The 43,407-nt window shown below is 51.8% G+C and carries 41 protein-coding genes, 17 tRNA genes and 4 pseudogenes; 47 read left to right on the top strand and 15 right to left on the bottom strand.

The features are described from left to right. Positions 1-145: 145 nt before the first annotated feature. The 17 genes from JMF85_RS08575 to JMF85_RS08655 all read left to right on the top strand — a co-directional run bounded on the left by JMF85_RS08575 (position 146) and on the right by JMF85_RS08655 (position 1,709). Positions 146-221: transfer RNA gene (locus JMF85_RS08575), tRNA-Asn, on the top strand. A 3-nt stretch (positions 222-224) separates the two neighbouring features. Then, positions 225-313 (top strand) — tRNA-Ser (locus JMF85_RS08580). A gap of 26 nt (positions 314-339) precedes the next feature. Further along, positions 340-414: transfer RNA gene (locus JMF85_RS08585), tRNA-Glu, on the top strand. Positions 415-418: 4 nt separating this feature from the next. Then, positions 419-494, top strand: a tRNA-Val gene (locus tag JMF85_RS08590). A 21-nt stretch (positions 495-515) separates the two neighbouring features. Beyond that, positions 516-592: transfer RNA gene (locus tag JMF85_RS08595), tRNA-Met, on the top strand. 44 nt (positions 593-636) lie between these two features. Then, positions 637-713, top strand: a tRNA-Asp gene (locus JMF85_RS08600). Positions 714-745: 32 nt separating this feature from the next. Next, positions 746-821, top strand: a tRNA-Phe gene (locus JMF85_RS08605). A gap of 4 nt (positions 822-825) precedes the next feature. Then, positions 826-901: transfer RNA gene (locus JMF85_RS08610), tRNA-Thr, on the top strand. A gap of 11 nt (positions 902-912) precedes the next feature. Further along, positions 913-998, top strand: a tRNA-Tyr gene (locus tag JMF85_RS08615). A 7-nt stretch (positions 999-1,005) separates the two neighbouring features. After that, a tRNA-Trp gene (locus JMF85_RS08620) sits at positions 1,006-1,079 on the top strand. 15 nt (positions 1,080-1,094) lie between these two features. Then, positions 1,095-1,170, top strand: a tRNA-His gene (locus JMF85_RS08625). Between the two features lie 17 nt (positions 1,171-1,187). Next, positions 1,188-1,259 (top strand) — tRNA-Gln (locus tag JMF85_RS08630). A gap of 10 nt (positions 1,260-1,269) precedes the next feature. After that, positions 1,270-1,344: transfer RNA gene (locus JMF85_RS08635), tRNA-Gly, on the top strand. Positions 1,345-1,359: 15 nt separating this feature from the next. Beyond that, positions 1,360-1,433, top strand: a tRNA-Cys gene (locus JMF85_RS08640). Between the two features lie 7 nt (positions 1,434-1,440). After that, positions 1,441-1,529: transfer RNA gene (locus tag JMF85_RS08645), tRNA-Leu, on the top strand. A gap of 20 nt (positions 1,530-1,549) precedes the next feature. Next, a tRNA-Arg gene (locus tag JMF85_RS08650) sits at positions 1,550-1,626 on the top strand. Between the two features lie 3 nt (positions 1,627-1,629). After that, a tRNA-Leu gene (locus tag JMF85_RS08655) sits at positions 1,630-1,709 on the top strand. Positions 1,710-1,767: 58 nt separating this feature from the next. Here JMF85_RS08655 and JMF85_RS08660 read toward each other — a convergent pair. The 3 genes from JMF85_RS08660 to glpX all read right to left on the bottom strand — a co-directional run bounded on the left by JMF85_RS08660 (position 1,768) and on the right by glpX (position 4,774). Next, a complete protein-coding gene (locus JMF85_RS08660; protein ID WP_236595787.1) occupies positions 1,768-2,841 on the bottom strand; it encodes a polysaccharide deacetylase family protein in 1,074 nt (357 codons plus the stop codon). A gap of 67 nt (positions 2,842-2,908) precedes the next feature. Continuing rightward, a complete protein-coding gene (locus tag JMF85_RS08665; RefSeq protein ID WP_127608202.1) occupies positions 2,909-3,727 on the bottom strand; it encodes a sulfite exporter TauE/SafE family protein in 819 nt (272 codons plus the stop codon). Between the two features lie 63 nt (positions 3,728-3,790). Beyond that, entirely contained in the window at positions 3,791-4,774 is a 984-nt protein-coding gene (gene glpX, locus JMF85_RS08670) for a class II fructose-bisphosphatase (protein ID WP_141335775.1), read from the bottom strand. A gap of 212 nt (positions 4,775-4,986) precedes the next feature. Here glpX and JMF85_RS08675 point away from each other — a divergent pair, with 212 nt between their 5' ends. The 10 genes from JMF85_RS08675 to JMF85_RS08720 all read left to right on the top strand — a co-directional run bounded on the left by JMF85_RS08675 (position 4,987) and on the right by JMF85_RS08720 (position 13,346). Further along, complete coding sequence (locus JMF85_RS08675) at positions 4,987-5,634, top strand: helix-turn-helix transcriptional regulator (protein ID WP_127608213.1); 648 nt, start codon at positions 4,987-4,989, stop codon at positions 5,632-5,634. A 32-nt stretch (positions 5,635-5,666) separates the two neighbouring features. Next, positions 5,667-6,473 (top strand): pyruvate, water dikinase regulatory protein, encoded by an 807-nt coding sequence (locus JMF85_RS08680; RefSeq protein WP_127608200.1) that lies wholly within the window; start codon positions 5,667-5,669, stop codon positions 6,471-6,473. Between the two features lie 722 nt (positions 6,474-7,195). Next, positions 7,196-8,383 (top strand): GNAT family N-acetyltransferase, encoded by a 1,188-nt coding sequence (locus JMF85_RS08685; RefSeq protein ID WP_127608212.1) that lies wholly within the window; start codon positions 7,196-7,198, stop codon positions 8,381-8,383. Between the two features lie 193 nt (positions 8,384-8,576). Continuing rightward, positions 8,577-8,879 (top strand): LiaF transmembrane domain-containing protein, encoded by a 303-nt coding sequence (locus tag JMF85_RS08690; protein WP_127608198.1) that lies wholly within the window; start codon positions 8,577-8,579, stop codon positions 8,877-8,879. 42 nt (positions 8,880-8,921) lie between these two features. Continuing rightward, positions 8,922-9,602, top strand: coding sequence for a PspA/IM30 family protein (locus tag JMF85_RS08695; protein WP_054796150.1), 681 nt, complete (start codon positions 8,922-8,924; stop codon positions 9,600-9,602). Then, on the top strand, positions 9,599-10,126 hold the full coding sequence (locus JMF85_RS08700) for a PspC domain-containing protein (RefSeq protein ID WP_201318065.1): 528 nt from the start codon (positions 9,599-9,601) through the stop codon (positions 10,124-10,126). Before JMF85_RS08695 ends, JMF85_RS08700 begins: the two co-directional genes overlap by 4 nt. A 2-nt stretch (positions 10,127-10,128) precedes the next feature. After that, a complete protein-coding gene (locus JMF85_RS08705; RefSeq protein WP_127608196.1) occupies positions 10,129-10,827 on the top strand; it encodes a PspA/IM30 family protein in 699 nt (232 codons plus the stop codon). A 148-nt stretch (positions 10,828-10,975) separates the two neighbouring features. Beyond that, entirely contained in the window at positions 10,976-11,626 is a 651-nt protein-coding gene (liaF, locus tag JMF85_RS08710; RefSeq protein WP_201318066.1) for a cell wall-active antibiotics response protein LiaF, read from the top strand. A gap of 15 nt (positions 11,627-11,641) precedes the next feature. Next, the gene (locus JMF85_RS08715; RefSeq protein ID WP_127608194.1) at positions 11,642-12,718 is read left to right on the top strand and encodes a HAMP domain-containing sensor histidine kinase; all 1,077 of its coding nucleotides are present in this window, start codon (positions 11,642-11,644) and stop codon (positions 12,716-12,718) included. Next, positions 12,699-13,346 carry a response regulator gene (locus JMF85_RS08720; RefSeq protein ID WP_127608193.1) on the top strand — a complete coding sequence of 216 codons (648 nt, stop codon included), beginning with the start codon at positions 12,699-12,701 and terminating at the stop codon, positions 13,344-13,346. The genes JMF85_RS08715 and JMF85_RS08720 overlap by 20 nt, the downstream gene beginning before the upstream one ends. Positions 13,347-13,411: 65 nt before the next feature. Here the strand turns inward: JMF85_RS08720 and JMF85_RS08725 are convergent, their stop codons facing one another. Both JMF85_RS08725 and JMF85_RS08730 read right to left on the bottom strand, forming a co-directional pair. Beyond that, a complete protein-coding gene (locus tag JMF85_RS08725) occupies positions 13,412-13,846 on the bottom strand; it encodes a DoxX family protein (RefSeq protein ID WP_054796153.1) in 435 nt (144 codons plus the stop codon). A 21-nt stretch (positions 13,847-13,867) separates the two neighbouring features. After that, the gene (locus JMF85_RS08730; RefSeq protein WP_054796154.1) at positions 13,868-14,635 is read right to left on the bottom strand and encodes a DODA-type extradiol aromatic ring-opening family dioxygenase; all 768 of its coding nucleotides are present in this window, start codon (positions 14,633-14,635) and stop codon (positions 13,868-13,870) included. 158 nt (positions 14,636-14,793) lie between these two features. Between JMF85_RS08730 and JMF85_RS08735 the strand changes: the two genes are divergently transcribed. Beyond that, the gene (locus tag JMF85_RS08735; RefSeq protein WP_054796155.1) at positions 14,794-15,102 is read left to right on the top strand and encodes a winged helix-turn-helix transcriptional regulator; all 309 of its coding nucleotides are present in this window, start codon (positions 14,794-14,796) and stop codon (positions 15,100-15,102) included. A 184-nt stretch (positions 15,103-15,286) separates the two neighbouring features. Beyond that, entirely contained in the window at positions 15,287-15,577 is a 291-nt protein-coding gene (locus JMF85_RS08740; protein WP_127608211.1) for a hypothetical protein, read from the top strand. 45 nt (positions 15,578-15,622) lie between these two features. Here the strand turns inward: JMF85_RS08740 and JMF85_RS08745 are convergent, their stop codons facing one another. Beyond that, positions 15,623-16,315 carry a hypothetical protein gene (locus JMF85_RS08745; protein ID WP_201318067.1) on the bottom strand — a complete coding sequence of 231 codons (693 nt, stop codon included), beginning with the start codon at positions 16,313-16,315 and terminating at the stop codon, positions 15,623-15,625. Between the two features lie 312 nt (positions 16,316-16,627). Between JMF85_RS08745 and JMF85_RS08750 the strand changes: the two genes are divergently transcribed. Continuing rightward, positions 16,628-17,068, top strand: a complete 441-nt coding sequence (locus JMF85_RS08750; RefSeq protein WP_201318068.1) for a GNAT family N-acetyltransferase — start codon at positions 16,628-16,630, stop codon at positions 17,066-17,068. A gap of 60 nt (positions 17,069-17,128) precedes the next feature. Here JMF85_RS08750 and JMF85_RS08755 read toward each other — a convergent pair whose 3' ends face one another. Next, a complete protein-coding gene (locus JMF85_RS08755) occupies positions 17,129-17,512 on the bottom strand; it encodes an LSm family protein (protein ID WP_054796158.1) in 384 nt (127 codons plus the stop codon). Between the two features lie 189 nt (positions 17,513-17,701). On the opposite strand from JMF85_RS08755, the gene JMF85_RS08760 reads away from it, so the two are divergent. The 5 genes from JMF85_RS08760 to JMF85_RS08780 all read left to right on the top strand — a co-directional run bounded on the left by JMF85_RS08760 (position 17,702) and on the right by JMF85_RS08780 (position 24,338). Then, on the top strand, positions 17,702-18,475 hold the full coding sequence (locus JMF85_RS08760) for a YwmB family TATA-box binding protein (protein ID WP_155615402.1): 774 nt from the start codon (positions 17,702-17,704) through the stop codon (positions 18,473-18,475). A gap of 89 nt (positions 18,476-18,564) precedes the next feature. After that, positions 18,565-20,085: a glucose-6-phosphate dehydrogenase gene (gene zwf / locus JMF85_RS08765; protein WP_127608191.1), complete on the top strand. Its 1,521-nt coding sequence runs from the start codon at positions 18,565-18,567 to the stop codon at positions 20,083-20,085. Between the two features lie 229 nt (positions 20,086-20,314). Next, positions 20,315-21,388: a metallophosphoesterase family protein gene (locus tag JMF85_RS08770; protein WP_236595788.1), complete on the top strand. Its 1,074-nt coding sequence runs from the start codon at positions 20,315-20,317 to the stop codon at positions 21,386-21,388. 45 nt (positions 21,389-21,433) lie between these two features. Continuing rightward, complete coding sequence (locus tag JMF85_RS08775; RefSeq protein WP_127608190.1) at positions 21,434-23,017, top strand: peptide chain release factor 3; 1,584 nt, start codon at positions 21,434-21,436, stop codon at positions 23,015-23,017. Positions 23,018-23,270: 253 nt separating this feature from the next. Further along, positions 23,271-24,338 (top strand): LacI family DNA-binding transcriptional regulator, encoded by a 1,068-nt coding sequence (locus tag JMF85_RS08780; protein ID WP_141335812.1) that lies wholly within the window; start codon positions 23,271-23,273, stop codon positions 24,336-24,338. Between the two features lie 72 nt (positions 24,339-24,410). Here JMF85_RS08780 and sspI read toward each other — a convergent pair whose 3' ends face one another. Continuing rightward, the gene (sspI, locus tag JMF85_RS08785) at positions 24,411-24,614 is read right to left on the bottom strand and encodes a small acid-soluble spore protein SspI (protein WP_054796194.1); all 204 of its coding nucleotides are present in this window, start codon (positions 24,612-24,614) and stop codon (positions 24,411-24,413) included. Positions 24,615-24,787: 173 nt separating this feature from the next. Here sspI and JMF85_RS08790 point away from each other — a divergent pair, with 173 nt between their 5' ends. The 8 genes and pseudogenes from JMF85_RS08790 (at position 24,788) to JMF85_RS08825 (ending at position 31,933) form a co-directional block, all read left to right on the top strand. After that, the gene (locus JMF85_RS08790) at positions 24,788-25,447 is read left to right on the top strand and encodes a potassium channel family protein (RefSeq protein ID WP_127608189.1); all 660 of its coding nucleotides are present in this window, start codon (positions 24,788-24,790) and stop codon (positions 25,445-25,447) included. A 12-nt stretch (positions 25,448-25,459) separates the two neighbouring features. Beyond that, positions 25,460-26,290: a TrmH family RNA methyltransferase gene (locus tag JMF85_RS08795; RefSeq protein WP_201318069.1), complete on the top strand. Its 831-nt coding sequence runs from the start codon at positions 25,460-25,462 to the stop codon at positions 26,288-26,290. Between the two features lie 237 nt (positions 26,291-26,527). Continuing rightward, positions 26,528-26,635, top strand: a pseudogene (locus tag JMF85_RS08800) (helix-turn-helix domain-containing protein); the annotation flags it as partial. A gap of 68 nt (positions 26,636-26,703) precedes the next feature. Further along, a complete protein-coding gene (locus JMF85_RS08805; RefSeq protein ID WP_236595790.1) occupies positions 26,704-27,447 on the top strand; it encodes a FadR/GntR family transcriptional regulator in 744 nt (247 codons plus the stop codon). Between the two features lie 138 nt (positions 27,448-27,585). Further along, on the top strand, positions 27,586-28,911 hold the full coding sequence (locus JMF85_RS08810; protein ID WP_127608187.1) for an ABC transporter substrate-binding protein: 1,326 nt from the start codon (positions 27,586-27,588) through the stop codon (positions 28,909-28,911). An 88-nt stretch (positions 28,912-28,999) separates the two neighbouring features. After that, complete coding sequence (locus tag JMF85_RS08815; RefSeq protein ID WP_127608186.1) at positions 29,000-29,881, top strand: carbohydrate ABC transporter permease; 882 nt, start codon at positions 29,000-29,002, stop codon at positions 29,879-29,881. Next, entirely contained in the window at positions 29,868-30,710 is an 843-nt protein-coding gene (locus JMF85_RS08820) for a carbohydrate ABC transporter permease (protein WP_127608185.1), read from the top strand. The genes JMF85_RS08815 and JMF85_RS08820 overlap by 14 nt, the downstream gene beginning before the upstream one ends. Positions 30,711-30,736: 26 nt before the next feature. Further along, positions 30,737-31,933, top strand: coding sequence for an enolase C-terminal domain-like protein (locus tag JMF85_RS08825; protein WP_127608184.1), 1,197 nt, complete (start codon positions 30,737-30,739; stop codon positions 31,931-31,933). 498 nt (positions 31,934-32,431) lie between these two features. Here JMF85_RS08825 and JMF85_RS08830 read toward each other — a convergent pair. Further along, positions 32,432-32,641: pseudogene (locus JMF85_RS08830) on the bottom strand (IS110 family RNA-guided transposase); the annotation flags it as partial. Between the two features lie 134 nt (positions 32,642-32,775). On the opposite strand from JMF85_RS08830, the gene JMF85_RS08835 reads away from it, so the two are divergent. Beyond that, the gene (locus JMF85_RS08835) at positions 32,776-33,261 is read left to right on the top strand and encodes a YiaA/YiaB family inner membrane protein (protein ID WP_201318070.1); all 486 of its coding nucleotides are present in this window, start codon (positions 32,776-32,778) and stop codon (positions 33,259-33,261) included. Here JMF85_RS08835 and JMF85_RS08840 read toward each other — a convergent pair. Further along, positions 33,262-33,444, bottom strand: a pseudogene (locus JMF85_RS08840) (IS3 family transposase); the annotation flags it as partial. A gap of 33 nt (positions 33,445-33,477) precedes the next feature. Further along, positions 33,478-35,148 carry a PucR family transcriptional regulator gene (locus JMF85_RS08845; RefSeq protein WP_308645020.1) on the bottom strand — a complete coding sequence of 557 codons (1,671 nt, stop codon included), beginning with the start codon at positions 35,146-35,148 and terminating at the stop codon, positions 33,478-33,480. A 195-nt stretch (positions 35,149-35,343) separates the two neighbouring features. Between JMF85_RS08845 and dctA the strand changes: the two genes are divergently transcribed. Together dctA and JMF85_RS28005 are read left to right on the top strand one after the other, a co-directional pair. Continuing rightward, positions 35,344-36,684 (top strand): C4-dicarboxylate transporter DctA, encoded by a 1,341-nt coding sequence (gene dctA / locus JMF85_RS08850; protein WP_127608181.1) that lies wholly within the window; start codon positions 35,344-35,346, stop codon positions 36,682-36,684. Positions 36,685-36,742: 58 nt separating this feature from the next. Beyond that, positions 36,743-37,095: pseudogene (locus JMF85_RS28005) on the top strand (hypothetical protein); the annotation flags it as partial. A gap of 305 nt (positions 37,096-37,400) precedes the next feature. Here the strand turns inward: JMF85_RS28005 and JMF85_RS08860 are convergent. From JMF85_RS08860 to allC, 4 genes are read right to left on the bottom strand one after another with little or no spacing between them, the layout of a single operon-like run. Beyond that, complete coding sequence (locus JMF85_RS08860; RefSeq protein ID WP_127608180.1) at positions 37,401-37,949, bottom strand: chromate transporter; 549 nt, start codon at positions 37,947-37,949, stop codon at positions 37,401-37,403. A 31-nt stretch (positions 37,950-37,980) separates the two neighbouring features. Next, a complete protein-coding gene (gene ggt, locus JMF85_RS08865; protein ID WP_397375970.1) occupies positions 37,981-39,564 on the bottom strand; it encodes a gamma-glutamyltransferase in 1,584 nt (527 codons plus the stop codon). Between the two features lie 4 nt (positions 39,565-39,568). Beyond that, positions 39,569-40,813, bottom strand: a complete 1,245-nt coding sequence (locus tag JMF85_RS08870; RefSeq protein WP_127608178.1) for a pyridoxal-phosphate-dependent aminotransferase family protein — start codon at positions 40,811-40,813, stop codon at positions 39,569-39,571. Further along, positions 40,810-42,096: an allantoate deiminase gene (allC, locus tag JMF85_RS08875; RefSeq protein ID WP_127608177.1), complete on the bottom strand. Its 1,287-nt coding sequence runs from the start codon at positions 42,094-42,096 to the stop codon at positions 40,810-40,812. The genes JMF85_RS08870 and allC overlap by 4 nt, the downstream gene beginning before the upstream one ends. Before the next feature lie 527 nt (positions 42,097-42,623). Here allC and JMF85_RS08880 point away from each other — a divergent pair. Beyond that, the coding region (locus tag JMF85_RS08880) for an HlyD family secretion protein (RefSeq protein ID WP_236595792.1) at positions 42,624-43,407 on the top strand (784 nt) is incomplete at its 3' end.

The raw sequence follows: 43,407 nt of genomic DNA on the forward strand, positions 1-43,407 counted from the left end.
GGGGTGGAAGCACGGCAACGTGTGGAGCTGACGAATACTAATCGGTCGAGGGCTTATCCAAAAGACTTTCACTTTAGTGAAGTCAAAGCATTCAGCATGCTGAGTTTCGTATCCAGTTTTCAGGGCGTGAGCTCTGAAGGAATATTCCCCGATAGCTCAGTTGGTAGAGCACTCGACTGTTAATCGAGTTGTCACAGGTTCGAGTCCTGTTCGGGGAGCCATATGGAGAGGTGTCCGAGTTGGCCGAAGGAGCACGATTGGAAATCGTGTAGGCGTCACAAGCGTCTCGAGGGTTCGAATCCCTCTCTCTCCGTAGAACTGCAGAATAAGTATTCGCAAGGCCCGTTGGTCAAGGGGTTAAGACACCTCCCTTTCACGGAGGTAACAGGGGTTCGAATCCCCTACGGGTCACCATTATGGAGGCTTAGCTCAGCTGGGAGAGCATCTGCCTTACAAGCAGAGGGTCGGCGGTTCGATCCCGTCAGCCTCCACCATAATTACTTTTTGTTTAACGACGCGGGGTGGAGCAGCCCGGTAGCTCGTCGGGCTCATAACCCGAAGGCCGCAGGTTCAAATCCTGCCCCCGCAACCAAATTCATCTCGGAGATCATAGCTTCGATATTGAATACATAGTGTGGAGCCGTGGTGTAGAGGCCTAACATGCCTGCCTGTCACGCAGGAGACCGCGGGTTCGAATCCCGTCGGCTCCGCCATTATTTAAACTATGAATGGATTTGTAAGGTTAGGCTCGGTAGCTCAGTCGGTAGAGCAGAGGACTGAAAATCCTCGTGTCGGCGGTTCGATTCCGTCCCGAGCCACCATTATGCCGCTGTAGCTCAATTGGTAGAGCAACTGACTTGTAATCAGTAGGTTGGGGGTTCAAGTCCTCTCGGCGGCACCACAGTTTCATATGGAGGCTTAGCGAAGTGGCCAAACGCAGCAGACTGTAAATCTGTTCTCTGACGAGTTCGGTGGTTCGAATCCATCAGCCTCCACCATTTTCATAGGGGCATAGTTTAAAGGTAGAACAAAGGTCTCCAAAACCTTTGGTGTGGGTTCGATTCCTGCTGCCCCTGCCAAACAAATTTCATATGGCGGTCGTGGCGAAGGGGTTAACGCACTGGTCTGTGGCTCCAGCATTCGTGGGTTCAAGTCCCATCGATCGCCCCATTTTTCTAAACTCACATTGGGGATTAGCCAAGCGGTAAGGCAACGGACTTTGACTCCGTCATGCCTAGGTTCGAATCCTAGATCCCCAGTTTCATTCTTGCGGAAGTGGCTCAGTGGTAGAGCATCGCCTTGCCAAGGCGAGGGTCGCGGGTTCGAGTCCCGTCTTCCGCTCCAATTTTATAGCTGTGTGGCGCCATAGCCAAGTGGTAAGGCAGAGCTCTGCAAAAGCTTTACCCCCAGTTCGAGTCTGGGTGGCGCCTCCAATCTTACGCCGGAGTGGCGGAATCGGCAGACGCACAGGACTTAAAATCCTGCGGTAGGTGACTACCGTACCAGTTCAAGTCTGGTCTTCGGCACCACTCCAATCTAATTGTTTTATGTGCCCTTAGCTCAGCTGGATAGAGCGTTTGACTACGAATCAAAAGGTCAGGAGTTCGAATCTCTTAGGGCACGCCACCAGCCGGTATGGCGGAATTGGCAGACGCGCGCGACTCAAAATCGTGAGGGAAACCGTGGGGGTTCAAGTCCCTCTACCGGCATCAAAGCATAGAGAGCGAATTATTCGCTCTCTATGCTTTTTTTATATGTGTTTTTCTTTTATTTTCCTTTCGGGACGTTAAGCAATTCCGGTAAAGTGACAAGACGATAACCTTGGCCTTGTAACTTCTCGATAACATGAGGCAATGCGCGAACGGTGCCGCTTAAATCTTGGGTAGAGCCACCCCCGGAATGTTGAAGAACGATTGAACCGGCTTTGGTGTGATGCAAGATATTGGAAGTCACTTGAGGCTCATTTAATTGCTTCCAGTCCATCGAATCAACGTTCCAATTGACAACAAGGTAACCACGATCCGAAGTCCATAGAAGTTGATTCTCGCTGATTTCACCGTAGGGTGGACGGAGTAGTCTCGGTCTGTAGCCAATTAAGCTGTGCAAGGTGTCTTGCGTTTGCAGAATCTGATGCTGAAAGGATTGCTCGTCCAGTTTGGTGAACAGCGGATGCGAATAGGAATGATTGCCGATAACATGTCCTTCATTGACGATGCGTTTCACGACTTCCGGATGCTTCTCGGCTTGTGAACCGACAATGAAGAAGGTCGCCTGCACGTGATATTTTTTCAAAATATCGAGCACTTGGGGGGTAAACTTAAGATCAGGCGCATCGTCAAAGGTAAGAGCGACTTTTTTACCGGTCGAAGAACCGCGTAATCGTAAAAGCTGGGGATACTTTTTTACAAGCTGAGAGAGCGTTAGACGCTGGTTTTGCGCCGCAGCCGTCGTGTGGTTCGTTTGTTTCTGTTTACCGGTTTTGGCGGATACGGTTTTTGGCGGAGCTTGCGTCTTAGCTGCCTTCTTAGGGACAACCTGCTGCTGGGCAGGCGCCGGGACGGTTTCCGTATGAACTTCCGGTGTCGGCTTAACGGGCGCAGCAGGGACTTTGTCGGGAATGGACGGAGTCAAGCTTTCGATACGTGTATGGGGGGACGATGTGGAACCCGTATTTCGTGTTGAAGGTGTATCGTTGGACGCCTGGGCCTGTTTTGAATTCCCTTGACTTGTCCAAGGGGACGCTTGCGGTGTTGTATGAGGATGGGGTTGTGCCGAACAGGACGTCAACGCGATGCTGAGCATCGTCGTCCAAGCGAGATTCATTCCTATACGAGGATACACGGTGCCTCCCCCTTATCCATAAAGTTATCTTAGTGTTGGATAGGAGGAGGAGAATTATGCGGTGTTGTTAGATGATGTTGAGGCCTTCGAGGATCATTTTGGAAGCGATCAATACGAAGGAGATGCGTAGCACCCATAGCAGTTTCTTGCTGCTTAGACGGCTGGCGATTTGAGCGCCTAACCAACCGCCGAGCACCGCCGTAGGAGCCAGGCAAAGGACCATCCATAGGTCCACCTCTCCAAGACTCAGCTTCGTCACGGTGCCCATCACCGAAGATAGCAAAATCACGAACATCGAAGTGGCGGTAGCGACATGCGGCGGATAACGAAACAGGAGTACCATGGCCGGAACGAACAACGAGCCTCCGCCGATTCCGAACAGACCTGAAATAAAGCCGACGGCCGAGCCGATGGCCAGTGCTGGAATCAGGCTGTAACCGTACTCGAACGTTTGTCCTGAAGCATCTATGTAAGTGCGCTGAACGCTCCAGCGGACATTGATCGGTTTGATATAATCACGAAGGATGAGCAGTATGGCCATGAACATCATAAAGAAACCGAAGTACAACTGAAACGATTGCGCATCAACGAATTGCGTCACGTAGGAGCCCAGCATGGCTGCGGGCCCGCATGTCATGAAATAAAGCAAGCCGCTTCTAAAATCCACGCGCTTCTGCTTCAAGAATGCTAAGGTTGAAGAAAGCGCGGTAAATATAAGTACGGCAAGCGAAGTGCCGACCGCCGTGGAGACGGATATCGTCTGCCCGACGAACAATGGGCCTAAATAAACGAGTGCAGGCACAATAATAATACCGCCGCCGAGACCGACAAGGCTACCGAAGGTAGCTGCGATCAGGCCGACGGCGGTAAAAAACAAAAAGCTCATGAGATAACCTTCCTCCATGTTAATATTTAATGTAAATAAATATTAACATAGAAACGATGAAGTTCAATCCTGGGCGTTCAAAATATCGCTGAGCAACTGTTTGTTCGGCAAGTAGTGACTCGATTGAATGAAGCGTATTGTGCGCGTTTTGGCTCGCATGACGATCGAGTGGGTCTCCGCACGGTGATCGTTCGTATAGCGCACGCCGCTTAGAAATTCGCCTGGGGTAATGCCGGTAGCCGCAAAGATAACGTCCCCGTTACCGACCATATCGTCCATGCTCAATATTTTGTACGGATCGTCAATGCCCATCTCGCGGCAGCGGGTGAATTCTTCCTCGTTGCCCGGCATGAGTCTGCCGATCAGCTCGCCACCGAGACAACGCAGCGCAGCGGCGGCGAGCACGCCCTCGGGAGCTCCTCCGGAACCGACGTACAAATCGATGCCCGATTCAGACAGAGCAGGTGCCATTGCTCCCGCGACGTCGCCGTCGCTCAGAAATTTAATGCGCACGCCAACGCGGCGCAGTGTATGAATACGTTCACGGTGCCGATCACGATCCAAGATCATGACGGTTAAATTGCTCAATGGCTTGCCTAACAAGTCGGCGGCGCGTTCCAAGGTTGTCTCGAGTGGATCGTCGAGACTTAATTTACCGGCTAATGCCGGTCCGACGGCCAGCTTCTCCATATACATATCCGGAGCGTGAAGCAGCTGCCCCTTGCCCGCAATGGCGATGACTGCCAAGGCGTTGTTTAAACCTTTGGCAACGAGCTCTGTGCCCTCAAGCGGATCCACCGCGACGTCGACCTCCGGTCCTTGTCCGTTGCCGACTGCTTCTCCGATATAAAGCATCGGGGCTTCGTCCATTTCCCCTTCACCAATAACGACGGTTCCACGGATGGAAACGGAATCGAACATGGCGCGCATGGCCGTCGTAGCGGCGCCGTCAGCCTGATTTTTATCTCCACGGCCCATCCAGCTTGCCGCCGATAGCGCCGCGAGCTCGGTGACGCGAACGATTTCCAATGCCAATTCTCTTTCCATCTGCTCTCACTCCCTGAATATGAATGGTACATTTAATCTGAATATAGTATAATGAATAACTATATAGTACGCAATAATTATTCGAGAAGCGCGATAATATTGCGACAATAAGGACGTAGACTCAAAACGGTTCTTTGAGAAAGAGACTATTTTTGATACAATCATATGGAAAAGATGCGGATAAGAGCTGGCGAAACAAGGAGGGACCGGTCATCGAACTGAGTGCGCGCCAATTACAGATCGTTGAATTAGTGAAAGCGAATGCGCCGATTACCGGCGAACAAATAGCGGAAATGCTCGGGTTAAGCCGACCGACGCTGCGCTCTGACCTGGCGCTGCTTGTTATGCTGGGGCTGGTTGACGCCAAGCCGAAGGTCGGATACACGCCAGGTTCATCGGTGAATACGGGATCACAGGCTTCACGCAAGCTGCTGGGGCTGAAAGTGCGGGACGTTCAGGCGATTCCTGTCGTTGTCCGGGACCAGGCGTCGGTGCACGATGCGGTTGTGGCGTTGTTTCTGGAGAACGTCGGCAGCTTGATTGTAGTCGGGGAGGACGGTTGTTTGTCCGGCATCATTTCCCGTAAGGATCTGCTGAAATTTACGTTCGGCAACGCCAGCGCTTCTTCCATGCCGGTGAGTATGGTCATGACGCGAGAGCCCAATGTCATTCATGTAACGCCGGAGGAATCGGTGATCGATGCGGCGAACAAAATGATTCACCACCAAGTGGACAGCTTGCCGGTGGTCGTGCCGGTGAAAAGCGAAGAGGCGGGCGGGCGGACCCGTTGGGAAGTAGTAGGACGCGTGACAAAAACGATTATGACGAAAATACTGCTGGATTTGGCCATAGACCGCTAATCATGATCTGAAAAATAAGGAGAAGGAACCGAATGAGGGAAGAACAACATTATGAAATTACGATTTGCTCTGATTCGGTTGGGGAAACGGCAGAAGCCGTCGTCAGAGCGACGATCCGGCAGTTCGATGCTCATCAGGTAAGGACGAAGCGGATCGGCCATATTAAGAAGGAAGATGAAGTGCGCGCCATCGTCGAAGAAGCGGCGCAGCGGGGCGGATTCATTGCGTATACGCTCGTGCAGCCCGAGCTCAGGGAAACGATGAAGGAAGAAGCGCTCCGGCTCGGCGTACGCGCCGTGGACATTATGGGGCCGATGATGGAAGCGTTCGTCGATACGTTCAACGACGCGCCGAAGCGAGAGCCGGGGCTGCTGCACCGGCTCGACGAGGATTATTTCCGCCGCGTGGAAGCGGTCGAGTTTGCAGTGAAGTGCGACGATGGCCGGGATACAAGCTCGCTGTTGAAGGCGAACCTGGTGCTGATCGGGGTTTCGCGGACATCGAAGACGCCACTGAGCATTTTTCTGGCGCATAAGGGCATCAAGGTATCGAATTTACCGTTGGTGCCGGAAGTGAAGCCGCCCAAGGAGCTGTTTCTCGTTCCCGGCAGCCGGATCGTCGGACTCACGATGGACGCCGAGAAGTTGTACAAGATTCGGACTGAGCGGCTGAAGGCGGTCGGCCTGCCGTTCGGAGCGAAGTATGCGACGATGGAACGGATCGATGAGGAACTGCAATACGCGCAAACGCTAATGAAGCAAGTGGGCAGTCTGATCATTAATGTGACCGATAAGGCAATCGAGGAAACAGCGGGCATTATTATGGGTTATTTAAATTAATTCCGAAGGCTTGGACCGTGAAGGTTCGAGCCTTTTTGCATGCTTCGAAGGCGCTCTTGAGCGACAAGCGAACTCATAAGCCGACGGGACGCCGCATGCCGCAAATCGGAGGGTGGCCCTTATACATGAAAAACCCCCTGAAAGCTACTTAGTAGCTTTACAGGGGGTTTTTCGGCATTAAGAGATTAGATGATGAGTGCACGTAAAACAATTACGAGCAAGATGAACAATACAAGAATTACACCAGTTGTTGTAAAAAATCCGACAGCGCTCATGTGACATCCCCCTTTCAGAAGTCATATTATACTATATGGCCTTTATATAATTTTGGTATGGACTTATGACCGAGACAGGAAAAAAACAGTTAATTCCGCGGGAGAACAGGGCCGGAGATGCTCGCTCAAAGCTCGCTGCTACTGATTTACATCCAATTGACTAGCATTTTATTCATGGTAGAAACATGGAATTTCCCGATATTCTGGGTTACAATGGCAGCAGCATGTCTTTTGTCTTTTACTTAGGCGCATACGCAAGACGCAAGTATATGAGGATTGCCTCGATAAAGCGAGAAAATGAGTTTTCAAGATTGCACGAAACGGATGGACCGAACGTACAGCAAGCGGGAGAACGCTCGGCCGCGAGGCAATCAGCCGGACTGGAATGCGTTTTTTGCAGCCGGGTTAAAAAGTAGAGACGACGAGGAAAAGAAAGGTAGTTGTGCGATGAGTGAACAGCCGGTGATTCGCAATATCCCCAAGGAGCAGTTTCAAGAGTCGATGGATTTGTCTGCTTTCGCTTTTCAGTATGTACTGACAGAGGAAGACCGTTATCATCGCGAAGCTTTGATGCGCACCGAGGAGCTGTGGGGCGCTTATGTGGATGGCCGCTTGGCGGCCAAGCTGACGATCCACGGCTTCGAAACCTGGATGCATGGCAAGAAATTCGCCCTGGGCGGCATCGCAGGCGTTGCCACTTGGCCGGAGTACCGGCGGGGCGGGCTTGTGACGAAGCTGCTGGCGCATGCGTTGATGACCATGAAGGAACAGGGACAGACACTGTCGTTCCTATACCCGTTTCAATTCCCTTTCTACCGGAAGTTCGGCTGGGAAATGTGCGCGGAGCAGAAAATATACGATATCCCGGCAGCGCTGCTCCCCCATTGGCCGGCCGGCACAGGGAAGATCGTACGTACCGGCGGGCAGCGTGAGCTGTTGGAGCCGGTGTACACAGCCTATGCCGAGCGATACAACGGGATGCTGGTCCGGGAGGAGGGCTGGTGGGAGCATCGCGTATTCCGAAATAAGCCGGGGACGGCAGCCGTGTACTACGACTCGTCGGGGCGTGCTGCAGGATATGTGATGTATCAGGTGAAGGAGCGGGTATTGAAGGTGCACGAGCTTGTATATCTCGATCACCAAGCTCGGACGGCGCTATGGCGGTTTCTGGCCGATCACGATTCGATGATCGATCGTCTCACGCTGTCAGCTCCGGCCGAGGACGATCTGGCGTTCCTGCTCGACCATCCGCGCATCAAGCAGGAGCTCTCGCCTACATTTATGGCCAGAATCGTCGATGTGCCCGCGTTTTTGGCAAAATTTCCGTTCGCCTCCGGTGTGGAAAGCACACTGCTGCTGCGCGTCGAGGACACGCATGCCGCGTGGAACAACGGGGTGTGGCGGCTCTCTGTGGACGAGTCCGGGACGGCTGTCGTGCGGGAAGCGGACAGCGCGTCGTCAGGATGCCTCCCGTTCGCGTCCTGCAGCATTCAAACGCTGGCGGTGCTGATGCTCGGTTACCGGCGCCCGGCCTTATTGCATGAGATCGGCAGGCTGCAGGGCACGGCGGAAGCGGTGGAAACGCTGGAACGGCTTATTCCGCCGCGCCCGGTGTATTTGGCGGATTACTTTTAAATGAAACCTCAGCACCCTTATTGGGGATGCTGAGGTTTTTTAGTTGCGGCTGCTGAATCCGCCAGTCGGGCAGTTCACTGGACTTTAGTCGAGTTTCAAAACCCGCCGCAGGTTCGTTTTGGGCGGAGCGGTTTTTCCCTAGAATAAAGACATAAGCAAACGAGAAACAAACGAAAGGCGGTGAAACGAATTCATGAGAATGAATAAACATACCGGACTCGCGGTGCTGTTGATTTTCTTCGGAGCGCTGATCCTGCTGAACAAGACGGGTTTTCACATCGGGCATCATGTCATGAGCATCCTATTCCCCGCAGCTATGGTCGGCCTCGGATTCGTCGGACTGAAGAACGGTAAGAGCATTATCGGCTGGATCTTGATCGGTATCGGCGGTTTGATTCTGCTCGGCAAGCTGTCCGGATTGATCGGATTGCTGGTGGCGATCGGATTGATCGGTTACGGTGTCTCGATGCTGCGCTGCAAAAAATCGGTTTACTAACACACATAACGAATCCTAGAAGAAAAGGTGGTTGAACGAAGCATGAGTTTAGGCAAACGATTCCGTGACATCACGGTCGCCCATTTCAATGAGATGCTGGAAAATTCGGAAGACCCGGTTCGCTTGATCGATAAATATTTGGCTTCGCAGTCGGAGCAGATCCGCGAATCGGAGAAGCTGCTGCAGCAATGTTTAAGCCACGCCGCGTCGCTCCGCCATCAGTACGCGGCAGCCGAGCAGCTGAAGGAGCGCCGCGAGCAGCAAGCGATGCTGGCGCTGCGTGCCGGCGAGGATGAAGTCGCCCGGATGGCGCTGCAGGAGAAGATGGCGCAGGAAGAGAAAGCGGCGCAGTACAAAGCCTTGTATGAGCAAAGCAAACTGGGCATCGTCGAGCTCGAGGAGCAAGTGCAGCAATTAAAAGCCGATTTCGATGAAATCGCATCGAAACGGAGCTATTATATCGCCAGACTGGAATCTGTCCGGCTGCAGCAGCGCATGAACGAACGAATGCGTTCGATGGGCGCAGGACCGTCGCCACGCATGTTCGAACGATTGGAAGAGCGCGTATCCGACATGGAACTGACGGCGAGAACGCTTCGCGAGGTTCGCGGCCATGTCCGTGACGCATGGACTGCCGCCAGCGGCGCCGCTTCGCAAGCGCTGGACCAAGAACTCGCAAAACTTCGCAGTAAACTGCAACAGGAGGGCTGGAATCGACCATGACGAAATTATACCGTTCCCGAACCGATCGTAAGATTACCGGCTTATGTGGAGGTCTTGCAGAAACGCTGGGATTCGATGCGACGCTGCTTCGTCTCCTGGTGGTCATCACGACGCTGTTCTCCGGCGGAGTCGTCATCGGCATCTATGTATTGGCGGCGCTGGTGATCCCGAGCGAGCCTTGGCACGGCGGGCCTCACGGTCCAGGTCCCGGCTATGGCGGAGGGGCGAATCCGTATGGCGGCAAGTGGGATCATCAATTTTGCAGCTGGAAAGATTGGAAGCGCGCCGAGAGGCACTACCGTAAAGCGCAGCGTTACGGCTGGGGCAGCCCGCAGCAAGCGGGAGGTTACGAAGCCGAGTATGCGGCAAGCCAAGCGCAAGCGGCGGGCACGGCCGGCAGCGACCTCGACGATATGATGAAAGACATCGAGAAAAAAGCGATGTGGAAAGAAATTGAAGAACTCCGCGCCAAAGTCGCGCAATACGAAAAACAACAACAAAACCAAACTAAAGGAGAGATATAATCATGGGAGTATTTTCCAGAATTAAAGATATGACGAAAGCGTCGCTGCACGAGCTGTTGGATAAGGTCGAAGATCCGATCATTATGCTGAACCAATATATCCGCGACATGGAAGAGGAAATCGCACAGGCCGAAGTGACGGTCGCCCGTCAAATCGCCAGTGAACGTAAGCTGAAGGAACGTCTGGATGAAGCGGTTCGTCTGACGGCGCAATTCGAAGCGCAAGCGAAGGAAGCGCTCAAGAACGATCAAGAGCTGGCGGCACGCCAAGCACTCGAACAAAAGCTGTATCACGAAGGGAAAATTACCGAATACACCGAGCTGCATGAGCAGGCCAAGGGGCAAGCGGCCGAGCTGGTACAACAGCTGCATGAAATGAAAGATTCGTTCTATCAAATGCGCAACAAGCGCAGCGAGCTGATTTCCCGCGCACAGCTGGCCAAGGCTAAGAAGCAAATGGCCGAAGTGACGGCGAACAACGTTATCGAAGGCGGCAGTGCCGTGAAGGGCTTCCGCCGCATGGAAGAGAAAATCATGACGCTCGAAGTGGAGGCGGAGATCGCACGCAAGCCTTTTGTCGGCACGGCCTCTTATACGGGTTCGGCTTACGGTCTTGGCGCGAACGTCGATCCGGCGAAACAGCAAAAGCTCGACGAGCAGTTGAACCTTCTGAAAGAAAAAATTTCTTCCGAGCCTAAATAAGCATTCGCAGCAGCCGTGAAAATGCTAGTGGAGCGAACCCGGCAGTTATGATATGCTAGGTAGGGCAAAAGCCATGGAGGGCCATTATGCAGCCGCTATGGCTTTTGTTTCACGCTATCAACTAGACCGACGAAAGGGGGCGGCGCACATGTACCGTAAACGAAACCGCAATATCGCACTCGTTTTGATCGGAGCGGGCATTTTTTTGTTGGCGCACGATCACATGAGCTTCATCACGGTGGTCGCCCTCTTTTTACTGTTATTCGGCGTGTATAAAGTTCGTTCGGGAACCGGGCGCAAAGGGTATGTGCTGATGATTATCGGCCTGCTGCTGCTCTTGGGCGGAAATATGCCGCTCGTGATTGCGGTCGTGCTGATTTCTCTAGGATTTTTTTATCACAAATCACGAAAGATAGACCGGGACGATCGTCATTACCGGAAGCAAAGCATCATCGACAGCATTCGTTGGGGCCGAGATCCCTGGATGCTGCGCGATATGTCGATTTGGAACGTGCTTGGCGAGATTCATATGGATTTGACGTATGCGATACCCGAGCAGAAGGAGACGACCATCGTCCTGCAGGGCGTGATCGGGGACATCGATTTCATCGTGCCGGAGGATGTCGGGGTATCCGTGACGGCTTCTGTGCTTTTCGGTCAAACGAGCATCGGGTATGATAAGGAAGCGGGCGTGCTGAACAAGCTCGTATGGCAGTCGCCGAACTATTGGACGGCGGATCGTCAAGTGAAGATCGAAATGTCTTATGTTATTGCGGATATCGATATCAAAATCGTGTAGCGTGGAGGAAGCGGCATGGACGGACATGAGAAACGTCTGACCAACATGATATGGCGAAGTATGGCGGAGTCCATCGGGCTCAGCCTTATTTTGTTTGCCGTTATCGTGTACTTTCTCCAGGCGAACGGGTATATTCGTCCTTTTGAGTCGTGGAAAGAAGGCGTGAGCCTCAGTTTGACGTTGATCTCCATTACGATCATCCTCGGCGGCTCTTACGGGCTGTGGTACTCTACGCGTATCAACCGCAGGCTCGAACAGCTTCGGGAAGTGATGCTGCTGCTGGAAAAAGGAAACTTGAGCCGCGCGGTGCCGCCGTTAGGCGAGGACGAGATCGGACGCCTCGGGGAGCAGCTTAATCAAATAACGAAGAAATGGGAAGAGCAGGTCTCTTCGCTGCAGCGGCTGTCCAACAACAACGCCCAATTGGCGCAAAAGGCTAAATATTCGGCTATCGTCGAGGAAAGGCAGAGGCTGGCACGCGAACTGCACGATGCGGTCAGCCAGCAGCTGTTCGCAATCTCGATGACGGCGACGGCGGTCGGGCGGACGCTGGATAAAGATTTCGACAAAGCGCAGCGGCAGATCCATCTTATTGAAGAGATGGCGTCGGTTGCCCAATCGGAGATGCGCGCGCTGCTGCTGCATTTGCGGCCCGTTCACCTGGAGGGCAAGCGCTTGTCGGAGGGACTGGTCGAGCTGATGCAGGAGCTCGCGGCGAAAGTGCCGATGGAGATGGATTGGGAGCTGTCGGACGATATTAAGCTGCCCAAGGGCATCGAGGACCATCTGTTCCGGATCGCCCAGGAAGCGATGTCGAATGCGCTGCGCCACTCGAAGGCGACGAAGCTTGAAGTACGGCTCACGCAGCCTTCCGCCGATGCGGTGCGGCTGCTGATCCGGGATAATGGCGTCGGCTTCGATTTGGATATGAGGAAGCAAGCGTCCTATGGTATAGTTACGATGAATGAACGCGTGAACGAAATCGGCGGCTCGATGAATTTATTGACGGCGCCGGGCAAAGGCACGCGGATCGAGATCAGAATTCCGATTATGGCGGAGGGAGGGACTCAGAATGGAAGAGACGACGATTAAAGTGCTGCTAGTCGACGACCATGAGATGGTGCGGATCGGACTAGCGGCCGTGCTCGGTACGGAAGACGATATCGAGGTGGTGGGCGAGGCAAGCAGCGGTCAGGAAGGCATTCGGCTGGCGCTCGAATACCGTCCTGATGTGGTGCTGATGGATTTGGTGATGGAAGGGATGGACGGGATCGAAACGACGCGCCGTCTGCTGGAGCAGCACCCGGATTGTAAAGTGATCGTGCTGACGAGCTTTATCGACGACGAGAAAATTTATCCGGTCATAGAAGCGGGAGCGTTCAGCTATTTGCTCAAAACGTCGCGCGCTGCAGAAATCGCCCAAGCTATCCGGTCGGCCGTTAAAGGGCAGTCGGTGCTTGAATCACAAGTCGCTTCCAAACTGATGAACCGGTTCCGGCAGCCGAAGCAGGCGGCGATGCCGCACGAGGAGCTGACCGATCGCGAGATGGAAGTGCTGCGGCTGATCGCTTCGGGCAAATCGAACCAGGATGTCGCAGACGAGCTGTTCATCGGCGTGAAAACGGTGAAGTTTCATGTGACGAATATACTCGCTAAGCTCGGCGTCGAGGATCGGACTCAAGCGGCCATCTATGCGTTTAAGCAGGGCTTGGTGGAATAGCAAACACACAAAAATCCCCGTATCCGTCAGCGCGGAGGCTGCAGGAACGGGGATTTGCTGTTGGCTTAAGCGGCGCGGCGATCTTCGAACTGATCGCCGAACATCGTTTTCAGGAGCAATCTCTCGACGGAGAGCAACTGGCTGCCGCTGAAGGCAAGTGCTGCGGACATGGCCAGCAGTACGATTTCAAGCTCATATCCGGCCGCTTGAGCACTGCCCGTAAAGCCTGCGGCAAGCTTTACTTTAAACAGGGCGACCAGCATAATGATCGTGAACAGCGCGGAAATGATTCGGGTTCCAAGTCCGAGGATCACCGCGAAGCCGCCGATCAGCTCGACCAAAGCGACCACATAGGCCATGAAGCCAGGGAGACTGATGCTTTCGAACCAGCCGGAAACATTGGCGATGCCTCCGGCAAATTTCAAGTAACCGTGGATCATGAAGGTGAGGCCCAAGCCTATGCGTAAAATGAGTTGTCCGATTTCGACATTTCTATTCATGACTGTTTCTCTCCCTTAGGATTAAAATTCAAGGCTCAAATAACTGAGCGTGCCCAAATCGTAGCTGCGGTGAATGACCGACGGCTTTCTTTGCGGATTTCCGCTGCCCCATGCGATGTAGAAGGGCACGAAATGCTCCGCGCGCGGAACAGCGAGGCGGGCGTGAGGGGCTTGCGCGGCATAGTCGAACAGCGCTTCCTGATCGTCTTGCTCCAGGCGTCCGAGCAGCCACTCGTCGAATTCGACAGCCCAAGGCTCGGGTGTCGTTTGGCCCCACTTGATGATGCGAAGGTTATGCACGGTGACACCGCTGCCGATCACGAGGATGTCTTCGTCGCCGAGGCCGCGGAGCGCTTCACCGATCCGGTATTGCTCGCGGGGCGCGGTGTACGGATTGACCGAAACCTGTACGACCGGTATGTCAGCTTCGGGGTACATCCGGTGCAGCAGCGTCCAGGAGCCGTGGTCGAGGCCGCGCGTCGTGTCGGTTTGTACGGCGATGCCGTTCTTCTCCAGCCGCTCCTTCACGTTCGCAGCAACGATGGAGGAGCCTCTGGCTAAATAACGAATCTTGTACAGTTCGTCGGGGAAGCCGTAGAAATCGTAGATGGTGTCGTATACGTCGTCCGACGAGGAAATCGTCGTCACTTCAGTTTCCCAATGCGCGGTGAAAATAACGATAGCTTTCGGACGGATGCGCTGGGCCAGTTGAGCGAGAAATGCGGCGTATTCGGTTTGCTCGATGGCCAGCATCGGTGAACCGTGGGCTAAAAATAACGATGGTACCATTAAGGGGACCTCCTTCAAGTGCGTTCGTTTTAGGTTACTTTATGTAAGTTAGTTTAAGATAATAACTTAAATATGTCAAGTAACTAATTAATGAAGTTTAACTATATAATTTTTAGTTTATTTCGGTTATACTAGTACTAAGAGTGAGGTGAAGCCTTATGAACGAGTCGACGTTATGTCCCCGGATGGAAAAAGCGTCGCAAATCCTCAGTAAACGGTGGGCCGTGCTCATCATTTATCAGCTGCTTTCGGGCCGTCAGCGGTTTTGCACGATTGAAGCGGCATTGCCCATCAGCGGAAGACTGCTGTCCGAAAGGCTAAAGGATTTGGAGCAGGAAGGAATCGTGTTACGGGAAGTATTCCCGGAAACGCCGGTTCGCATCGAATATTCATTAACGGAGAAGGGGCGCGCCCTGGAACCTGTCATTCGCGGTATTGAAGCGTGGTCGATAGATTGGGTAAAATGAGACAAGATGCGGCCGGTAACCATGTTGCATAACAATAGGAAGCCCTGACGGAACAAATGCCGTCGGGGCTTCTGTATTTCTTAAGATTTCTTTAGAAGTGAATGCTTTCCAGCCGCTCATTCGTCATATTACTTAGAGGACGAATGCGTTCTTTGCGGCTTGGAGAGGAGATGACTTGCCGAAAATGAAAGGCTTGGCTGCACAGAAACGACACCAACCGACGAAACGGCTGTCGTTCGGGGAGAAGGCGGAAGTATTGAAGCGTTACGAGGTATACAGTTATCAAATTGCGCATTATTTGCTGCAGCGGGAGGACGCCGCGAGACGGGCAGCCGAGAACACGCTGCTTTCCTTATATCAATCCGACGATTTCTTTATGGAGGCTGAAGCGGATAAAGCCGACCGTGTGAAAAAGGAGACGATCCGGCATGCGCTGCGCGTGCGCCAAGCGGCGGCAGGGGCGACAGGCGCCTGACGGAGCGTCCCGCCTCTGATCGCGAGGCGGGCGCAAGGGCTCTCCTTACCTGGACACATCCAACAGCGTGCCGGTTAGCGGCACGGATAAATACGTCTGCAAGCCGCTGTCCGGGCTGACCGTGTAGCTGCTGAACGCGCGGTATTCGTCCTGCTGCCGGTCAATCAGGCTCGACGCGGCGAGCGATTGCAGACGGTCAGCCGCTGCTGCCAGCCGATCGGCGAAGCCGCCGCTGCCGGTCAGCGTGCCGGCAACGACGTCCGGCTGCCGCTGCAATTGCTCGGCGAGTAGTTCCGCATCGATTCGCAGCGAGCCGTCCGGCTGCCGGACGATGCCGATGCGCTCCAGGTCGCCGAACGGGAGGCGGGACGCCCATTTGCGGACAGCCGGCTTTAACAGGCTGCCGGCATCGCTTAAAGCGCCGGACAGCCGATTGAATCCCTCGACCATATGCTCGGCGGCTTCCGGCAAGCCGTCAGGTTCCGTCGTGGTCGCGGCTTGTTTGGCCGCCTCGACGGCTTGTCCGGCTTTCCCGGCCGCGGTCAACACGTTCGCGAGATCGGCGGCCGTCCTTCGCGCGAATTGCTCGAATCGATGTTGGGGCCAAAGCATAACGGGCAAGCCCGGCGGTTTCGGCTTCACCGAGCCGACGGCTTTGGACTGCGACTGTTCGTACGCATACCACTGGGCATGCACCTCATACGGGCGGAATACTCGTGTAATTGGTGGTGTAATCATGTCCGGCCCCCCTATCCCTCCAGATGCTTATTTCCATTATAAACCATTGGCGCTTTGCTCGTAAATCATTTCACTTGACACCAGCCGAGTAATTGGAGTAACATAAAAAATCAAATTTCGGTCAAAAGGAGCTCGTTCGGATGAATGCGGTACAAGTGATCGTGATAGCGGGCGTGTTGGTGATTTGTGTTGCGTTCCTGCGATTCGTAGGCAAAAAGTATAAAAAATAAACGGGTCGTCCGCCCTAACCTTTCTTCCGTTCCCTACATACGATGGAGGAAAAGCTTCAGCTAGGGAAAGGCGGTTTGACGGATGATCCGCAAACGAATTCCTCGGCGCGACGACGGCGTGATTTATCAGCTTGTCCAGAAAGAGCTGCTACCTTTCGCCAAACAGACGCTACCGAGCGCTCGAGTCAGTCGATCTCTTCTGCGAAAGCGGCTGAGCCAGGGCGTGACGTACGTGGAAATAACGGCCGGACGCGTTCCGGTCGGATTTATCGCGCTAATAGCAGACCGCGAACGGTTGTCGGTCGATATGCTCGCAGTCGATCCCCGGTATCAGGGAAAGGGGATTGGCAAACGTTTAATGTTATACGTGGAACGGAAGGCGCAGGAATTGGGACTGCCCGAAGTGACCCTGTGGGTCGACGAAGCGAACGGGCGGGCCCGGGGCTTCTATGAACGGTTAGGGTACACATCGATTTATTACGATCCGCATATGCGTTGTTTCTTGATGAGGAAGTCAATGTAATGAAAAACCAAGTCTGCCGTTCGCTTTGCTTGCGAGCCTCGGAGACTTGGTTTTTTGCAATTAAGCGAGTGTGAATAACAGCCCAACCAGTCCAATGTCGAGAACGACTCGGCGGCCGTGCTGAAGAACGGAAACGGGATACGCCGGGTAAGGGGAGGGGCCGAACGGATGAGCGGATGCCTGCGCGATATGCTCGGCGGCGGTTCCTTTCCCGGCTCTTTTGCCGGAAGCGGGGGCTTTCTTCTTCGGCGAGCGTCGGCTGCTCCTGGTTGGGCCGGAAGCTGGAGCGACCGCCTCTTCTTCGTCGTAACTGAGAATTAGCTCGCCTTTCTTGACGCCGATCAGCGTCCCGAAGATTTCGGTACCGTTCTTCAAAATCACGCAGACCGGCTTGCCGTAATGCGGCCTGCACCCCGCTTCGCCAATCGGATAGATCGGTTTCATGCGTACATTCACCTCCGTCATGGCTTGCTGGAAGCCTACACTTCAGACTATGCGGCTTTTGTACCGCTGTCCTAGACGAATGCCCGGGGGCGACTGCCTATTTTTGCGGGCGCGGGGTATACAATCTATGGATTCCGGCCATGCTGGTCAATAGATTGATAGATTCGGAACAAAAGGACGGGATATGCGATGCGGAAGTTCGGGATGATGGCTCTGCTGGCGTTGGCGGCAATCGGATGTTTGGCGGTACTGCGCACGCAGGCGGCGCTGCCGGCAGCGGGGACGGCGGGCAAGGCGGGGGCCTATGCCGACACTATCAAGCTCTTGACGACTGCGAAGCAAGTCATGGATCCTGCAGCAACCGTCAAGCTGACGATGAAAAAGACAGGCGCTTACCTCCCCGTATCCGGCGAAGCCGATCTGCTCGCCGACGGGCAATTGTGGAGCGAACGGCTTGGCATGACTCCAGCCGCCGCCCTCACAGAGCAGCAAGGGCACGCCGTATACCGCCAGGAGGGTGCAGCGGGCGGCTGCAAGCAGACGCTGCTGCTTACCTCGCTGAATGCCGGCGAGTTTTACGCGATCGTGAAGACGGAATGTGAGACGCTCCCTGCGGCCGGAGCCGCGGAAGCGGTCGCTCTACAGCAGCGATTGGACGCCGCTGTAGAGGGGCTGGAGTGGGATGCCTCATGGAACGTAATGGTGCAGGGCGGCCTTGCCGACCCGAGCGCGCAAGGCGCGGAAGCCGCGCTCCGCACGGTGGAGCGGGAGCTGGCAGCGAAGGCGGAGGAGCGTTACGAGGACAGAGGCACGGTCAGCGTCTCGTACGCGTCGCCGGAGCTGAACGAATTCGTCTGGAGCGGCGATCGGAAGCTTCATCTGCAGGCGGCCCTGCGCTGCGATTCGCAATCGGGCGACTGGCGGCTGACGCTCGGCACACCTGTCATTACGACAGAGTATTGAAACTCGTTCTCATTTTGGTTATGCTAAAGGGAAAAGCAGGATAGGCGTTTTTTCCACCCTATATACTAAGAGAAAGAATGAGGGAAATTATGACGAATGCTGTGTTTTTAATTTTTGGAGCGACTGGGGATTTGGCTCGTCGTAAGCTGTTCCCGGCTTTCTACAGTTTATACCGCGAGCGGAAGCTGGGCGATAAATTCGCCGTCGTCGGCCTCGCGCGCCGTCCGCGTTCCAATGCGGAATTCCGTCAAGACGTGCTGGATTCGATCAAAGAGTTCGCGCGCTACAATGTAACGAAGGACGAGCAGTGGGAGTCCTTCGCCGAGCATTTCGAATACATGTCGCTCGACATCAACAACGTGGAAGGGTTTCGCGAGCTGCGCAGCCTGACCGATAAGCTCGACGCCAAATTCGAAATCGGCGGCAACCGGTTATCGTACCTGGCGCTGTCGCCGGAACTGTTCGGCAGCGTGTCGCATAACCTGAAGGCCGGCGGCCTGCAGGAAACCGGCGGCTGGCACCGGCTGGTCATCGAGAAGCCGTTCGGCTACGACTTGAAATCCGCCGAGAAGCTGAACGCCGAAATCCGCCAAGTGTTCGATGAGAAGGATATTTACCGCATTGACCACTACCTCGGAAAAGAAATGGTGCAGAATATCAACGTGGTTCGGTTCGCGAATGCGTTCTTCGAGCCGCTGTGGAACAATAAATATATTGCCAACATTCAAATTACGCTGAGCGAAACGGTCGGGGTGGAAGAGCGCGGCGGTTACTACGACCGTTCCGGCGCACTGCGCGACATGGGTCAGAATCATATGCTCCAAATGCTTGCGATCATGGCCATGGAGCCCCCGGGACGGATGCACCCGGAAAGTATCCGGGACGAGAAGGTGAAGGTACTTCGCAGCTTGCGGGGATTTGAATCGTCCGATGAGGTGCGCGCCCATACCGTCCGCGGTCAATATGCGGCGGGAACGCTGAAAGGACAGGCGCTCCCCGGTTACCGCGAGGAGGACAAAGTAAATCCGCATTCGAACACCGAAACGTATTTTGCCGCGCGCGTGTTCGTGGATAATTTCCGATGGGCCGGCGTGCCGTTCTACATTCGTACAGGCAAGCGGCTTCCCGTGAAAACGACTGAAGTTGTGGTCGAGTTCAAGAATGTGCCGAATAATGTATATTTGGCCAAGAAGCACAAGCTGGAGCCGAACCTGCTCGTGTTCCGCGTCAACCCGATGGAAGGCATTTATTTCAAAATGAACGCCAAACAACCGGGCTCGGAGGGCACGATCGTGCCGGTGGCGATGGACTTCTGCCAAAGCTGCCAAGTCGGCTTGAATACTCCGGAAGCGTATGAGCGTCTATTGCATGACGCCGCCCGCGGAGACTCCACCTACTTCACTCGTTGGGATGAAGTGGCGCTCGCCTGGAAGTACGTCGACCAGATTGCGCAAGCATGGAGCGAACGGTCCGATGACCTGCAGTCGTACCCGGCCGGCACATGGGGACCGGAACGCGGCCGGAAGCTGGTCGAAGAAGACGGTTTCCGCTGGTGGCCGGTCAACGGTCAAGACGAAGGCGAAGTGGCTTGGGAATTCGTACAGCGTTAAGCAAGCAGCGCCACAACGGAAATGAACTTGTCCGAGGCCGGTGGAGCGCCGGACCCGGACATAGGGGTTCGTACGGGAGACGCCGGCGCGGACATTTTTGCTACAGTATAAACGAAGGACAGGCTGTCAGGCTGCGGGGAAGCTTCGCGCCGGGCAGTCTCTTTTTTTCATTTCGTGAAGTATGTTATGATGGAGAGTAAGTGTTGACGTTAGGTAAGGGGGGTTCTGCGTGTCCAGACGCGCTTTTATCGGGTGGATGCTCGCCATGCTCGCTCTGATTGCGACGGCGCTCGCTGGGCTCGTCAAGCTGCTGCAGAAGGTTGTTGCCACGCAAGAAGCGTCCAGAGCGCCGGGAGCCGCGAAAGGTTCGGTGGACGCCCCTCAAACGGGCAAGCCGGAGCCGCAAGCGGGGGGCGATCCGAATGCGCCGCTGTTTTCGTTGATGGTGCTGAGCGATTTGCATGTTTCGGAAGCCGATCCGCATACGATCCGGAATTTGAAGAAAGCGCTCGAAGACATTCAGGAGCTCGGGGGGCCGGTTGACGCGATCGCGCTTACGGGCGACTTGACCGAGTACGGCAGCGAGAAAGAGTATAAGGGGCTAAGCAAGCTGCTCTCGGCGTACAAGCTGCCGCCTCTGTACGCTAACATGGGCAACCACGATTACTATGACGTTTGGATTGATCGATTCGGCCGATTTAATAAAGATACGATGCCGAACGGCAAAACCGATTGGCAGTCGCGCGAGCGGTTTCAAGCGTTCTTCGGCTTGTCTAAGCCGTACCATGACGTGTGGGTGCAGGGACATCACGTCATTCTGCTGTCGCAGGAAACGTATGTGCAGGAGAAACCGGAGGTCGGCGAGGGCGCTTGGTATTCCGAGGAGCAGCTCGCCTGGCTGGAGGAGCGTCTGGCCGCACACAAGGACGGCAAGCCGGTGTTCATTATGACGCATCAGCCGCTTCCGCCAGCAGGCCGCGACGGCAAAACGCATCAGCTGATTCCTGCGAATCGTTTTCGTGAAATATTGAAGCCTTATAAGAACGTATTCGTATTCTGCGGGCACAGTCATCAGGATTTTCAAGGGACTATTGAACATTATGTGAGGGAAAGCTTTCATTATTTTCATAATTCATCGGTCGGCCGCGTCATGAACCGCAAATACGAGACCGTGGATAAAGAGAAGTCGCAAGGCTTGTATGTGCAAGTGTATCGGGATCGCGTCACGCTTCGCGGCCGGGATTTCACCGGGAAGCAATGGCTGAAGGAAGCCGATTGGACGGTTCCGCTGACGAAGGCGTAAGAAACATCTGTAACTTTGCGAAATGAGGAAGGAATTACATTCGACATGAGTACCGATAATCAAGGAAAAATAGCGGAGGAAGTCCGCAAACGCCGGACGTTCGCGATCATCTCTCACCCGGATGCCGGGAAAACGACATTAACCGAGAAGCTGCTCTTATTCGGGGGAGCGATTCGGCTGGCCGGTACGGTCAAAGGGCGCAAAGCGAGCCGCCACGCGACAAGCGACTGGATGGAGATCGAGAAGCAGCGCGGAATCTCCGTCACTTCGTCCGTGATGCAGTTCGATTATGAGGGTCATCGCGTCAACATTCTGGATACGCCGGGTCACCAGGACTTCAGCGAAGACACGTACCGGACGCTGACGGCGGCGGACAGCGCGGTCATGCTGATCGACTCGGCCAAAGGGGTCGAGGCCCAGACGAAGAAGCTGTTCCAGGTGTGCCGGAAGCGGGGCATTCCGATCTTTACGTTCATTAACAAGATGGACCGCGAAGGGCGCAATCCGTTTGAGCTGCTCGAGGAGCTGGAGAACCTGCTCGGCATTCGCTCTTATCCGATGAACTGGCCGATTGGCTCGGGCAAACAATTCAGCGGCGTGTACGACCGGAAGCTGACGCAGGTCGAGCTGTTCCAGGGCGATGATCACCGTGAAATTCAGGTTCAGCCTGTCAGCGGTTACGACGATCCGATCGTGAAGGAGATTGCGGGCGAATTTTTCTACGAGCAGCTCGTGCAGGATTTGGAGCTGCTCGATGTTGCGGGCGACGAGTTCGATATGGAGAAGGTGCGTACCGGCGAACTGACCCCGGTATTCTTCGGGAGCGCGATCAACAACTTCGGGGTGCAGACGTTCCTGGAAAACTTCCTGCAGCTTGCACCGATACCGACATCGCGCAAAAGCAACGTAGGCGAGATCGACCCGCTGAATGAGAAATTTTCGGGCTACATTTTCAAAATTCAAGCGAACATGAACCCGGCGCACCGTGATCGGATCGCCTTCCTCCGCATTTGCTCAGGCAAATTCGAGCGCGGGATGAGCGTCAAGCACGTGCGGGTCGGTAAAGACATCAAGCTGTCGCAGCCGCAGCAATTTCTCGCACAGGACCGCGATATCGTCGAGGATGCGTACCCCGGCGACATTATCGGGCTGTTCGACCCGGGCATCTTCCGCATCGGCGATACGCTGAGCCAAACCCCGGGACTGGAGTTCGACGAGCTGCCGACGTTCTCGCCGGAGCTGTTCTCGAAGGTGACGGTCAAGAACGCCTTGAAGCACAAGCAGTTCCAAAAAGGCGTGGATCAGCTGACGGAGGAAGGCACGATTCAAGTGTTCAAAACGATCGGCTTCGAGGATCTGATTCTCGGCGTCGTCGGGCAGCTCCAGTTCGAGGTGTTCGAGTACCGGATGAAAGGCGAGTACGGGGTTGACGTACAGCTCTCTCGCATGACGTATCAGTTTGCTCGCTGGCTCGTCGGCGACGATATCGATCCGGGCAAATTCCGGATCAATTCGCAGCTCGTGAAGGACAAGAAGGACAACTATGTAGCGCTGTTCGAGAACGAGTATGCGCTTCGTACGGCGATGGAGAAAAATCCGAATTTGAAGTTTTTGGAGACGGCCCCGTAAGGGACGGCGTATCTGCCAAAACCTTTCGTCCCCCGCTGCTTTAAGAGCGGTTGGCGAAAGGTTTTTTTGGTTTATCCGGGGGGCTGGGCAGGACCGACTCAGACGGCCGTAACGTACTGTCAAGCATATTGATAGTGTAGCAGGGCAAGCGGTGAAGAGGGACCTGAGCGGACGATTGAGGTTGACAGTGCGGGCCGCGCGAGAGATAATGAGCGCAACTGGCGTAGCGCGATAAAGAACGGGGGTGGTCTACATCGTAACCCGCAAAGAAGTCGCCATACTGGCGGGGGTCTCGGAAGCAACGGTTTCCCGGGTATTCAACGGGGTCGGACCGATGAGGGAGAAGACGAAGCAGCGCGTACTGGAAGCGGCCGAGACGCTCAATTATCATCCGAACGCGATTGCCCAAAACTTCGCCAGAAGGCGCAGCGGGAACATCGGCGTCGTGCTTCCGTATGTGCCCAAAGTGCATATTTTTTCGACTTATTATTTTGCCGAGGTGCTTAGCGGCATCGGGGAGCAGGCGAGGAACTCCGGCTACGACATGCTGTTAATGTTCCGCACTCCCGGCGAGGAGAACGATTACAGCCGGTTGTTCCGATCGCACAAGGTGGATGCTTGTATTCTGCTAGGCGCCACGGATACGGCGCAGGAACGGGCGGAGCTTGCCAAGCTGCACGAGAACGGATTTCCTTATTGCGTGGTGAATCAGCATTTTCCGGGAGCCGAATTTAATTTGGTGGATGCCGATCATGTGGAGGGGAGCTATCAGGCGGTTCGACATTTGATTGCAGGGAACTGCCGGCATATCGCCTTCTTGAACGGCTCCGTTCAGTATTCGAACAGCGGGGACCGGTGGTTGGGGTATCTTCGAGCGATGAAGGAAGCAGGCCTGCTGGAAGCGCATGTGAACATCCCTGCCGAGATGCCGGCCGGCTTGTATTACGAAGGCAATTACAGCCGGACAAGCGGGTACAAAGCCGCCTCGGCTATGGCGCCGCATATGGAGCGGATCGATGCGGTATTCGCTTCCAACGACCGGATGGCGATCGGGTTGATACAAGGGCTGCGGGAGCATGGGTTTCAGCCCGGACGGGATTATGCGATTATCGGGTACGACGATTCGGATGCAGCCCGCGTGACCGATCCTCCGCTCTCCAGTGTGGCCGTTCCTTTCTTCGAAATGGGACGGATCGCGGCCGAACAAGTGATCGGCCGCCTGAACGCGGACGATAACGTGCGGATGAAACCAATCGGGGTGAAGCTCGATACCCGGCTTGTCGTCCGCCGTTCGTGCCGGCTTGAGGGAACGCGGTTCTAAACGCATAAAGCCCGGCTTTGCCGCAACGGCGAAAGTCGGGCTGCTTCCATTCCCGGCAAGAGCTATAACCGGCTAGGCCAAGTGCTCTTTTAACGTTGAGATGAGTTGGGTTTGCACTTCGGTTTCGCTGTTCTTCCAAATGATTTCAAACAGTACTCCGAGGCCTGGGAGCACGCGTTCTTCCCCGTCGATCGAATCCTCGATCACCCCCATCAGCTCCTCGTTCGATTTATCGTGCATCCGTTGTACGATGGCTTGTCTCAAGTTCAAATTCATGCCCGCCCTCCGCTTTTCGTTCGATTTCACTTTCATTAATATGCTCCGAATCGTTCGGATTCATGCCTTTTTCAGCAGGACGTTGAACGATTGGACTTCGGTTTGCATTTATATTTATAATGAAAGTAAGGCTCAGGTTTAGATTCAGAATCGCACGGTGGAGGCGGAAACGCATGAAAAAACAATTTGCTGTTATCGGCATGGGACGCTTCGGTTCCAGCGTAGCTGTGACGTTATCCAACCTTGGTTTTGAAGTATTGGCCATTGACAGCAGCGAACAGCGTATACAAGAGGTCGCTAACCTCGTGACTCACGTGGTGCAGGCCGATTCGACGGACGAGGAAGCGCTCCGTTCCTTGGGCTTGCGCAATTTCGACGTTGTCGTGGTGGCGATCGGCCAAGACATTCAGGCGAGCATTCTGACAACCATTATTGTGAAGGAAATCGGGGTCCCGCGCTTAATTGTGAAGGCCCAAACCGAGCTTCAAGGCAAGGTACTGCGCAAGGTCGGGGCGGACAAGGTGATTTATCCTGAACGGGACATGGGACAACGCGTGGCCCATCATCTGATTTCATCCAATATTATCGATCATATCGAAATTTCCGAAGATTACAGCATTGTTGAAATTGCGGCCTCGGGAAGGATGATCGGGCGCAGCTTGCGGCAGCTGGATATTCGGGCCAAATATGGCTGCAACGTCATGGCGATCAAAACCGGAGAGAAAATGAATATTGCGCCGCATGCCGAAGATTTAATTCAAGCGAATGACATACTCGTCATTGTCGGCAAAAATACAGACCTGCAGCATTTTGAAAAGACGTTCGCGGAATAGAGGTTGCTCGAATTGACATCATATTATGAACAAAACGCTGCCGCGGCAGACACGATCCGTTCGGCGCAAAACCCGCGTGTGAAACAGTGGGCGGAACTGTTAAGCCGCAAAGGGCGGGATAAAATCGGCCGCTTCGTGATCGAAGGGCTCCATTTGGTGGAGGAGGCTTTGAGCTCCGAGTCGATGCCGGAGACGCTAGTGTATACGGCGGAAAGGTTCGACGTCGTTTCGCCGCTCCTGCGGAAGGCGAAAGCGGCGGGAGTCGAGTGCGTCCCCGTGACGGAACAGGTGCTGGCGAAGTGCACTGACACTCAGACGCCGCAGCCTGTATTCGCCGTCGTTCCCAAGCTGCCATGGCGGCCGGCGGACTTGATGAAGGCCAGCTTGCCGGACGGGCTCGTTGTCGTCATCGACGGCATTCAAGATCCCGGCAACTTGGGGACGATCATTCGCAGCGCGGACGCTGTCGGCGCAACGGGCGTATTGCTTGGCAAAGGCACGGTCGATTTGTACAATCCGAAAACTGTGCGCTCCACGATGGGATCGCTCTTCCATCTTCCGATTGCGCAGGGCGATCTCGGGGAATGGCTGCCGCAAGCCGCGGCCGCCGGCATTCAAGTGGCGAGTACGAGCCTGGCGGGCGCTGTTCCGCTCTATGACTGCGACTTCCGGCCGCCGACCTGGTTCGTGATCGGCAACGAAGGCCAGGGCGTGTCGCCCGAAGTCGACCGGCTGGCGTCGCAGCGCGTGCTTATTCCGATGGCCGGAAGGGCCGAGTCGTTGAATGCTGCGATGGCGGCGACGGTTGTGCTGTTTGAGGCGATGCGGCAGCGGCTGGGGTAAGTGAACGATTATTCTGTTGTTGTTGTGAGTTGTAATTCACTTTGTCACCGTTTGGAACGTTGTTTGTCACGGGTTTGGAACGTAGATTTGTCATAAGTAAGATAGCCCGATGAGTCAAAAAACCTTGATTTGTCGGGCTATTTTTTGTCATCATTAGTGAAAATACGATTAAGGTACGGTGCTGTATGATTGGGGATAAAATTTGTGTTCTAAGAAAAACTAAACAGACTAAATCAAGTTGAATTTGCTGCTTCGCTTGGTATATCACAAGGCAATTTAAGTGAGATCGAAAAGGGGAAAAGTAAACCTTCAGCGGAAACGCTAATGGCGTTAAGAAGAACTTAAAATCAGGACGGTTTTAATAGGTCTGAAGTACCAAACATGAAAATACATATTGTGCGAATTCGAATTTTTTGTTAGACTTGTATCACAAGTTACAAGATCGGTGGTGGATAATAATTATAAAGGCCATTGAAAAGCAAAATGTGGTAGATGAGGTTTATGATCAGATCAAAAGTAACATTATCACCGCAAAATGGAAGCCTGGCGACAAGATACCGTCTGAAAACGAACTGTGCCAAATGTTTAATGTCAGCCGCGTTAGTGTCAGAAGCGCTATTCAAAAGCTAAGGGCTGTCGGTATCATTACCACGCACCATGGAAAGGGCTCCTTTGTGTCTCCTTCCATAAATGAAAGCATTCTCAATAGCTTCATCCCTGTCATGAACTTAAGCGAACAAGAATTTTTGGACATGATGGAATTTCGTGAGACGATTGAGTTCAAGTGTATTGATTTGGCCGTTGAGAGGGCGGAGGAGAAGGATATTCAGCAAATCGGTCAAGCCTTGCAGAAAATGATTGCGAACAAAGATGACTTTGTAAAATATTCCCAGAGCGATCTGGAATTTCACTTCGCAATTGTAAGGGCTTCCAAAAACGAGTTGTTCCTCAAACTTATGAATGCAGTTAAGGATGCGTACTATTACTATCTCGAAGAGTTAAATCGCGTCTTTGGGGTTAACGAAGAAAGCCTGCAGGGGCATATTGCCCAGTATGAAGCAATCCGTAATAAAGACGCAGGAAAAGCGAAAGAGCTGATCGCTATCGGGATGGAAGAGAACCGCCGAAAAATCGCGCAATTAAAAAATCATTTTTGATTTTTTTCTTTATACTTGTATGACATGATATGTGTTATGACTTTACCTGAATTTGGTTTTAAGCGGTCCGCTGCCTGTTCCTACATAAAGGCAACCCCGTTTTGAACAAATAAATGACAACAAGTTGGAGGGTAAACTATGAAATTGAAAAGCATTACTACAGCAACTCTCACCTTGGCCTTAACCGCAAGCATGATCGGTTGTTCGTCAAAAGCGGAGAATTCCGATTCGGGAGCGGCGGGAACAGGATCTAAGCAAACTACTTTGACCATTATGTCCGCTGTCCAAACGGAAAAACCCGGGGGAGACATTGAGAAGCAAATAGCGGAAGCTTATATGAAAGAGCACCCGAATGTAAAAATTGAATTCATGGGTGTATCGATGAACGACATGTACAAAAAGATATCTGTACTTGCCGCTGCCAATCAAATGCCGGACGTCTTTACAAACACGCCGGAATTTATGTACAACGTTTATCAAATGAATGCCACGGAGGATTTGAGCAAGCTCCTCGGGGTGGATTATCTGAAGGAATTTTATCCGAATGTCATTGAGGAATCCAGCATAGACGGCAAGCTGCAGTTCATTCCTTGGACCTCGACGCCTCAAGCATTGATTTATCGGGGGGACTTGTTCGAGAAGGAAGGGCTGAAGGCTCCGGAAACTTGGGACGATTTTCTCGCTGCGGCTCAAAAGCTTACAAAGGATACTAACGGCGACGGCAAACCGGATCAATGGGGCTTCGCTATGATCGGTACCCGCAATACATCTGGAGGAACCCGCTTCCTGCCTGTGCTTCGCTCTTTCGGCGCGGAAGAAGTCCGCAAAGATGCGAACGGCAAATGGGTAACTGATTTGGACACTGCGAAAGCTAAGGATGCCCTGCAATTTTATACCGATCTGAACAATAAATACGGTGTGGTTCCTCCGGGCGTAACGGAAACCGGCTTCCCGGAAGCGGCCAGCATGCTCGCCTCCGGTAAAGCGGCCATGCTGATCAGCGGACCGAATGCTCTCGGCACCATCATCTCGCAAAATCCGGATATGAAAGGAAAACTGTACAGCGCTCCTATACCGATGAAAGAAAAGCACTCTGCAACATTCGGGCTGCTGGGATATTCCATTTCGGCAACAAGCAAAAACAAGGAAGTGGCTGCAGATTACCTGAAGTATCTCCTTAACAATGAAAATGCACTGAAATTCACTGAAGCAACCGGCCCGCTGCCGACTAAAGCCCAATTGGCATCAAGCCCGTCGCTGAGCGCTCCGGATAAGGCCGGATTCGTAAAAGCGCTGCAGTACGCTTATCATGCACCGACCATTTCTACGTATTCGCAATTCTATGATATCGTAGCCGAATCTTATCAAGTCCTCTTGGCTTCGAATTCGAAAGTAACGGCTGACGAAGCCATGAAAAAAGCGGCTGCGCGTGCAAATGAATTGATTGCAAAAGAAGGCAAGTAAGCATACAAATTACACCGATGGCTTTCTGAAGAAGGGAGTTCCTTCTTCAGAAAGCTGGCGGCATCATGAAAAGAAAGGAGGGGGGACAGTGAAGAACGCAATCGTCAAAAAAGAGTGGTGGGCCGCATATGGTTTCATTTTGCCGGCTGCCATTACGCTCTTGTTGTTGGTTACGTATCCTCTACTGTATGGCGCATACATTAGCTTTTTTAATACCAATTTGGTCAACAAATGGGACTTTGTTGCACTGAACAATTATGTAAGCATTTTTTCAAACATTCAGTTTGTCGGAAATATTGTAGTCACGTTGAAATATACGTTGTTTACCGTTATCGGTCACTTCGCGATCGGACTTGTGCTTGGGCTCATACTGAATATGAAGTTGCCGGGCATAACAATTTTTCGGACAATTCTAATCCTCCCTTGGCTGCTCCCGGAAGTAGTAGTCGGATTGTTGTGGAAGTGGTTGTTCAACCCGATGTACGGCCTCTTCAACGATATCCTGATGCGTCTTCATGTGATTGATAGTCCGGTTTCCTGGTTGGGTGACGCATCTTACGCTTTTATCGCGATCGTCATCGTTTGCGTATGGAAGGGTTACCCGATGGTTATGATGATGGTCCTCGCCGGGCTTCAGTCGATATCGCAGGACACGTATGAAGCGGCCAAGATCGATGGCTGTAATCGGGTTCAGTCGTTCCGTTACGTCACGCTGCCCGGTCTGCTTCCGGTGCTCGTGGTCACACTGATCCTTGATACCGTCTGGTGGTTCAAACACTTCACCATGATTTGGCTGCTGACGGAGGGGGGCCCGGGGGACGCCACAAACGTTGTCAGCATCGATATTTTCAAGCAAGCCTTCCAGTTCTTCGATTTTGGCAAAGCTGCGGCAATGGCAGTAATCGTGTTCTTTGTGTGCTTCTTAATCGGATTTTTATACAGGAGGCTGTTCGGCAATGACAACGACTAATGGAAACGGACGCTTGTTCAACCTGCTCATGTATCTAATATTGGCAATTGCTTCCTTATGCGTATTGGTTCCGACGTTGTGGATGCTGTCGACAGCACTCAAGCCGATGGATGAAGTTATGGTTACTCCGCCCAGATGGATCCCGGAACACATCACTTTTGAAGCTTTCTCTCGAATTTGGAAGGATTATCCGTTCGGTACTTATTTCTACAATAGTATTATCGTTGTGCTGGTTTCTACCGGAATCTCCCTAGTATTCTCCGCACTGGCAGGATACGGGGCATCTCGCTTTCAATTCCGCGGGAAGGGGGCGTTCCTGACCTTTTTGCTCGTTACGCAAATGTTTCCGTCTATCATGCTGCTGATTCCGTTCTATAAGGTTTTGAAAACGCTTGGTCTGGTAGACACCCATTGGGGTTTGATTTTGGTGTACATCTCATTTTCAGTCCCGTTCTGCACATGGTTAATGCTTGGCTTTTTTCAAGGGATACCTAAGGAGCTGGATGAGGCGGCGACAATCGACGGATGCGGCCGGGTCCGCACGTTTGTGCAGATTATTCTTCCCTTGTCGTTACCCGGCTTGGCGGCTACGGCGATTTACTCATTCATCGTAGGTTGGAACGAATACATGTTTGCGTTTATTTTGACGACCTCAGAGAAGATGAAAACTTTGCCGATCGGCATCGGTCAATTGAACGGGTTTTATAAGATTGTGTGGAACGATTTGATGGCGGCTTCCATTGTATCAAGCTTGCCCCTAATCATCCTGTTTATTTTCCTGCAAAAGTATTTTATCAGCAGTCTGACGGCAGGAGCCGTAAAACAATAGAGTATGTTCGGATAGGAGCAGCGAAGATGATTACTATACGCGATGTGAAAACGATACTGACTGCCCCGGAGGGAATCAACCTGGTGGTGGTCAAAGTCGAAACGTCGGAACCCGGCTTGTATGGCTTGGGATGCGCTACGTTTACCCAAAGATATTTGACTGTTGCCTCAGCTATCGAGGATTACTTAAAGCCTTTTCTAATCGGAAAAGACGTACACCGTATCGAGGATATTTGGCAGACTGCGATGGTAAGCGGCTATTGGCGCAATGGTCCGGAGTTTAACAATGCTCTTTCGGGCGTCGATATGGCGTTATGGGATATAAAAGGGAAAATTGCCGGTTTACCGGTGTATCAGCTGCTTGGCGGCAAATGCCGCGAAGGCGCTGCAATATACAAGCATGCTGACGGATCGTGCAAAGAAGAGGTAGAAGAAAATGTAAGGTCTTATATGGAACAGGGCGTCCGTTATGTGCGCTGTCAGATGGGGCTATATGGCGGTCGGGACCAAAAAATTATCAAACCTGAGAACGCATTGGACGGCGTTTATTACGATCCGAAGGCTTATATGAGAGGGATCGTCGAATTGTTCGAGCACTTGCGTGGCAAGCTTGGCTGGGAAATCGAATTTTTGCACGATGTTCATGAACGGCTGTCTCCTATAGACGCGGTCGCGTTCGCTAAGCAGATGGAACCATTCCGGCTGTTTTATCTGGAGGACGCGCTGCCGCCGGAACAAATCGAATGGTATCGCACGATTCGTCAGCATACGGTGACTCCAATCGCCATGGGGGAACTGTTTAACAATCCGAATGAATGGCTTCCGCTTATGTCCAATCGCTTGATTGACTTTATCCGTGTGCACGTTAGCCAAGTAGGCGGAATAACTCCGGCTAAAAAAATGACGTCCATGGCAGAGGCTTTCGGCATCCGCACTGCGTGGCACGGGCCGGGAGATGTTTCTCCGGTAGGTCATGCCGCAAACGTGCATTTGGACATAAGCAGCATCAATTTCGGTATTCAGGAGTGGAACGGATTCAAGGAAGAAGTTTACGAAGTATTCTCCGGATGCCCCGTAGAAAAAGACGGATATGTATATCCGAATGACCTTCCAGGACTCGGCATCGATATCGATGAAGAAAAAGCAAAGAAGTATCCGTGTACGAACGTACTTCCAAAATGGACGTTGGCCCGTTTGCCGGACGGGACATCGGCACGTCCGTGACTCGATTAGACTTGAGTGGATTCAATGCTTAAACGGTGATACCCGTTAATGCTATCACGCAGACCATGCCAATGGTCTGTTTTTTTTTTTTTGAATTGATGCTTGTGGCCTCCCGGGATTCCTAATAACATCGGCATGAAATTTATTTTCTCACGTCAATTTCAAACTCCAGTTTATTACGCTCCCTCAATATGATTCAGTTTCCTCACTGAGACTCATGAATTCGCAGGATTTCACCCTGTGTAAGATGAGAGAAGAGAGTCACACGGAGGAGCCGGTGGCTAGATCCGTAGAAAGGGCATGCGAGAACAAAGGTGTGGTGTCCAACACCCAAGTTGTTCCATATTGTGCACGTCTCCACGTAGCCCTAGCGATTCTCGCTCCCATGTCTCAACGGGTCTATGCCCTTACATGCTTCGTCACATCTAACTAAGGGGTGGAGGTCGGTTTTTCTAACGGAACGGGTCCATTTTGCGCAACATATCCCGATAGGTGGGGAGGTTCCATGCCGACGATGACTTTGGTCAACTTGTAAGACTTGAGCAGATCTTGAATCCAACGACCGAACAGTTGAAAGCCCTCGTCATGGTTGCCGAACTCCAGCGGCGATCCCAGTGCAATTCCCCAATAGCTGACCGAACGAGCAACGTGAGCCTCCTGGGCAATATCTACACCGACAACCAAATGCAAAGAGCAAGTGTTTTCAATGAGTTGATTTTGCTTGTCCTGAGCCTTAGTGTGGTACTAAAAAAAGATAGTACTTGTAGGATATTGGTAAATTATTTAAATTATAAGTAGTTCAAGTATTAACCAAAAATGGTTGCTATGGAGGATAAACGCATATGAATCATCAAAAATATCAAAGAAGGAATACACCTGCTTTTACAGCTGTATCTTACTTCGCTTTTGCAGCAGGATTGTTTTTATTTGCAATTGGGGTTTATAACGCGGATTGGCAGCTTAATGTCAAAGGGTACTATATCCTTTGTGTGGTTCTCATAACGATGGCCTGTATTGTGGTGCAGAAGGTTGCCCGAGACAACGCAGAAGACAAATTTTTGCAGCAAGATAACCCAAAGCATAAAATGCGTAATACGACAGCCTTTACTGGCATGTCATATATCGGTTTATTGATTGGCTATGCAATGTTCTTTATTGGACTATATAATGCGCCCTTTGAATTGAACGTCAAAGGATACTACATTGCCGTGGTTCTCCTTATCTCGTACAGCGCTATCGGTGTGCAGAAAGTTATCCGCGACAACGTTGAGGACAAAGAGATCCTTGGGGACCTGGAGTTTAATCGTAATCCTCAAGACACGATATAGTTAAGCTGCCTTTAAGGCATGAGTTCGGTACTGTACTGGGCTCATGCCTTTTAGTTTTGTCTTACTTCGTTTGTGATTATAGTAGTTGATGTATTTTTCTAGTTCCACTTTGAATGGTTCAATACTCTCAAATTCCTGTGTGTATAAGAATTCGGATTTTAAGATGTTAAGAAACCTTTCGATACAACGCAAAAGAGAACGTTCTTCTCTATCAAGCTAATGGAGTAGAGGTTCAATCAGATAAGCGACCCGGAAGCGAAGACTATCGCTTGGGGTGCGCAAACTCCGTCCTGTTAATTGCTCGCACTTGTCCAATCGGTAGATAACGGTATTTCGATGAACAAAAAGCTGTTTGGCGGTTTCAGCGATTTGGCAATGATTCTCATAAAAGACCATCAGTGTTCTCATCAGTTCTTTTCGTTCTTTTTCCTCCAGTCCTTTCAGATCTTGAAAGGTGTCCAAGTAAAATTTCTTCAACTCTCCTATGGGAACCATTCGTAATAAATCCGCCAATTCTTTAATGTGATTGAATTGGACAAACATCCTTTTCTTACTGAGATATCCGGTTTGCAGGGCATCGAACGCTTCTTTGTAGGTGACGGAAATATCCAAGAGCTTTTGCACGGGATTACCAACTCCGAAGGAGACGGCAATCTGAGTCCTCTTATAGATCTCATCGGCAATCTTTTTTAATAGCTCCGCCAGTTCCATTTCCGTTTCTTGAAGATAAGGCTCATTCGGATTATAGGAAAGGATGACAACAAACAGGTCGTTTTTCGTGAAAATGACAAAGGGCGTTCCATGATCCGTAAATCCTTTTTTAATTAATTGATAGAGTTCCTCGCGCTCCGTAAATCTGCTGTCTTCAAGCGAAGCGGGGTTTATGCCGTTTGATTCCGCCGGCGCGTCTTTTTTGGCTGCGATACACAAAGAGGTGCTGTGTTCGTTTAGACCGTATCTTTTTCCCCGATGAATCACTTCCTGTTCGGAGGTTACGAACCCTTCCACCAAATCCGAAAAAAATTCATTCTTGTACCTTCTTGAGCGTTCCTTTACCGCCTGCTGTTTCAGCATTTCGAAGCTGATCACGTTGGCCGCTTGCTCCATTGCCATTAAGGGATGTTTATTGGTTGGCGGATTGTCAATGAACGAAATCAGGAATCCTTGAGGCTGATAGGTTTGAATAGGGTGAACGGCTACGTTTCGGCATGGTGAATCGGCATCCGCCACCAAGGACAAAGATTGGGTGGAGCGGGTGGCCGGCAAGGCCGTTAATGCATGCTGGATGACGGGCAGCAACGCCATATAAGGTGCGCTTTGAAAATGTCGGGATGAAGAAATGAGCTCCAGTTTATGATTTAACAGCAGTGTAGGGGAATCCAGCAACTTGGAGAGCTCTTGCACAATCTCCGGAATGCTTTTTCCCTCCAGCACGATACTGGTGAAATGTCTGTGGCTTTCTAAAGCGTATCGCAGCTCGTCGGCACTTTTTTCGAGAATATAGCTGAGCGACTGGTTCATAATTTCTCCAAGAGAAAAATCCAGAGGAAGCTCAATGATGGGAAAGTTCAGCTTATTGGCGACTTCTACAACACGAATAGGGATTGCCGGTAAAAAGCGCTTCGTCTTGATCATGAGTCCGGCGCAGCCGACATTGGCCATATTGGAGACCAGAGATTCCAGTGCTTCCGGACGATCCTTTATGACATATGCCGTGGTTAGCAGCAGCTCCTGAGGTTTTAAAAAGTCGATAATATCCGGAGCGTCCATCATGTTGACAGAATAGACGATGCGGTTCAACCCTTCTTCCCCGGCGATTACTCTGGATGTGGACAAGCAGGGAATTTTCAGAAGATCCGCTAATATCATGGACAACCTCTCCTTCATTACATTATGCGTAATATAATTTAACAAAAATATATCACATAGGGCGGATTTTGTGCAATATGAACAAAGGGAATTTTAATTTTGTTTATTCTGTATGATGAATAAGTCAAATAAATTCATTATAATCTGTTATATAAACAAACAATATATGTGATATAAGGTCACGTTAAATGGTTGGAAGGAGAGAAAGAGAGTATGAATTCGCAAACGCAAACTGAGATATTAAAGAGGCCCTTTTACAAAGGACTATTTTTTCAGATTATTGCATCGATCGTCGCGGGTATTTTAGTGGGCTATTTTTGGCCGACCATTGGCATTGCCCTGAAGCCGCTAGGCGATGGCTTCATCAAACTGATCAAAATGATCATTGCACCGCTTGTTTTTGGAGTTGTTGTCGTTGGTATTGCCAAGGTCGGTGACATAAAAGCGGTCGGAAGAATGGGAGGAAAAACGATCCTCTACTTCGAAATCGTAACGACCATCGCGCTGATCATAGGCATGGTAGTTGCAAACTTGATGAATCCCGGTGCAGGAATGAATGTCAATACCGCTACCCTATCAACGGATGCAGTCACCAAAGCGACCAAGGGCTCGCAGCTTCCCAGCACGACGGATTTCTTCCTGAATATGATCCCGGAAAGCGCCATCGGAGCGTTCGCAAACAATTCGATATTGCAAGTATTGCTAATATCTTGTTTGTGCGGCTTTGCAATCATCCATATTGGCGGACGGACGTCGGAGGTTCTGGTCGATTTCCTTGAACATGCCAACAAAGTCATGTTTCAAATTATGGGCTATATCATGAAGCTTACGGCGCTAGCGACATTCGGCGCATTGGCCTTCGCGGTCAGCCAGTACGGGATTAACACGCTCCTTTCATTCGGTAAACTGTTTATTGCCATGACCGTCGCATGTGTTGCCTTTCTCATTATATTAGCCATCATCATGCGGGCATACGTTGGTCTCAGTCTCTGGAAACTAATTCTCTACGTCCGCGAGGAGATTCTTCTCGCGTTCGCAACAGGTTCGACGGAAGCGGTCATGCCGCAGCTGATGAATAAGTTCGAGCACGCCGGCTGCAACCGCGCCGTTGTCGGACTGGTGGTGCCTACAGGATATTCGTTCAATCTGGACGGGGCCTCAATCTATTTATCGCTGGCACTGGTTTTTCTCGCCCAAGCGACCGGCACTCATTTGAGCATTGCCGAGCAGCTTGTGCTTCTGGGAGTTCTGCTGTTAACGTCCAAGGGGATGGCCGGAATACCGGGGTCCGCATTTGTTGCACTGTCAGCAACCGCGGCGGCAACAGGCTCCATACCAATGGCCGCAGTCGCCCTGATGCTTGCGCCTGACCGATTCATGGGAAATTATCGGACAACAGTCAATATTATTGGGTATGCTGTCGCCACCTTCGTCGTTGCGCGTTGGGAGGGCTTGCTTAATAAGCATCAGGCGGAAAACGTGCTTGACGGCAGACTTGCGTATGCTCTCGGCGAAACTAACCTTGCCGATGCAACTAAGAAGCAAGCGTTCTGACCCGGCATATCATGTGAAAAAAGAGGGGATGAAAACTCCCATGAAAGATTTTGGTTTCATTCACGAGCTGGTAGAACAATCCTTGTGTTAAGTATTACAGCAGACCGGTAAATGAGCCGGATCTGCTGTTTCGTTTGCAGTTATTGCAAATCCTGTACCATCTATCAGACGAACGTATCGTACAAGAAACCCGCACGCAGGCTGGCACAGCCGGAACAAAGTCCGCTCGACGTACGGCGGGATGCGGCAAAGCGTCTGCTTCGCGTTGTGGTCAAGCGGCATCCGAAGCTCGAGAAGAAGCTGCTGCCTGACCATGAAGGCTCGGTGAGCGAATAACTGAATCTTGCCAAACAGATCGTCGAGGACGAGCGACTGCTGTCGCACAAAGGGATGAAGTCAGCCATCGATCCTCTCCCAGCCGTAGTAGCATTATGGACGGATTCTAACCATTTTCATCATCTGAGGTGCGGCGCTGCATGTATGGCTAACGGGCATAAAATGGTGGACAACGGAAAAATGACATGCAAGCCGGCAACGGCTGCATGTCATTTTTCTTTACAGAAAACGGGCTGCCAAGGTAGCCGGCCCAATAAAGTCGTGGAAGAACGCTATCGTGGATTCCGCTTGCTATGGAGCATACATTCCAAGGGGATAACAGGGGGGATCATACGCGTTATGGTCATCGCCAGGCGTTAGGCAGCTGCCTCATCAGCAGTCTATCCATGCATGAAAATAGCGCCGATGACCAGAGAAGCCACAATCCCCCAGATCGGGTTCAGCCCCAAATATTGCACCGAAATAAAAAAAAGGGCTGCAATCAAAAAAGGCAGAAAAGAAAACATCCCGCTTCCTTTTTGAAAAGCAAACTTCGCAAAATCAAACGCCAACATGGCCAACATGACAAAAATGACCGGTTGAATCCCTTTGATCATACCCTTAATATAAATATTGCTCTGCAATTTATACATCACATTCACGAGCAAAACCATGAGCAGTGCGGTCGGCAGCACGACGGCTCCGACCGCAACAACAGCACCGCTCCATCCCGCAACCTTGAATCCGATATAGGCCGCAAGCTTGGTTGCGATAGGACCCGGAAGCGCATTGCCGAATGCAAGCGCTTGTCCGAATTCCTCGTTTCCCATCCAGCCAAACCGGTTCACCACTTCATTCTGGTACAAGGGAATAATCGACGGGCCTCCGCCATACCCCAGCATAGTCGATCTCCCAAAAGCGATAAATAAATCCAACAGCGTCTTGATCATCCTGCTCCTTCATTCCTTTCATTGCCGAACTTTACCAACCGATGGCAAGACCATCTCCTCGGGGATCGGCGGCGCCGTACATAACCCCGTTCGTATCGATACAGATTCCTTGGGCCTGGCCTACTATACCGTCCCAACCGGACACGAGTTCCACGCGATGCCCCCACTGCATGAGCTTCTCCGCGGCCGATTGCAAATTCCGGTTTTCCATTTTCAGCGAATCGCTCGCTTGACCCCAAGTCCGCCCATACACCCAACGCGGCAAAGCGATCGCTTCTTGAATTGTGCAGCCATAATCCAAAACACCGGTCAATATGGATAACTGTGTTTGCGGCTGCCCTTCGCCGCCCTGGGTTCCAAGTAATAAGTATGGCTTTTCCCCGCGCAGCACCATCCCCGGCATCAACGTATGAAAGGTGCGTTTGTTCGGAAGCAAGGCGTTGGGGTGCTCTGCATCCAGCGAAAAAAATGAACCTCTATTTTGCAAAATCACACCTGTACCCTCCGGAACGTAGGCCGACCCGAAATCATAGTATAAGCTTTGGATGAAAGAGACCGCGTTCCCCTCATCGTCCACGACAGCGGCATAAGCGGTATCCTGCCCCATGGGCGAAGATAGAAAAGGGCTGGCTTCCATGGGCGTTAATGATATTTGCTCGCTTAATTGCCTTGCGAAATCTTTTGACAACAGTTGGTCTACAGGAATATGCGCAAAATCCGGATCCGTCAAGTAACGATCCCGATATTGAAATGCCTTTTTGACGACCTCCACCATCAGGTGATAAAATGCGGCCGAATCTCGCGGAATGCCTGCCAGGTCAAAATGCTCCAATATATTCATCATGAGCAGCAGTGAAAATCCTTGGGAGTTCGGCGGCATTTGGTAAATCCGGTCGCCTTTGTACGTTGTCGACAACGGCTCGACCCAATCGCTTCGATGGGAGAGGAAATCTTCTTCAGTCAGAAGCCCCCCGTCAGCCCGAATGGCCAGGACCATAGCTTCCATGAACGGCCCTTTATAAAAAGCATCCCTTCCTTCCTTCATCAGAAGACGCAAGGTCGCCGCCAATTCGGATTGAACGAGACGCGAACCCTCGCTTTTTAATCGGCCTCCATCCATAAATACTTCCTTCAGAGTCTTATCCTCGCGGATCCATTGCTCGTCTTTACACATCCAGCGATACAGATCTCTGGAAACCGGAAAGCCTTGTTCGGCATATTGGACAGCCGGGGCAATAAGCTTATCCCAAGGCAGTCGGCCAAATCGGGTCCACGCCTCCCACCAGGCATCGACCATACCGGGTACCGTTATGGCGCTCAGAACACCGCGATCGGGAATACGGGATAACCCTTTATCCTTAAACAGGGATGAAGAGACCTCCCGGCCGGAACGGCCGCTTCCGTTAAGACCGATGACCTTTCGATCTTTCGCTGAATACATTAAGAAAAAGCTATCGCCCCCGATTCCCGTCATGTGAGGATAGACTACGGCCAAGGTTGCGCTAACCGCAACCGCAGCGTCAAAAGCGTTCCCTCCCTCGCGCAGGACGAAGCTTCCGACGGTGCTGGCCATATAATGCGGGGAAGCGACCATACCTTGATGCCCCATCGGCATGATGTTATTCAACAGGAACCTCTCCTTCCCGATAAACCTGGAGTGCCGCCTGAACGCCTGCAGCTGCATGGATTGGCACACCGAAGCAGATCATGACGGCCTCTAAAGCGCCGAGCAGATGCAGCACATTTTTCTTTCTGCAGCTAAATCCCATCGTACCGATCCGCCATATTTTCCCCTTTAACGGGCCGAAAGAGCTGGCAATTTCAATTCCGAACTGCTCCAGCAGCATGGCTCTCACCGCTTCGCCATCGATACCTTCAGGAATCCGGATACAGGTAACCATAGGCAATTTGCATTTCGGGTCTCCGTACAGCTGCAGCCCCATGCTTTGAATTCCTGCCATTAAAGCCTTCTCGTTTAGTGCATGTCTCGCAAAACGAACTTCCAGGCCTTCTTCCAAAACAATTCTTAACCCTTCCCTGAGTGCGTAAAGCATGGATGTCGCTTCCGTATGGTGATTCAATCGGGCGGGGCTCCAATAATCCTGGAGCTGGCTCAAATCGAAATAATTGCTTCGAATCGCAGTTCCTGCCGAAAGGGTCTGGGACATCGGATCGCGTAACCCTTTCTCGATTGTTTTTCTTCGTAAAATTTTCGCTTCCGCACGGCTGTTATAGGTGAGCGGGGACATGCCCGAAGGCACGGAAAGACATTTTTGCGTTCCTCCGATGACCACATCAAGCCCCCAGGCGTCGGTCTCAACCGGTGTTCCCCCAATCGTGGCCACAGCATCAACGACCAGCAAAATATCGAGTTCCCTGCACACCTTACCAATGTCCGCAAGCGGCTGCATACGTCCCGTAGAGGTTTCACCGTGCACGATCGCAACGAGCTTCGGCTTTTCCCGGTGAATGGCCCGTATCACTTCTTCCGGATCGAATACGCTTCCCCATTCCGTTTCCAGAGTCGCTATTTCCGCGCCGCAGCGCTCGGCAATTTCCATAAGCAAATACCCGAATCGTCCGTAAATCGGTATAAGCACTTTATCCCCGGGTTCAATTAAACTGGTTAATGCCGCTTCAATTCCCGAGCGGGAGGTCCCGTCAACGGGATATGCCCACTGATTGGAGGTTTGAAACACCTGACGAAGCATCCCCATCGTCTCGTTCATTAAATCGGTGAATTCAGGATCAAATTGGCCCAGGATCGGAAAGGACATTGCTCTGAGAACCCTGGGGTCCACTTCCACAGGACCGGGTGTCATGATCGTACGCAGGGACGGGGACAAATCCTTATACATTTTCATATTTCCTCCTCCTTATAGCCCAGCAGATATAATAATTCGATCAACACGGCGGTGCCGACGGCCAAATCTGCGGGAGACGTGTATTCTTGTGGGGAATGGCTGATCCCCAAATGGCTTGGAACAAAAATAAGGGCCGACGGACAGATGTGTTGAAACATTTGAGCATCGTGTCCTGCGCCACTGGCCATGCTAAGGTGAGAAATATCATGGCTTTTGCAAATCCGCTCAATCTTTGCAGACAACCCTTTGTCCATGTTTACGGGCGAAGCATTCATCCATAAATGGGTTTGGACATGAAGCTCCTGCTCTTCAGCAATTTTTCTGAATTCCGTTAAAAACCGATGACAAAACGTTTCTAAAACGGTGGCATCCGGATGCCGTACATCTACTGTAAAAATGACCTTCTCCGGTATCACATTCGCAACATTGGGCTTGACCTCAAACCGGCCTACCGTCGCCACCAAAGGCGCTCCCTGTTCCCTTGCGGCATTCAGCAAATATTGAGTCATCCCGCTAGCTCCGCCCAAAGCATCCTTTCTCCACATCATAGGCGTAGTCCCGGCATGGTTCGCTTCTCCCGTTACTTCGATCGTGTAGCGTCTTTGTCCCACAATGGCCTCGACAATCCCGATATTCAAGTTCTTTCTTTCCAGAACGATGCCTTGCTCCACATGAAGTTCAATAAACGCGCCGATATCTTGACGGCGGCTGTCCCGTAACGTACCGGAACCGAAGCCTGCAGCTTCCATCGCTTCGCGAAAAGAAATGCCGTTCTCATCGGTCAATAAGGCGATTTCTTCAACATGTCTGCGGCCCGTAATGCTCCCCGAGCCCCAGTAGGTCATCGGAAACCGGCTCCCTTCTTCTTCGCACAAGGAAACGACCTCCAGACTCCGCTTCGGCATGCCGAAATGTTGCTTCAAAAATTTCAGGGCAATCACGCCTGCCGCAATACCGAAGGTGCCATCGTACATCCCGCCGTTTTTGACAGTATCCACATGCGAGCCCGTCATAATCGACGTCTTGTTCGTTTCCGTTCCCGGCAGTTTTCCAAACAGATTGCCTACCCAATCGAAGGAAGCCTCCAAACCTGCTTGTTCCATTGCAGCAGCTAAAGCAAGCTGGGCATCCCGCCAAGCTTCCGAGTACAACAGGCGCGTGACGCCCCCTTCTTCCTGCTTTCCAAAAGAACCCATCCAGAGCATGAATTCTTCGATTTCTTCAGTAATGCTTTCTATGATTTCGCATTTGTCATGCAGCGAGAATGTGACTTTACCCTCCATAACGGTTCCTCCCAGTGACCCTTGGCACAGCGCCACACGCGTTTGCCGGCCTGATCTTTAGTTTGGTGTAATGTTTCGTTACATCTCGTATTTTTTATCCAAATTATAAGGGTTGGGTCAAAGGAAAGTCATTGTTCAATATATCTAATAATGATATTTATTTTTAGCTATAATATCCTAATTCGGGAAAAGAGAAGTGGAAGCAAGCTAGAAGTAGATTCTGCATAACCCATTGTTGAGCACTTGGAGGATTTCGCAATCATGATGCGATTGAGAGGGATAAGTTAGTTTTGCAGGCCTAAAACTCTCAATAACTATGCAAAAAAAGCCTGATTTTATCAGGCTTTTTTCACGTATCTTTCTCATACGGTTTGTATCAAATTATGGGATAAAATAATCCGGATTCGAGAATTCGTTTTATGATAAAGGCATCCCCTTGTCATTAGAGGAAGCGGATGACGGCGATTCGGATGGTTTGGGCCGTGCTGCTGGCCGTCCTGTTAATTTCGGCTAGCGGAGTCTTGTACATGTTTAGTAAAGGAGAGGAAGTGAAAGTAATATCCGTTACACAGGCAGATCTGGTCCAATACGTCCAGGCAACCGGCAAGGTGAAGCCGAAAGATGAGCGTAAGTTTTATGCCCAGACAAATGGAAAACTGCTTCATGTATACATAAAGGCCGGGGATAAAGTAAGAGAGAAGCAAGTGCTTGCAGAGATTGATCCTTCCGATACCCAGTTCAAGCTGCAGCAGCTCGAACTTCAGCTCGAGCAAGTGCAGGCTGATTGGAATAAAATGCAGGAAGGACCAAAGCCGGAGGAAGTGAAACTACTAGAAGAGAGCATTCATCAGGGAGAAATAAAATTAGCTATGATAACAAGGGAATGGAATAAATTGAGGAATGATTATGATACAGGTACAGCACTTAACACGCAATTACAGCAAAAAGAAGATGAAATGAAGCTGGCCCAATCTGCTTTAAATGCCGCCCCAAATAATCTTGCCTTAATACAACAAGGACCAAGCCTGATAGACAGAACTAAGTACGACGCGAAAGTAAAAGAGATTCAACTTCAACAGGAACAACTGGAAAAGGATCTTTTGAATATGCAGGTTGTATCCAATAGGAGTGGAACCGTTATAGATTTGACAGTACAGGAGGGTCAAATTGTAGAAAGGGGCAGGGAGCTGCTGACCTTAGCGGATCTTTCACAAATAGAGATCATATCCGATGTTAAGGAAGCACAAATATCTCAAATCTTTATGAATCAAGCAGCCGTTATTGAGGGCTCTGCTCTTGGTGAAGAGCAAT

The sequence above is a fragment of the Paenibacillus sp. EPM92 genome (assembly GCF_016586185.1).
GTDB classification, from domain to species: domain Bacteria; phylum Bacillota; class Bacilli; order Paenibacillales; family NBRC-103111; genus Paenibacillus_G; species Paenibacillus_G validus.

Coding starts and splice junctions, on each gene's coding strand:
- JMF85_RS08730 (WP_054796154.1), bottom strand. CDS start 14,635: ATGGTACCATCGTTATTTTTAGCCCACGGTTCACCGATGCTGGCCATC.
- JMF85_RS08820 (WP_127608185.1), top strand. CDS start 29,868: ATGACAACGACTAATGGAAACGGACGCTTGTTCAACCTGCTCATGTAT.
- JMF85_RS08700 (WP_201318065.1), top strand. CDS start 9,599: ATGACGAAATTATACCGTTCCCGAACCGATCGTAAGATTACCGGCTTA.
- dctA (WP_127608181.1), top strand. CDS start 35,344: ATGAATTCGCAAACGCAAACTGAGATATTAAAGAGGCCCTTTTACAAA.
- glpX (WP_141335775.1), bottom strand. CDS start 4,774: ATGGAAAGAGAATTGGCATTGGAAATCGTTCGCGTCACCGAGCTCGCG.
- JMF85_RS08835 (WP_201318070.1), top strand. CDS start 32,776: ATGAATCATCAAAAATATCAAAGAAGGAATACACCTGCTTTTACAGCT.
- JMF85_RS08860 (WP_127608180.1), bottom strand. CDS start 37,949: ATGATCAAGACGCTGTTGGATTTATTTATCGCTTTTGGGAGATCGACT.
- JMF85_RS08750 (WP_201318068.1), top strand. CDS start 16,628: ATGATCCGCAAACGAATTCCTCGGCGCGACGACGGCGTGATTTATCAG.
- JMF85_RS08745 (WP_201318067.1), bottom strand. CDS start 16,315: ATGATTACACCACCAATTACACGAGTATTCCGCCCGTATGAGGTGCAT.
- JMF85_RS08715 (WP_127608194.1), top strand. CDS start 11,642: ATGGACGGACATGAGAAACGTCTGACCAACATGATATGGCGAAGTATG.
- JMF85_RS08725 (WP_054796153.1), bottom strand. CDS start 13,846: ATGAATAGAAATGTCGAAATCGGACAACTCATTTTACGCATAGGCTTG.
- JMF85_RS08740 (WP_127608211.1), top strand. CDS start 15,287: ATGAAAGGCTTGGCTGCACAGAAACGACACCAACCGACGAAACGGCTG.
- allC (WP_127608177.1), bottom strand. CDS start 42,096: ATGGAGGGTAAAGTCACATTCTCGCTGCATGACAAATGCGAAATCATA.
- JMF85_RS08810 (WP_127608187.1), top strand. CDS start 27,586: ATGAAATTGAAAAGCATTACTACAGCAACTCTCACCTTGGCCTTAACC.
- JMF85_RS08735 (WP_054796155.1), top strand. CDS start 14,794: ATGAACGAGTCGACGTTATGTCCCCGGATGGAAAAAGCGTCGCAAATC.
- JMF85_RS08870 (WP_127608178.1), bottom strand. CDS start 40,813: ATGAAAATGTATAAGGATTTGTCCCCGTCCCTGCGTACGATCATGACA.
- JMF85_RS08755 (WP_054796158.1), bottom strand. CDS start 17,512: ATGAAACCGATCTATCCGATTGGCGAAGCGGGGTGCAGGCCGCATTAC.
- JMF85_RS08845 (WP_308645020.1), bottom strand. CDS start 35,148: ATGAAGGAGAGGTTGTCCATGATATTAGCGGATCTTCTGAAAATTCCC.
- JMF85_RS08705 (WP_127608196.1), top strand. CDS start 10,129: ATGGGAGTATTTTCCAGAATTAAAGATATGACGAAAGCGTCGCTGCAC.
- JMF85_RS08665 (WP_127608202.1), bottom strand. CDS start 3,727: ATGAGCTTTTTGTTTTTTACCGCCGTCGGCCTGATCGCAGCTACCTTC.
- ggt (WP_397375970.1), bottom strand. CDS start 39,564: ATGCCGATGGGGCATCAAGGTATGGTCGCTTCCCCGCATTATATGGCC.
- JMF85_RS08680 (WP_127608200.1), top strand. CDS start 5,667: ATGAGGGAAGAACAACATTATGAAATTACGATTTGCTCTGATTCGGTT.
- JMF85_RS08690 (WP_127608198.1), top strand. CDS start 8,577: ATGAGAATGAATAAACATACCGGACTCGCGGTGCTGTTGATTTTCTTC.
- JMF85_RS08775 (WP_127608190.1), top strand. CDS start 21,434: ATGAGTACCGATAATCAAGGAAAAATAGCGGAGGAAGTCCGCAAACGC.
- JMF85_RS08685 (WP_127608212.1), top strand. CDS start 7,196: ATGAGTGAACAGCCGGTGATTCGCAATATCCCCAAGGAGCAGTTTCAA.
- JMF85_RS08695 (WP_054796150.1), top strand. CDS start 8,922: ATGAGTTTAGGCAAACGATTCCGTGACATCACGGTCGCCCATTTCAAT.
- zwf (WP_127608191.1), top strand. CDS start 18,565: ATGACGAATGCTGTGTTTTTAATTTTTGGAGCGACTGGGGATTTGGCT.
- sspI (WP_054796194.1), bottom strand. CDS start 24,614: ATGAATTTGAACTTGAGACAAGCCATCGTACAACGGATGCACGATAAA.
- liaF (WP_201318066.1), top strand. CDS start 10,976: ATGTACCGTAAACGAAACCGCAATATCGCACTCGTTTTGATCGGAGCG.
- JMF85_RS08825 (WP_127608184.1), top strand. CDS start 30,737: ATGATTACTATACGCGATGTGAAAACGATACTGACTGCCCCGGAGGGA.
- JMF85_RS08790 (WP_127608189.1), top strand. CDS start 24,788: ATGAAAAAACAATTTGCTGTTATCGGCATGGGACGCTTCGGTTCCAGC.
- JMF85_RS08760 (WP_155615402.1), top strand. CDS start 17,702: ATGCGGAAGTTCGGGATGATGGCTCTGCTGGCGTTGGCGGCAATCGGA.
- JMF85_RS08720 (WP_127608193.1), top strand. CDS start 12,699: ATGGAAGAGACGACGATTAAAGTGCTGCTAGTCGACGACCATGAGATG.